Consider the following 57,671-nt stretch of genomic DNA (forward strand, 5'->3'; position numbering starts at 1 on the left):
AACAAAAGACGTAAGAAGGTCCATCTTACGCCCTGCATTTAATCATTCATGATTTTTTGGTTGTTGTATTTTCTTATCCTCTTCATAGTCGCCTTTTGTCAGTTCACTCGTGGATTTCTTGAATTCTCGAAGCGTTTGTCCAAAAGCACGTCCGATTTCGGGAAGCTTCTTCGGACCAAAAATGATTAAGGCCAATACCAAGATGATAATTAGACCAGGTATTCCAATATTCGACATGAATACATCCCCCTCGATGTTATAATTCAACCTATTCTGCTTTTAATTATAATACCATTTTCAGCCAAATGAAAGGAACCTGGCAAATCGTCATACAACGGTAACAATTATCGACAAAACACGACTGCTGGATAAGTTGAATAATATGTAAAAATATATATATTATTCTAACCTAATTTAAAATTTTGTCTAGTTTAAATTAATAAGTGGAATAAATTGCTGTCTTTATTGACTTCCACGCTTGAGAAACCCTTTTTATTCATTCTCTGAATAAGTCCTGTATAATCAAATTTGTTTTTTAACTCAATACCAACAAGGGCCGGGCCACTCTCTTTATTATTTTTCTTCGTATATTCAAATCGACTAATATCATCATTGGGTCCCAACACTTCATCAAGAAATTCCCTTAATGCTCCAGCACGTTGTGGGAAATTCACGATAAAGTAATATAGCAGGCCTTCATATAATAAGGACTTTTCCTTGATTTCCTGCATACGGCCTATATCATTATTACCCCCACTTACAAGGCACACGACCGTTTTCCCCTTTATTTGGTCTTTGTAAAAATCAAGGGCTGAAACGGAAATAGCACCCGCTGGTTCAGCAATAATGGCATGCTGATTATATAAATCGAGAATCGTCGTACAGATATGGCCTTCAGGCACTGCAACGATATCCTCAAGATTCTCTTTACATGTTTGGTATGTCATTTGCCCTACACACTTCACGGCTGCACCATCCACAAACGTATCGATATTCTCAAGTTCAACGACTTTTCCTTCTTGGAAGGAAGTTTTCATGGACGCGGCTCCGAGCGGTTCTACTCCAATACACTTCGTATCAGGGGACACTGATTTGAAGTAACTTGAAACCCCAGCCATTAATCCGCCGCCACCGATTGCTGCGAACACATAATCAATCTTATCTTCACAATCATTCAGGATTTCAACCGCCGTAGTGCCTTGACCGGCAATCACCTTTTCATCATCGAAAGGATGGATGAAAGAACGCCCTTCCTTCTCGCAACATTCCATTGCACTTGCGAATGCGTCATCAAATGTATCACCAATTAAGACAATTTCAATATTATCCCTACCGAATAACCGGACTTGATCGACCTTCTGCCTTGGCGTCGTAGCAGGCATGTAAATTTTCCCATCGATTCCTAACTCACTGCAGGAAAAAGCCACTCCCTGTGCATGGTTCCCGGCACTCGCACACACGACACCATTCTTTGTTTCTTCCTGAGTCAAACTTTTCATTTTATAGTAAGCTCCCCTTAACTTAAAGGAACGAACATGTTGAAGGTCCTCACGTTTCAAATAGACATTGCATTCATACTTACTGGATAAACGCTGATTCTTTTGTAAAGGTGTATGTAAGACAATATCCTTCAATTCTCTATAGGCAATTAGAATATCCTCCAACTGAATCCCCCTATTCACTGATGCTGTCTGGTTCATAGTTATCCCTCATTTCCTTCCTAATCAATTCTATAATTATAGCACTTTATCATAAGTATGTAACTGATTTTTCTAAAAATTCTATCTCTTTGGTTTTGTACAAAAAAACCGACTATGGCTTATTCACCATAAATCGGTTACTAATATCATTTTTTTCGTAAAACAATAAAATCATGGGCATATAGATTTTTATCATCTGTTACACCAGGGGTCGTCTCCACGGTTTCCCACTCCGTCTCATTAATGATTGGAAAAAACGTGTCCCCTTCAAAGACTTCATGTATTTCAGTTATATATAACCGATCGGTTACTGGCAGGATTTCTTTGAAGATTTCCGCTCCCCCTATAACGAACACCTCTTGTTTACTATTGTCGGCATACGTCTTAATCTGATCAACATCATGCAAAATGGTGCAGCCTTCCGCTTTAAATTCATGATTCCTGGTCACGATGACGTTTTCCCTTCCAGGCAGAATCCGCCCTATGGATTCAAATGTTTTGCGCCCCATGACGATTGGGTGACCCATCGTTACCTTTTTAAAGTACTGAAGGTCCGCTGGCAAATGCCAAGGCAGCTTGTTATCTTTTCCAATCACACGTTTTTCATCCATGGCTACAATTAAGGAAATCATATACTCACCTTCCCTTTAATGTGGGGATGAGCTTCGTAATTTTCAAGTTCGAAATCTTCAAACCGAAACTCAAAGATATCTTTCACTGCAGGATTGATTTTCATCGTAGGCAGTGGTTTAGGGTCTCGTGTCAACTGTAATTTCACTTGATCCATATGGTTCGAATAGATATGGACATCCCCAAAAGAGTGAACGAATTCACCAGGCTCCAGGTCACATACTTGGGCTATCATCATCGTTAAGAGTGCATAAGAAGCGATATTGAACGGCACACCTAAAAATACGTCCGCAGAACGCTGGTAAAGTTGGCAGGAAAGCTTACCGTCCGCCACATAAAATTGAAAGAATGCATGACAGGGAGGTAAGGCCATCTCTTCAAGCTCTCCGACATTCCAGGCACTTACGATCAATCTCCTTGAATTTGGGTTCGTTTTGATTTGCTCGATCACTTCACTGATTTGATCGATTTGCCTTCCATCCGCTGCACCCCATGAGCGCCATTGATGCCCATAGACGGGACCTAGATTTCCTGCTTCATCAGCCCACTCATTCCAAATGCGCACATTATTTTCCTGAAGGTATTGTACGTTTGTATCGCCTTTTAGAAACCATAAGAGTTCATGGATGATTGCTTTTAAACTGACTTTTTTCGTAGTCAAAACAGGGAATCCCTCACGCAGATTGAACCTCATTTGATATCCGAAGGTACTGATTGTTCCTGTTCCGGTACGATCGCCTTTTTGAGTTCCATTTTCAAGTACATGCTTACATAAATCCAAATATTGCTTCATGGTAAACCACCTTTTCAACATTCATTCTTCTTATTTTAACTTTTTACTGTTACCAGTTCAATGTGTCAATGTGAATTACGATTGAATTAAATTATTCAATCTAGTTGTTTAATAAAATGGTAGGTCTCTGGAGCTTTCCGTCTTAGCAATTGATTTTGTTCCGGATTTACATAAAACATCGCAAACGCTTCCGCAAAGTATTCTTCGGGATATGTAGAAAAATAAGGTTGACCAGGAAACAGTGCATCTACTTCTTTTCCCCATACGCTTAAATAATCCATATCCTCACGAATGCCGCCATACACGATTTTATCGATGGAATGGGCAATTTCATGGAGTTCGAGATTTATAGAACTATGGCCGTTACCTTTATCGCTCGCGCCGATTTTAACCAAGACCATATGCGAGCCCCCCATACCCGGAACATCATCCCATGTAGTGCTGGGATTAACATACCCTCTTGGTGTCTGCCCCTTTAAATGAGCTGCAGAACGATTGTCTGTCAGGCTCCCACTGAAAAGCTTTATTTTCACACCCCGATCAATAATTTTCACTTGAAGGGAATGCGGGAGTTTATTGATTGTTTCAACTATGTTTAAGGCTTCCTCTTCATCAAATTCATCTACAGGATATATAAACAAGTTCTGTAATGTCTCTTGATCCTGAAAAATGGCTGCCTGCCTTAGTAGGCTATCTTTTTTCAAGTCCCTCCACTTTAAACCATCTTCCTTAGCAAAAGAGATGGAAAGCATAGAAAGGAAACAGCCTGCCAAAATGAATAATCCAATCCACTTTTTATTTGTCACCTTCTACATCCTTTCCATGGTTTAATAGGATATTTCAAAGAAATATGTATACTTCAATCCCAATTTATTATTCTAGTATAACATGAAACTCCTCTATAATTGATTGATGTATTTTTGGTAAAAATAAGTGGAATATTCTTTTCTCACGAGGCACGGATCACCCAGCATTTTCATATAAAATAATATAATCAAAAAAGGTTCAAGGTGATACCATGAAACCAGTTAACAGAAGTCTCATCCTGCCAGAACCACATGAACTAGCCGAGGAAGTACTGGAAATTTACAGTTTAAAAGTGTTCATCATTCTAGATCTATTGCTATTTTCGATTTTCTTTGGCATCTTGCTGCATCCATTCCTCACATCACTATGGCTAAACCTGTTATACCCTTTGCTCTTTTTTACATTTTTCACTCTCCTTTTTCATCTATTTGAATTTTATTTCCAAAGAAAGAGCTGACACCATTTTGGTATCAGCTCTTTTCCGTAAGATTATTTACTGTGTTCTTTAAGCTTTTTTTCCCTCTGAAAATGAAGCAAGATGGTCGTTCCAAAAATAACAAGAATGGTCAAAAAGAAGATGACATGTGGAACTTCGATTTTCGCCACCGAAAGAAGCATTTTAATCGATATGAACCCTATCAAGACATAGGCAGCCGTTTCCAATTCAGGAATCTTATCAATCAGTTTCAAAAAGACTCCGGCAACGCCCCGCATCATCAGGACACCGATCATTCCGCCCAACAGGAGGACCCAAATCTTTTCACTCACCCCAAAGGCAGCCAAGACACTATCAACGGAAAAAGCAATATCCATCATCTCAACAGCGACAACCGTTCCCCATAAATTACCGAACATACGGATTAATAAACTATTTTTACTCATTCCCTGTAACTCTTCATCCTGGTTAGCCTGTTTATTTCTCTTATCTCGGAAATACTTGAATGAAAGCCAAGCAAGATAAACAGCTCCGAGGATTTTTACCCAAGAAATCTTGATGAGATAGACACCTATTCCAATGGCTAAGAAACGGAATGCATATGCACCCAATAATCCATAGAAAAGGGCCTTTTTCCTTTGTTTTTCCGGAAGATGCCGAACCATAACGGCCAATACCAAAGCGTTATCAGCCGATAAAAGGCCTTCCATTAAGACAAGTGTCCCAATTAATCCCCAGCTAACAGGGTCTGTTAGTACTTCCCCCCACATATCCCAATCAAAAAACTGGGAATAGGTATGGAAGATTTTATTTAGCAATTCTACTGACATGATTAAAGCACCTCTGCAAAACTATAAAATTCACTGCAAGTGCTCTCTAGAGGCACAGCGCAGTTTTTCTTGCTATGTATTATTTCACACAAAATAAATACGTTGCAGAACAACGTATCCAAAAAGAACATTATGAACTTACCTTTATGTATGTTCATTATCATCATACTCTTCCCTTTAGATAAAATCAATGAACGAAGAGATTTAGGATATTCTATCTTGATTCGTCCATTTGGGAGGAGTGTTTTTATCCCAATATATTTTCCCGATGTCATAATGCGTGGCAAAAGAATCGTGGTACGTGTGATAATGAAAATTAAACCAATATCCTTCTAACGGTGGATTTTCCTGCCTAACATGGAATCGGATGACATCATTTCCACTTATCGAGTCATAAATATGAAAAATTTTTTCGGATCTACCTGCACTTGGCCGCTCCGTGATAGTTAGCTGTTGCAGTTTTTCATCAGGAAATTGGTTCGCCATATCGTTTACCGTCTCTTCTATTTTCGGCAAAATGATCATTTTGAACTCATCACCTATTTTAGGGTTTATTTTTTCACCAAATTTCACATAAGCGCTTTCTTCTGCTTTATCAAGTATATCCGATAAAAAGTTATCACGGTCGAAATGATTGAAGCCACTAGATTCCTGTGCAGAAGGAAATGGTGTATGGTCTTCTTGCACTACCGCTTTTTTCGAATCTTTTAGAGAGTCAGCATCAGCTAACCATGCCAAATCTGTAGGTGTGACAAGTCCAAACGTTAAAACGGAAACTAAAATGACAAGACTTTTCCTAAACCATGTTGCCGTTTTCAAACCATTATCCCCCCTCCTGTTGTTCCTTTTTTCTAGTATACTGCGATTTTCCAGGTAATACGAATATATAATACCCCATGTTTCAAAAATCGCCAAAAAGGATAAATACCTATATGCAACATACGTGTTGCATCTTTTATACCATTTTTCACTATAAATATATAAATTAAAGGATTATTAGGTAATTTGTAGAACTTAAATAGATTCAGGTATCTTTTTAAGGAGGGCTTATAAATGGCTTTGACTACAACCGCCATGGTGGCTTTATGTCTTGTTACATTAGCATTTTTCGTATATTTATCATTTGCTGATTAAGACTAAAATACTTATGAAAGAGTCCTTGTCATTCTATTAATGACAAGGTTTTCTTTTCAATGAAGTTCGTCTCTAGCTCAAGAAAGAACTTAAGACGATATACTGGAGGAATTTTGATGGAAAACATCGATGAAAAAACCAAAGAAGAAAACTATAAAAGAGAAACGGCAACAGGAAAAGCTGGTATGGTCGTCACGGCTCATCCAGTTGCGACTAAAATCGGGGAAAAGATCTTACGCGATGGCGGAAATGCCGTTGATGCAGCAGTAGCCATCCAATTTGCATTAAATATCGTGGAACCTATGATGACAGGAATAGGCGGCAGTGGATTCCTTATGGTTTATAATGAAAAAAGTAAAAAAACGAAGATATTCGATGGACATGTCAGGGCACCTAAAGCGGCATATCCTGAATTGTTCCTGGATGAAAATGGGGAGGTTATTCCCTTTAAAGAGCGTTCGACAAAAGGGACGGCAGTTGGCATTCCAGGAATTCTAAAGGCGATGGATGAAGCGCTCAATGAATATGGTAGCAAGCCATTAGCCGAACTCATTGAACCCTCTATAGAATTTGCTGAAAATGGGGTCCCGGTCAACTGGGTACTTTGTGATGCCCTTAAAAACTTTGAATATCGATTGGGTGATGAAGCGCGAAACTTCTTCATGCCCGAAGGAAAACCATACCAGGTGGGAGATATATTAGTTAAGGAAAAGCTGGCAAATACTTATAGGATTTTACAACGCGAAGGGGTATCTGCTTTTTATGAGGGCGAGATTGGTGAAGGAATCATTTCCTGTATCAAGGAACAAGGCGGATTCATGGAAATGGCCGATTTAAGAGATTACAAAGCAACCGTTGATGAACCCATGGTCGGCACCTATAAAGATTATAAAATTGTCTCTTCGATGGCTCCTAGCGCGGGAGGGTTTACCGTCATTCAAATATTAAAGATATTAGAATCATTCCATCTAGAGCAATATGATGTACGTTCCTGGGAGAAATATTATCTGATAGCGGAAGCGATGCGTCTGGCCTTTACAGATAAAAAGGCATTTCTGGCTGATCCTGAATTTGCCGAATTACCGCTTACGGGTCTTATGCATGACGAATATATAGCTGAACGACGGAAGTTCATTAATTTCAAGTCACGGAACAATGCCATTGATTTCGGAAATCCATGGAAGTATGATTCCGTGAAGCAAAGGGAAGTGATTCAACAGCCAAATGATGAAGAACGCAGTGAAACCACCCACTTCACGGTGCGTGACAGATGGGGCAACATCGCGGCTTGCACCTCGACTGTTGAGCACCCTTTCGGTTCTGGCATCATGGTTTCCGACTATGGTTTCATGTTGAATAATGAATTGACCGACTTTGATTCCGTTCCAGGCGGCATGAATGAAGTACAGCCTAATAAACGACCAGTAAGCTGTAAGAGTCCGACCATCATTTTTAAAGACAATCAACCCATTTTAACACTTGGTTCCCCTGGGGGACCGACCATCATTAGCTCAGTTGTCCAAACCATCATTAATGTGCTCGATTTCAAAATGGACTTAAAGGCGGCAATCGAAGAACCAAGAATTTTCACGCCGATGGGCCCACATATTGAATGGGAAGCCGGGATTGATATGAACAGCAAGGGACACCTCGAAGGAATGGGATTTGCCTTCAATGAAGTCCCCCACTCAATCGGTAATGTCCAGGCCATACAAATCAACCCATTGGACGGTTCGAATTATGGCGCTGCTGATTCCAGCCGTGAAGGCTGTGCAATGGGTCTTGATGAAGGGGATTATCAGACCGAATGAATTCATAAAATGGAAATGAAGCCATAATGGAATTTTGAGGTTTTTCGTTCCAACACGTCAAATCCAAATCTCTGGAAGCGGGTACTGCGAAAATGATCTTTCAACACAACTCTTTTTCGTGCGACCCGCTTGGCTTCATTTATTATTTCTATGGTGAAATCATGATTTGCAGCAAAATGGGTCAGGCCTTTAATGCCATTAGATTCTTCAATGGTCTCCTCAAACATCGGATCAAAATAGACGACATCGAAATGATTATCCGGTAAAGTTTTCAATAACTCATTATGATTAGCCTCCATAACTTCTATCCGCCTCATTACTGATAACATCCACTCTTCTGCATCACTCCAAGTCTTTAAACCATGGTCCACAAGTAATGCCAAGTATTTATTTCCCTCCAGCGCTAACACACGCCCTTTACTACCGACTGCAAAACTAGCGACAATGGAGTCAGCACCTAATCCCAATGTACAATCAAGCACGGAGTCCCCTTCTTTAATATCCCCTGCAATAAGAAATGGATCAGCCTCCCCATTCAGTAATCGCTTCAATCGAATCATCGCTAAGTTAGGATGGAAAAAGAAAGGCTCCCTCTCTCCGTACCGGTATATTTCCATTCTATTTCTCCCGAAAACGAGACAATCATCCTTGTCGTTTTCCCTTTGAATATCCTGAATCGAACGTTTTCTCCTCGATACAAAAGGAATCTTTTGATCCATCGCGAACTCTTTTGCCAACTCTATAACATCTTGGTCAGCTCGTCCAGCTGTAGTCACAAACATGTACCTGCTCCTTTAATACTCTGAATTTGAAAAAGAATGCCCTTTTACAGGACATTCTTTTTTTTACTTATTTTATTTTACTTTACATTATCGAATGCTACCAAGAGATTTTCCATGATAGCTTCCATAGGCTGGCCTTCAATATCATGGCGAGGAATGAAATGAACGACCTCTTTCCCTTTTAATAGAGCCATGGATGGAGAAGAAGGTTCAATCCCATTAAAGTACTCACGCATTTTAGCTGTCGCTTCTTTATCTTGCCCTGCAAATACAGTGACTAGATTATTTGGCTTCTTCTCTGCTTGGAGTACAGCTTGAGTCGCTGCTGGACGAGCTAAACCTGCAGCACAGCCACAAACTGAATTGACGACAACAAGTGTAGTCCCTTCGGCTGCCTCCATGAATTCCTCAACCTTTTCAGCTGTTTCCAATTCCTTAAAACCCGCTTGCACCAATTCAGCACGCATTGGCTTCACCATTTGTTTCATGTATTCATCATAAGCCATAGACATAATAATTCCCCCTTGAAATAACTAGATGACTATAAGGATACTATAATTTATGTTCATAATGCAAAGTTGACGCTTAAACCTTCTACGAAAGGCGAACCTTAACCTTGAATCCACACAATTTAGGTTTACCAACATCCAAGCCCTGCATAGAAAATAGGCAGCAGAATTATCTGCTGCCACCCTTTCATTTGTGGATTAAATCTTCATGACGCCGCCAGTGCTTGCATTGGTGACAAGCTTGGAATAACGACCCAGATACCCTCTTGTTACCTTTGGTTCGAATCCTTTCCAATTCGCTTTGCGTTTTTCAAATTCTTCGTCAGAAATTTCCAACTGGATGATACGATTATTCAAATCCAGCTCAATGATATCTCCATTTTCTACAAAGGCTATTGGTCCTCCTTCGGCTGCTTCAGGAGATATATGACCGATACTGATCCCTCTAGAAGCACCTGAGAAACGCCCATCGGTAATTAAACCTACCTTGGCCCCAAGACCCCTGCCGACGATTTGCGAAGTTGGTGCCAGCATTTCCGGCATACCCGGTCCGCCTTTAGGTCCTTCATATCGAATGACCACGACATCCCCTTCTTTTACTTTACCAGTAATAATTCCTGACAACGCATCTTCTTGGGAATCAAAGCAGATTGCGGGACCTCGGTGATAACCGCCGACAGACTCGTCTACGGCACCCACTTTAATGATCGATCCTAGAGGAGCCAGATTCCCGAATAATACCGCAAGTCCTCCACGTTCGGAATGCGGGTTATCTAGGGGATGGATGACATCCGTATTCAAGATTTCGCAGCCTTCCACATTTTCACGTAGCGTTTTACCGGATACAGACAGACAATCACCATTGAACGCTCCTGGCTTTTTCAGTAACTCATGAATAATAGCACTGACCCCACCTGCATTATGGACATCTTCAATATGATAATCCGATGCCGGTGCAATCTTTGCAAGATGTGGTACCCTTCCGGCTATTTCATTTATTCTCTCCATTGGATACTCAAAACCTGCTTCATGGGCCAAAGCAAGGGTATGAAGGACGGTATTGGTCGATCCACCCATGGCCATATCCAAAGCAAATGCATTATCAATCGCTTCCATCGTAACGATATCGCGCGGTTTACGATCCATTTTGATTAGTTCCATCAGTTGTTTAGCTGATTTCTTTACGAATTCCTTTCGTTCTTCAGCTACGGCTAAAATAGTACCATTACCTGGAAGGGCAAGACCTAATCCTTCAGCTAAACAGTTCATCGAATTGGCAGTAAACATCCCTGAACAAGAACCGCACGTAGGACATGCCACTTGTTCGATTTCTTCTAAGTCTTCTGCTTCAATATTACCTGCTTGATAGGCTCCAACACCCTCAAAGACCGATGTTAAGGATAGAGACTTACCATTCTTATCTTTTCCAGCCTTCATAGGTCCTCCGCTGACGAACATCGTCGGGATATTGACACGAAGTGCCCCCATCATCATCCCTGGTGTAATCTTGTCACAGTTTGGAATGCAAACCATCCCATCAAACCAATGTGCAGAAACAACCGTTTCTACGGAGTCAGCAATGATTTCACGACTTGGTAAAGAATAACGCATACCAATATGTCCCATGGCGATTCCATCGTCTACTCCGATTGTATTAAATTCAAATGGAACCCCGCCAGCTTCCCTGATTGCTTCCTTCACGATCTTACCGAACTCCTGAAGATGGACGTGCCCAGGAACGATATCAATATATGAATTACAAACCGCAATGAACGGTTTGCCGAAATCTTCTTCTTTAACACCCGCTGCACGCAATAGACTTCTATGTGGAGCACGGTCAACCCCTTTTGTAATCATGTCGCTTCTCATTTTTGCTGTAGACATTTATGTAGCCCCCTCATTTTAGCAAATTAACATTGAATATATTAACTTTTTATAATACTCTAAAAATTCTAACATAAATGTGGTCAAATGTAACCATTCTAGCTCAAAGTTTTCTACATAAACATTTTTCTAAAATAGTAGAAAAGGGATTTATTCATATAAATGAATGATTTTATCCATTTTTTACCTAATCTTTCATCCCTTTTTTATAAAAAAAAGAGGATGACCAACAAACACGTCCTTACACGGTCTGTGATTATCCTCTTTCGGTCTTTAAACTTACTTATTTTTTACTTTCTTGATTCCGTCATTTGTTTCCATACAGAACCTTTCGCTTCTTCCCCATTCTCGATTCTATCAAGGGCCATTTTCACTTGGAGTGCGACTTCAAATTCGGGGTCTTGTTCAGCTTTCTTTAAAAAAGGTAGGATGGATTCATCACCAACTTCGTATAAAAACATGGCTGCCCTCCATCTCACTAGTTTATTTTTATCCGATAGAGATAATGCCATTTCACCCATTGCTTCCTCAAACCCAAGATCAGATAAACAGTCCCCAGCCGTCCTTCTTACAGCGGCACTTGAATCCCTCAATGCTTTATATAAGCTAGGAAGGACTTTTGGGTCTTCAATCATCCCTAAATATACAGCAGCAAGTCGACGAATGGAAACTTTGCTATCGGCAAGGGCTTTTTCCAGTACCGGAATATCTTCAACCGTCGGATCGCTCATCTGATCCAATAATTGATATCTCTTTTCCCAACTTTCATCGTCTAACATGTCAACGGTCAATTTTATTTTGGGGCGATTGATGACCGGTTCTTTTTTATCCATGGTTTCTTGGGCGGCATCAACTAATTTATTAATTCTTTCCTCCGGATAAGCTGCAACCAATTCTGCCGCTACTTCCTTGACGATATCTTCCATTTCTCCGTAGCGAATGCCGTAGTCCTTCCATTTACGAAGTAGGACGACATTATCATCTTCTTTTTGCGCAGCTGATATGCCCTTAATGAAATACTCCGGTAACGCAAAACGTTTTTCGTGTGTGCTATCATTTGCTTTAATCTGCATGGGAATACCTTTAAATTGTTGGATGGAAACGGAAACTTCTCCATAATGCTCATTTATTTGCGCTTGTTGATTTTGTTTTCCAGTATCCTCACCGAAAACTTGGCGAACTTGGACCAAAATATCTTTCCAATCAAATTTCGCATTACGTTCGACTGCTAAAAAGTCAGCCACATGGTATACACCCTTGACACCGTCAATTTGTAACATGTCTTTTATCATTTTCGGCGCAAGTTCCGCTTGATCTTTTTTATAATTATTGCTCTTTCCTGCTGGCAATTCTTCCGTAAGATTAATTTTCATTGTATTTGGACTTGGCGTAGGTTCTATCGATTTAATATTCAATGCTTTTCTCTCCTTTATCAATACGTTTCCTCGTGTCCTAGATTTTATCACACTGGCAAGAGATTCTCATGCAATTGAGATTCACCGAAAAAAAGACTGGGCCAAGCTAACGCATCCTGGCCCAGTCTTCAGCTTATTCCCCTTCAAGTTTTTCAGCAAGATATGTCCATCTTTCCATTGTATACTCTAACTTTTCGTTAAGCTCTTTTTCTTCTTCTAGAAGCAGGCGGACCTTTTCAAAATCACTGCCGGCTGCTGACATTTCGGCTGTGATATCCTTCAGGCGACCTTCGACTTGCTCCATTTTCCCTTCGATTTCTTCCCATTCCTTACTTTCCGCATAAGTAAGCTTTTTCTTCTTCTTTTCCGTTCGATTAGGCTGTGGCTCGATAGTTTTTTGAGGAACCGTTTCTTCTGTCTTTTCCTCTAAAAACTCAGAGTAGTTTCCGTAATAAAAATCTATTTTACCTTTATCTTTGAAGACGAGTAGTTGGTGACAAGTTTTATCAAGAAAGTACCGATCATGCGAAACGGTGATGACGACTCCCGAAAACGTTTCTAAATAGTCTTCAAGGACTGTCAAGGTTTGTGTATCCAGGTCATTTGTCGGTTCATCCAATAAAAGGACATTGGGTGAACCCATCAAGATGTTCAATAAATAAAGTCGTCTTTTTTCTCCTCCTGAAAGTTTCCGTATCGGAGTGCCATGCGAACCCATGGGGAACAAGAACCTCTCAAGCATTTGTGCAGCGGATATGAAGCTACCATCTTTAAGAGCAATTGAATCAGCCGTTTGCCGGATATATTCGATCATTCGGAGATTTTCATCCATATCGATGCTTTCTTGTGTATAGTAGCCGATTTTGACGGTTTGCCCGATTTCAAGATTTCCACCATCCAACGGTTCGCGTCCGGCCAAGATATTCAATAGTGTGGATTTTCCACTTCCGTTATTACCGACAATCCCAATACGATCGCCTGGCTTGAAAAGGAAAGATAAATCTTTGATAATTGTCTGATTACCGAATGATTTGGAGACGCCTTGCAGTTCCAACACTTTTTTCCCTAGACGGGCGCCGCTTAATTCCATTTCAAGGCTTTCGTTTTTCTGCTTATCCTTAACACCGGTTTCTAACGTTTCAAAACGTTGAATCCTAGCCTTTTGCTTCGTTGAGCGCGCCTTGGCCCCTTTGCGGATCCAGGCCAATTCTTTTTTGAAGAGACTCTCTTTTTTTGAACGTTCAGTTGATTCATTTTCTTCCCTTATGGCTTTTGATTCAAGGTAGTCTGCATAATTCCCCTTGTATTCAAAAAGCTGAGCTTGAGCTATTTCCCATATTTTATTGGACACACGATCAAGAAAATATCGATCATGGGTCACAAATAAGACGGATTTCTGATACTTTGATAAGTATTCTTCCAACCAGGTGATACTTTCAAAATCCAGATGGTTGGTTGGCTCATCCAAAATGAGCAAATCAGGAGTTTCTATCAATGTCTTTGCCAATGCTGCCCGTTTCTTTTGTCCACCTGAAAGCTCACCCAATTTCCGAGAATGATCAGGAAGGCCTAGCTTAGTCAAGATTGTCCGGGCATTGGCGCTAGTATCCCAGGCATTAAGAGCATCCATAGATTGTTGTTGCTTCAATAATCGATTTTGCACTTCACTATTTTGGGGATCGATTTGCAATTGCACCAATGTTTTTTCATATTCTTTTATCAAGGAGAATACGGGTGTCGAACTTTCATACATATACTCCATAATGGTCAATTGTTCATCAAAGTCAGGATCTTGTGATAAATAAGAAATTGTATAGTCATTCGGATGATCCTTCGTACCCAGGTCACTTTCTTCCAATCCAGCTATAATATTCAACAGCGTGGATTTACCGGTCCCATTTATACCGACGATCCCGATCTTTTCACCTTCACTGATGGATAAAGAAACATCTTTAAAAAGAAGCTTCTCTCCTTGGGTTTTCATTACATGTTCCATGCTAAAAACTTTCATAAACGTACATCCCATTCCTTATAGAATTCTTCTAGAAAACGAACCATGTATTCATGGCGTTCACTCGCGATATTCTTCGCTGTATCTGTGTTAAGCAAGTCTTGTAAACGTAATAATTTTTCATAAAAATGGTGGACGGAAGAGCTTTTACCCATTCGATATTCCTGCTTGGTCATCTCTTCACGGACCGAGAGAGATGGATCATACATAGGTTGTCCCTTTTTACCCCCATACGCAAATGTTCTTGCAATTCCAATCGCCCCGAGAGCATCCAAACGATCGGCATCCTGAACAATTTCAGCTTCGATGGACGTCAGATTCACTTCTCCAGCACTGTAGGAAATGGTAGAAATAATCTCCTTTATCTCCTTAACCGTATTCAGGTCCACCCCGGTCATCTTCAACCAATCATCGAGCTTATTCCAACCTGCTTCCATATCATCATTCAATTTATCATCTGGAATATCATGAAGGAGGGCTGCCATCTCGATTATGAATTCATTACCCTTTTTTTCTTCACGTGCAATATGTAAGGCCAGCTTCCGAACCCGATTGATATGATACCAATCATGGCCACTGACATCAGATTTTAATTGTTCGTAGACAAATGATTCCGTTTGTTCAATTATTGTTTTTTGCATTTCACCACTCCATGTCCTTTCTATTTTACCATGGTTCTAATTTTTAGAAAGGGAAATTGCCCTAAACTTCCTTGAACCAACTGATCCCGATTGTCTGTTCACCTGTATGCACCCCTATTGCACTACCTAGTGGTGATATATGTATTTTCACTTCTGGAAACTCTTCTGTAATCCTCTTTTCCCATGGTTCGGCCTGAACGGGTGAACCTCCGTACAAGATACTGCATTCTTTTACCTTGCCCAATGAAATGGATTTGCGTAATTCATGGAATATTTGATTTTCCGCTTTCTTAAGATTTCGAGTTTTCGTTTTGGTTTGCAGCAACCCATTCTCTATGGTTATGATCGGTTTTAAGCTCAATAGACTTCCAAGGTAATACTGAGTCCCCGTTAACCGCCCACTCCGGTGTAGTTGGTCTAATGAGCCAATCAAGACATATGTCTCATGGCTATCTGCATACTTCCGTGTAAGGGTGAAAGCTTCTTCCATTGAGAACCCGCTGTTTATATAGTGCATGAGCCTTTTTAATAACAGAATCATCGGATACGATATAAGCAAGGTGTCAAAAACATCCACAGGTATCGTGACAAGTTGTGCTGCCTGACGGCTTGAGGAGACCGTCCCACTCAATTTACTTGAGAGATGGATGGAAACCACCCGATCATAGTCTTTTTCAAGTTTCCTATACAACTCGTAAAAGGTGCCCACTGATGGCTGGGAGGTGGTCGGGACCTTATTTTCCTCCTTCATTTTGCGATACAGTTCTTCAGGTAGTAGGTCGACACCATCTTCGTATTCCTCACCATCCATGATGACAATCATAGGTACGACATATACATGTTCATTTTGAGATAGTTCCTCGTCCAATAAAGCCGTACTGTCCGTAACCCATGCAATTCGTTCCATTGTTTCCCTCCTGGGTAAAATAGTTGTTACCTATTATATTCCACTTTATCCCCATTTTTCCCCCTTTAAATTACGGACCCTTTTATTCCTTAAATAAAAAGCCCACCGATAAGAACACGGTGGGCCATTGAATCATGATAGCAATTTTTTTATATCTTCTTCCATTTCAAGCGGTTTTGTTTTGGGAGCATAGCGGTTCACAATATTCCCTTCACGGTCGATCAAAAATTTGGTGAAGTTCCATTTTATTGACTTCGATCCCATCATTCCTGGTGCATTCTCCGTTATATAGCTAAATAGCGGGTGAGCGTCTTTTCCATTCACATTCACTTTCGCAAACATTGGAAAGGTTACACCGTGATTGAGCTTACAATAGGAATCGATTTCAAGCTCGTCGCCAGGCTCTTGGTTGAGGAACTGATTGCAAGGAAACCCTAGAACTTCCAGACCGTCCTCTTTGTATTGCACATATAGGCTCTGCAGGTCATCATACTGTGGTGAAAATCCACATTTACTAGCCGTGTTAACTATAATCAATACTTTTCCCTTGTATTCCTCAAGCGAAATGACATCACCATTGATCTTTTTCACTTCAAATTCATAAATGGACATATATGATCTCTCCCTTTAGCCCTGATGAGGTCATTTTACCTTAAGTGAAGGAAACTTTTCCAGTTTGAGTGTTCTTGATTAGTTATTTAAAGAACCTTCAACAATTTGTATGGATTGTATTAGATACTCTACCATATCTTCTAAATCTTCCATTTGCTCTTCCTTTATAAGTCTTCCGAAAGAAATACCAAATGTTGAATGGCATGATGAGGATGGTTCTTTTTCACTAACCGTTTCAGAAGTAGTCAATTTAATGATTCTCTCACTCCCCCAAAGGGTCTCGAGTTCAATTAACATATTTCTAACTTCCAAGCTGTTGAGCTTTCTCGGTATGGAAATGAATAAATTCACGGCACAACCGGAATGCGTTTCATTCAGGTTTGACTGCAGCAGCTCGGAACTTAAATTCTCCAGTGAAGCGTATACCTCAAAGCCGCCGGTCACAGAATCAGTATGCTCTGATTCTTTCATTTCTAACTCAATTTTATATTTCCTTGCAAGTGTTGAGAGATTGACGATATCATCACGACCAATAACCAATATATCCCCAATGAGGTCGCGGTCATATACCGCTCCTTCCAATACCACTTTCATATTCTCATATGCTGTAGGATCAAACAATATCCATATACCCCTCTTCTAGATTCTTAACTGTCATAAACAAGTTTTATATAACTCATCATCATTTTACCATTCTACAAAATTCTTATGAGGATCTAAAAAAATAAAAAAATTGCTTTTCTATTTTTAAATTTTCTATATAATTGAAATATTATGATTTCACAAAGGAGGCAAAGCTAACTATGCCAATCAAAATACCAAGACACCTGCCAGCTAAAGAGATTTTAGAAGAAGAGAACATCTTTGTAATGGATGAGGAACGGGCAATCAGCCAGGAAATCCGGCCATTAAATATATTGATTTTAAACCTTATGCCTGAAAAAGAAAAAACAGAGGCACAGTTACTGCGTTTTCTTGGCAACACGCCTATTCAAGTAAATATATCATTTCTGGGTTTGAGTACCCATGAATCCAAAAACACAAGTAAATTTCATTTAAATCAATTTTATAATTCTTTTGCAGACATTCGTTCAAAAAAATATGATGGGATGATCATCACGGGAGCACCTGTCGAAAAGATGGACTTTCAAGAAGTTAATTATTGGGAAGAATTAAAAGATATCATGAACTGGTCAAGCAAAAATGTCACATCCACCCTACATATTTGTTGGGGGGCTCAAGCAGCTCTATACCACCATTATGGTATAGGTAAATATGAGCTTCCGGAAAAATGCTTTGGCATCTATAAACATGAGGTTCTTGAACCGAATGAAGACCTCGTCCGTGGCTTCGACGATTATTTCTTGGCTCCTCATTCTCGCTATACTGACATAGATTATCAAAAGTTAGTGAATCATCCCGAACTGAAAATCTTAGCACAATCAGATCAAGCCGGTGTGTTAATAGCCGCTTCAACCGATTCAAAGAGAATTATGGTGACTGGTCATTTCGAGTATGATGCGGGAACGCTCGGTGACGAATATAAACGCGATATTGAGCGCGGAATCGAAACCCAGCTCCCCGAAAACTACTTTCCGGATAATGACCCATCTAAAACTCCGTTGCATCGTTGGAAAAGTCACTGTAGCCTCATGTTTTCCAACTGGCTCAATTATTACGTCTATCAATCCACGCCATATGATTGGGATTGAAAGCGAAAGAAAAAAAGGGTCTTTGTCCGTTGATTGCCCTTTTTGGGGGAACCTGCCACACATCTGTCTAATGAAAAATCCTGATGAGAAACTCAGGATTTTTTTATTTCGCACTAGAATGAAATGATATTGAATACCTATGTCTGTTAAATGCAAACGTGTATCTACTCATCCTTTTTCTTCATTCTCAAATCATTCATTTACTACTCTTCTATTATCATAAAAAAAGGAATCTAATTTTACTTTTTAAGACTCTTTATCGCCAAAATATACTTCTTCATAGGGCTGGACAACAATAAACCCCTGTCCTTCGAATTTCATCTGAACTGACTCTCCGCTTCCTCTCCCAAAAAATGATTTCAAGGATACATCCGTTACGAAGTCTGGCTGTAAGTTCCCTGACCAGGCGACGGTCGCATTTGGATCTGTATAGACTGGCTTTCCCTCTTCAACAAGTAAAGTGAGGGGTTCGTAGTGTGATGTGAACGCAACCATCCCATTTCCTTCAAGCCTGACATTGAACAATCCACCAGCCAACAATCCGGCAATGCGTCTCATCATTTTAATGTCCCATTTCACACTTGATTCAAAGGCAAGTAAATCATTGCCGTTTATACAAATGGCCTCTCCATTCAATTGTATAATCGAAATCTTCTTTCCTTGGTCGGCCACATATAGCTTCCCTTTCCCTGTCGCTTTCATTAAAGAGGTACCTTCACCAGTAAAGGCTTTCTTAAATAATTTTCCAATCCCATGCTCCAGCATGCCTTCTCGTTCGAACTTAATACTGCCCCGGTATGAAATCATCGTCCCCATTTTGGCCCAGATTTGTTGTTCGAGATTGATTTCAAGAATTCGTTCCGTCTCCAGTTCAAATAATCCCTGGCCCTTATCCTGCTGTTTCGTTTTTTCGACAAATTGATTGATATGATATTTTTCCATCATTGAATACCTTCTTTTTGAAAGAGGAAGAGCCACATAAATGAAACGGATTGTTTCAATTCTTTTGAAAAGTGACCTAGCTTGGAGTAGTCCACCCCTCTTTTTTCAACACCAGTCTCAGCGACTAGCTTCCAACCAGTAGATAGTGCAAGCTTTTCAAATTCCCAGGCCTGCATCGTATTCATGATCACATCTTCACCAAATAACCGTTGGTAACTAAATTTTTTACGAGGCTCCGCCGTAGGTCCTAGTATTCCAAAACATACATATCCCCCGGGCTTTATAATTCGATGTATTTCCTTCATCACCGTCAGTGGCTCACCAGTATATTCAAGTGAATTGATCACCAAAGCGGCATCCATTTCATCATCCTTAAATGGGAGACTGTAAAAATCTCCTTGAGTAAAAGAAAGGCCGGGTTGTTGGTCGGCATTTTCCTTAGCCAATTCAACCATGACGGTTGAAAGGTCCACACCTGTAACAGCGTAACCGGCTTGGGCGAGTTTTGAAGAACCGACTCCGTCTCCGCAACCTATATCCACAACCTTCGATCCCGACTCCACATACTCGGAAAAGAAAGGGATGATCTTTTTACGACTACCGGTCTCCCACATTTCCTGTGAATTCTTCGCCCATGTCGGGGCAAAAACATCCCATTTCTTTTCTGCTTCTTTATGCCAAGTTTTTACATTCAAATGTCATTCCCCATTTCACATAGTTTTTCAGATTTACTGATCGCACCTTTTTCATGATTTAAATGGATATATTTTATGGTATTTCAAAATATCCCCTTTATAATAGCTATTCTGTTTTAAGACTAAAAATCCTCTTTTCCCCGTCATGTGGTTGCTTATTTAAGAAACGAATGATGGTTTTAGAGCAAAAAAAAACTGCCCATGGCAGCTTATTTTGCATTTTCTTCATTTTTCTTTTGTATATTTCTTAAATCCTCAACCCGGCTAGGTGATTCCTCAAAGAATTCTACAAGGTCACCAATTCGGTCTATCGCATTCCAGCTCAGGTGATGCTCGATTCCTTCAACATCATGGTAGATATTTTCTTCCTTGACCCCTATCAATCGTAGCATCTGCTCCAATAATTCATGACGGTAAACAAGTCGTTTACCCACTTTTTTACCATTTGCTGTCAAAACCAAACCACGATACTTCTCATAGATTAAATACTTTTCGTGGTCTAGCTTTTGTACCATCTTCGTCACTGAAGAAGGATGTACAGATAGGTTTTCAGCAATATCCGAAACCCTTGCATATCCTTTTTCTTCTATAAGTAAATATATCTGTTCTATGTAATCCTCCATGCTCGGTGTAGGCATCAGGAATCCTCCCATTCAAACGCATATCTAAAAATCTTACTATAAAAACGACCCTGAAACAAGATTATATCGTCTCAGGGCATGGTAGAAACGCTTAATTTTGCTTAACTGGTTGATCCGATATAAATTTAAAAATTACCTTCTTCTCGGTATCAGACCAAATTAAAGCAGCATCAAACGTCTTGTCCCCTTTTTTGAAACCACTGATCACATCGGTTTCTCCATGGGATAAAAGCTTTTTAACATTGACCTGACTGATTTTTTTATTAAGGATTTTTTTTGAGACGGTAAAGTTACATTTGGTTTTCTGATAACTTGCACATCCATAGAATTCCCCTTTATCGACAACTTTAGCACCACATTTCTTGCAACTTCCTACTGATGTCACACTTTTTTTCTTAAAACCCGGTCTTTGAATCGAATCGATATCTAGACCTTGAAAGTCCCAGGCTTCACAAGACTCAACGGCATCGCTAATAATCTTTGTGGACATCTTTTTAACGGCTTCCATGAAAGCACCCGCGGAAGCCTTACCTTCCCCGATTTCCCTTAGGCGCTGCTCCCATTTAGCCGTCATTTCTGGAGAAGCAAGGATTTTCTCGCCAATTGCTGTAATGAGAACCTTCCCTTTATCGGTTGCAAATACCTGGTTTTTCTTAACATCAATATATTTTCGATCTTTCAGCATGGTAATGATCCCCGCACGTGTCGCTTCGGTTCCTAAGCCTTCTGTTTTCATCAGGACCTTTTCAAGCTCTTCATTTTCCAGATGCTTTCCCGCCGTTTTCATCAAGGTTATTAGCTGACCCTCTGTATAACGCTTCGGTGGCTGGGTTTTTCCTTCTTTCACTTTTACCTTGGACACTAGCCCAGAATCGCCTTGTTTAAGGAGGGGTAAAAGAACATCATCATCTTTCTCATCTTGAAAAATGACCTTACGCCACCCTTCTTGAATCTGTTGTTTACCCTTTGAAATGAACTCGGCCCTCTTCTCGACCTTTGTCTTGATCGTCGTGTAATCAAAAATGGCTTTTTCATAATGTGCCGCAATCAGTCTTCGTACCACTAAATCATATATATTACGTTCCTCACCGGAAAGTCGTTTTGGATCTACAACCTGTTCTGTCGGAATGATGGCATAGTGATCCGTAACTTTTTTTTCGTTAACAAATCGTTTATTGTCGCTGATACTGGAGATAGGTAACGGGAAAAAGGGTTGATATTCTGAAAATCCACTTAATTTTTGCATAATGTCCGGAAATGTTTCAGCTTCGCCTTTAGTGACATAGTTGGAATCCGACCGTGGATAGGATACAATTCCTTTTTGGTATAAACTTTGAACGATATCCAGGGTTTTTTTAGGTGAGTACTTATAGAGCTTATTCACAGTTGCTTGCAATGACGACAGATTAAATAAGAGCGGAGGCTGAAACTCTTTTCTTTCCGTTGTCATATCGGCAATTTCAGCTTCTTTTCCCTTACAAAATGCAGCTATTTTCTCTGCCATCTCTTTAGTCTGGATTCTCGAATCATTATTTTGTTGCCATTTTCCCTGATACTTCTTTCCATCCATCTTGAAGTCTGCAAATACTTCCCAAAACGGTTCTGATTTGAACCGTTCGATTTCCAATTCCCTTTTGACTATCAAAGCAAGGGTTGGGGTCTGAACGCGACCTGCTGAAAATACATCCGATACACCCTTTTTTTTCAAGAGAATGCTATATACCCTTGATGCATTCATGCCTACTACCCAATCCGCACAAGCACGCGTATACGCTTCATGATAAAGTGGCCTGGTTTTCTCTTCACTGATTAGATTTTGAAACCCTTCATATATGGCCTTTGGAGTCAGTGAGGAAATCCACAAACGTTTCATCGGCTTTTTGACATGACATAGTGAAATGATATTACGTACAATCAATTCCCCTTCGCGACCAGCATCCCCAGCATGAATGATTTCATCAACATTCGGTTTACTCAGCAAAGTCTTGACCACATTGAACTGTTTGGCCTTTTGGCGGGTCACTTCGTATTGAAATTTATCCGGTATCATCGGCAGGGTATCAATCGACCATTTTTTCCAGTTAGAATGATAGGTTTCCGGTGATACTAGTTGACATAAATGACCGACTGCCCACGTTACATAAGCGCCATCGGGGAAAAGCTCGTTTGGCATGATTTCTATATATCCTTGCTGTTTCTTCGATTTAAATTGAGCTGCCAATGTTGAACCTTGATCAGGTTTCTCGGCAATGATCAGCTTCATATTCTCTTCACCTAATCCGTTACAAAATACTTTCACACTTATATTATACCTTAATTATGAAAATCGGAAAGATAGGGGGTCGCTTTTGTCCCAGGTCCCCATTTGAAAACATTGAACTATCCTGCTGCAGTCAGGTAGTCAGTTCGAAAATGATATGGCATTTGTAGACGACATAAAAGGCCGACTATCCATTTGATAGTCGGCTTTTCATATGAGTTGCTTCATTAATATGCTTACTTAAAGATAATAGAGATTATTTCCTCAGTCTCCATTTCACTATCTATCACATAAGAACCCGGACGTAAATTGTTCGCCTTGCCCTTCTTTTCGACTTCATTAAAGAAATCTTGGGCATTCGGGATGATTTTCGACCGTTTAAGATGTTTACCAACATCAATGCTGGTCATGCCTTTGGTAACTTTCAGGACCGTCCGATAAATAATCTTTTCGCTCGTCCCTTTTTCAGCTACCTCCTGGTTGGCTTTCAATTCATCAAGTTGCTCTTGATATTCTTTTTCGGTATGAATGACATACCCTTCAGAAGTTAACTTGTTTTTCATCTCATCATCAGATAATTTTTCTACTGTTTTTGTGCTAGCCGTTTCTTCAGAATCGAAGAAATATACTGCTCCGCATATACCTGCTGCAACAAGAATGCCACCGGCAAAGCTGCGCATCGATTTAGATGTCATTGACAACTTTTCTCCTTTCGTTCTTTGCTTTTATGTAAGGAGCAAGTAGGTTTTCTATGTCTTCAATAGATCGTTCTTTTTTTGCTGCTATGCTATCGATTGAATATCCACGTTTATATAAATCTAGTACATCGTGCAACAAAATCCACTTCTCAGGGGGTCCAGACAGTAAACCTGCTTCTTGTGCCATTATTTCAGCATCTATCTCAAGACTTCTTATTTGCATTTGTAATTGGCTTACTTCGTCTCCAAAAGTACTTGTAACCTGTTCAATTTGCTGTTCTACTTTCATCGAATCCGTCTTTATAAACGAAAAAATGAAGAGTAAAACTGCCACACCAAACAAAATGGCTAACGTCCATGACATCATTCTATTTCCTCCTTAACCTTATAAATCCTTCTAGCTTACTCATTATAGCTGGATTTAGTCGAAAACTCGATTTTAATTAGCCGAACCTTGATAAAACAGAACAAAAGTCATGTATTTATGACAAAAAAATACGTGATTACTAAATTATTAAAGATTTTCATGTATAATCCCCCATTTTCCAATCCCTAAGATTCTTCTACTCTTTCTCACTCTTACTAGCCATTTCTCGTGTCCCCGCTTTAACGTATAATAAATGACAAATAATTTTTTACACGTTAGAATGTATGTAATCACGAATTACTATGAAAGATTTTTTAAAATGATTATATTAATGGATGATCTTTTTATATAGAAGGAAAAACTAGCAGCAGCGATTACTAAAGGAGGATACGATGAATATAAAGGTCAAGAATATTCCACACTCAATGCAAAGTGAATTGAAGAAAATCCAAATGAAATTAAATCCCTTATTGAAGAAAAATATGAAGTATGGTTTCTTCTCCACCGTAATGATAGGATTTTCCGTTATAAACCTTTTTTTCCTCTTGTTTATGAATGATTCTTATCCTATTTCTAAAATAGCACTATGTATTTATGCACTAATAGGTGCAATAGGATTTGCTTTAATGAAAGAAAATAAACACAACCAAAAAGAAATAGTGAAAATGAGCCAAAAGTTTGTCCTTGAGAGAATGAAAAAAAGTACCTATCTAACGGATGCAAGAAAAAATAATTATTATCAAAAAGTGAATGAACACCCTTTTTTAGCGATGAATGTTTTTATTGAGTTTCTGGCCGAAGAAGAACAAAGAAAGAACAACTCCTCCCATAGTTAAATCCGTTAACAAAATCTAAACAAAAAATGGAACCCGACATGATAAGTCAGGTTCCATTTTTTAATCTAGTTCCGATCTTTTTGCCCTCGCCGTCATCGCCTTGTCCTTATTCCAAACCTTTAACTTCATATAAATGGTAGCAAGCCCGATGATTATGATGAATATTAAACTGATGAAGAATCCAGGACGTATCTCCTTTTCAAGAAGGGTTCCACTAACTGTTATAAGTATTAAAACAATCCCGAAAATAGCAATGACTTTACTCCACAATTTATGTTCGAGAATTTTAAGCGAAGAAAGTATGATGAAACCCCAATTATACAAAAGTAAGATACCAGCTGATGTTGTAATGTATTCATAAATCTTTCCTGGCAGTAGTAAAGCTGTAATAATGGACCCCAGGAGCCCTATGGCTGCCAGAACGAGAGAAGGTAACGGAAGGTCTTTAAACTTCTTTATCTTCTTCATGAAAAATGAAGGGGCATTTCCATCATCCGCAAGTGTCACCAACAAATTGGTTACCCCAAATAATGAAGCGGTCATCGTTGAAAAGCCCGCTATGATGATGGCTCCATTAAAAACATGTGGAAAGAATGTAAGATGATAACTATCAATGGCTGTTACAAAGGGACTTTCCTTTTCACTGAATGCTTCCATCGAAACCATTGTCACGGCTAATCCTAAAGATATTACATAGATGATGGTCAGAACTAAAAGCATGATGGTTCCTGCCTTTTGCGCATCTTCTTTCTTTTTCAATTGCATTGCCATCAGCCCTATCACTTCAATGCCGCCAAATGCATAAAAAGCATAAATGAGCGATGTCCAAAAACCTTTCATCCTTTTTGGAAATAATTCATGGTACGTATTCGGAAATGAAGGCGGCTTTCCACCATCTAATCCAAACCAACCAACTACCGCACATATGGCAATGATGATAAACATGAAGATAGCCGCTGTCTTGATAACTGCAAGGATGTTTTCAACTCTGTCAAAACCCTTTGTTCCCAGCAAAACGACCACTATTGAAACAAGCGCGAATCCAGAGGCAAATAGCCATAATGGCACCTTTGGAAACCAAAATTGAGAGAGGAGAGAAAGTGCTGTTAGCTGGCTACCCATTATCAAAATATTAGAGGACCAATAATTCCAGCCACTGCTAAAGCCAGCCCATCTTCCGAATGCTTTATTAGCATAATAACAAAATGAACCCTTTTGAGGGTCTGCAGCTGTCATTTTAGCAAGCAGATTATATACGATATATGTACCTAACGCAGCCAATACAAAGGAAAACACAATGGATGGCCCAGTTGTTTTAATTCCTATTGTCGAACCTAGAAAATACCCTGTCCCAATCGTGCATCCGACACCGACTAAGGATAGCTGCCACCATTTCATGTCACCTTGTTGTTCACTTGAAACAGAGTTTTTAGCGGCATTCCCTTTTGCTGAGCTGCAATTGGCTTCTGTTTTCATAAGAATTCCCCCTTCCATCATCCATAGTATGAATAAACCTACAATGAATTATGTTAGAAAGAAGTTCCATAATGAAATAGAAACGCGGTAAAGAGATTTAGAACCTTATGAAACGATGGCTTTAATGCCTTGATAAGCAAAATAACCACCAAAGCCTAAAAGTGATGCACCCGAAGTGATGGATATGACCCTTAAGCTTCTTTCTGTTAAAAATCTCCTAAACCCATTCGTCAATAAGGCTACAAAAAAATCCCAGCAAGTGAGGCCCAGAAATATCATCCCGCTATAAATGAATACCTGCGACGTACCATAACTGGTTGCGGTTTTAGCTAAAATCGACCCGTATATCCCTAACCAAAACAAAATGGATAATGGACTGGTCACCGACATAATGAACCCGGTTAAAAAACAGGAAAATAAGGAATCCCTATTTCTATATTGATTTAAGGTTATTTTGTTGGACTGTACAACGCTTTCGACCCCCGTATAAATGAGAATGAATCCACCAAAGAGCCAAAGGAAAATTTGAACGACTGGTATCTCTAAGAACCTTACCATGCCAATATAAACTAAAATCATGAAAATGGCATCTGCTATCATGGATCCTGCCCCAACAATCCACGCATGCCAAAATCCATTCTTGATTCCTTTATCTATTCGAGCGGAATTTACCGGACCAATTGGGGCAGCAAGGGTTATTCCTAAAAAGAAGTAACTTAAAAGTAAATGTACACTCAAAAGCATCCCTCCATTCGTTTAGGTAATAACTTGTACATTCTATGTGAAAATCCCCAACCTATTACCTTTACCTGGAATATATTGCTCACATGGATCCAAAGGTTTTCCATCCCTTCTGACCAAGCTTTTTAGGATTATAAAAAAGTTGGTTTGAGAGTCCGCTCGTTTGAATACATTCAAATTAAGACATATCGACGAAGAGGTGATACTTTGGATTTAGTTGTTTTTTTAAGCTACGTATTCTTAGGCTTGTCAATAGCGGTTCCTATCGGTCCTATTAATGCTGCTCAATTGGACATTGGAATTAAGAAAGGGTTTTTCCATGCCTGGATTTTCGGCTGGGGCGCCATTTTAGCGGATACTGTCTTTATAGCCCTTGTCTTTTTTGGTTTTATCCATTTTATGGACAACTCCTTCCTGAAGACGTTTTTATGGATTTTTGGATTTTTCGTTCTGACTTATACAGGGATTGAAAGCCTCCTAAGCGCTGGAAAGATTGAAGTGAATAATCAAAAGTCCAATGACCGACTTGCTTCTTCATTCTTATCTGGGTTCATTATGTCGCTTTCGAACCCTTTATCCATTTTGTTTTGGTTAGGTATTTATGGTTCGGTACTTGCAAACTCCGTTTTAAAATATGATATGTCTCATTTACTCATTTATAGCTTGGGAATTCTTCTTGGACTTTTATTATGGGATTTCACGATGGCTATCGTCTCCAGTTCCCTTAGACGATTTTTATCGAAACCTATACTCACAGGCATTTCGATAATATCGGGAGTTTCTTTAATAGGAATCGGTATATACTTTTCCATTCAAGCAGCAAAGCTTTTATTTACATAAGAGTCATTACCTTTCGTAAACAATGATAATAAGAGTGCCTCTTCTTCCATGTCAGGTGTAGGTATAGCCTGACATTTTGTTTCACTCAAGTGCCCGAAACAACCTGTACGCACAAAAAAAGAGAATGCCTAAGCATCCTCTAAGTACTAACATTCCTAACATAGAAACAGAAACGTTCTGGTATGTATTTCTCAATAGTTAATCTATCTGTCATTTATCTAAATGAGTATCTGCAACGACCAAGATTTTCCCAGCCTTGATATCCTCTACATACTGTTTTGCTTCAGCCTTATCCAATCCAAAATCCATTAATGGTTTTTCCAATCCACCTGCACCTGATGCTGCACCTGCAGCAGCTCCACCAAATGTGGCAAATAACGGGCCTGCGGCCAAAATTGGTCCGATGCCAGGTACTGCAAGTGCACTCATTCCAATAAGTAGACCAGTTAAACCAACTGCCCCTCCCGCCGTTGCACCCGCTATAAATCCATCCGTTTTAGTAGGACTCACTTCTTCAATTTCATTAGACAAATTCTTACTATCTTTTGCCACAACTGAAATCTGATCGGATGTATATCCTTCTTTCTTTAACTGTTCAACTGCTACCATTGCTTCATTTTCATTATTAAAAATTTCTATAAATCTCTTGTCCATGGTATCTGCTCCTTTAAAAAGTAATGTACTATACCATTACCCGTTAAAATGCTTTACTAATCATCATGAACTAGAATGCTTCTACTCTCTTATTTGACCTTGACCATATATAAAATACTTGCTTGAGGTCAAGGCAGGTAACCCCATAGGTCCACGAGCATGAAGTTTTTGCGTGGAAATGCCAATTTCGGCACCGTATCCGAATTCGAAACCGTCTGTAAAGCGTGTCGAAGCATTATGATAAACAGCGGCTGCATCTACCTTTTTCAAGAAGGTCGCCGCATTTGAATCGTCGTTGGTAAGGATCGCTTCGGAATGCTTCGTACCATAACGATTAATATGTTCGATGGCATCAGATACATCCTTGATAATTTTCACACTGATTTTCAGTGCTAAATATTCAGCGGACCAATCTTCTTCCGTCGCCATTTTGGCTGGTGAAAAAGCGGCACAGACCGTATCATCCCCAAATATCTCTATACCTCTTTCATCCAAGGCTTCTAATAAACGATGTCCATGGCTTTCAAACCAATTTTCATGAACTAGCAAACTTTCAATGGCATTGCACACGGAAGGGCGCTGAGTTTTTCCGTTCAAGACTACCTTCTCCGCCATAGCCGGATCAGCCGTTTCATCAATGAAAATATGACAATTGCCTGCCCCGGTTTCAAGAACCGGAACACTTGACTCTTTCATGACGGTTTCAATTAAATTCTTTCCTCCCCGAGGAATCAAGACATCTAAATAATCGTTAAGATGGAATAGCTCTTTAGCCGTTTCACGACTGGTGTCTTCAATTAGTTGAACGGCATCCACGGGGATGGCTGTACCCTCTAATGCCTTGTGGATAGACGAAACCAAGGCCTTATTAGAAGATTTGGCAGATGAACTACCACGTAAGATGACTGCATTACCCGTTTTCAAAGATAAAGTCGCAGCATCTATGGTCACATTCGGCCTTGCTTCATAAATCATGCCAATGACCCCAATCGGAACTCGTAGCTTTTTAATCAATAAGCCATTATCCTTTTCAATCGTTTCTAGTTCTTCGCCAACTGGATCTTTTAAGTCAACTAAAAGGCGAATGGCCGCCGCCATATCTTCAATCCGTTTTCCATTCAGCATGATGCGGTCCAATACCGATTCATTCATTCCTTTTTGGCGGCCCATATCTAGATCCTTTTTGTTTTCGGCCAAAATGTATTCCTTATCTAAGACCAGGCGTTGAGCTACTTTTTCAAGTGCCTCATTTTTCACTTCAGTAGACAGGCCGATCAGCTGATAACTTGCGCTCTTGGCCGCTTTTCCTTTTGCTAACACTTCACTCATATCCATAAACCCCCTTGAATTTTTTTGATTAAGCTTTCACCCATTTATCACGATGGATGACTTCTATCGAAGAAAGGACAAGCTCAGTCGTGCGCTTTCCCATCGCCTGCTTCAATTCGGAGGATGAGTATAGAACCTCTCCACGTCCCAAAACACCGCTGGCACCGAACACTTCGACGACATCCCCCTTAGTGAAGTTCCCTTTGATCTCATATATCCCTGCAGGTAATAAGCTGCACCCTTTCGAAACTAAAGCCTTTTCAGCACCTTCATCGATGTAAATCGCCCCTGACACTTTTGAATGAAGGGAAATCCACTGCTTATTTTTGGTAACAGTCGTTAGGACCTCATTGCCGATATATGTGCCATCACCGTTTCCTTCTAGGATGGTAAGGAGTTTCTCTCTCCCCTCTCCGGATCCAATAAACACCTTAACTCCCAGGGAAAGGGCTGTCTGAGCTGCAATCAGCTTAGATTTCATACCACCCGTACCCACACTTGACCCCGCACCTTCAGCCATTTGCAGCAATTCTTCGGTAATTTCAGAAAGCTGGCCGAATCTGCTAGCCATGGGATTAGTCTGCGGATTAGAATCATAAAGCCCGTTTATATCGGTTAGGATGATTAACTGGTTCGCATGGACAAGGCCGCTAACAAGGGCAGATAACATATCATTATCCCCGAATGTCAGTTCCGCAATGGATACGGTATCATTTTCATTAATTATCGGAAGAATCCCCCGCTCAAGCAATTCCATCAATGTAGCATAGGCATTTTGATAGCGTTCTTTATTCGAAAAATCATTTCTTGTTAACAAAATTTGCGCCGGGACGATCCCGAATTGGCCCAGTTGCTCCATATAGGACTGAATCAATAGACTTTGACCGACCGCGGCTGCCGCTTGTTTTCCTTTTAATGTAACAGGCCTTGTCGGATAACCTAATTTACGAAAGCCAGTTGCTACCGCTCCGGATGAAACTAAAACCACTTCATGCCCAGCTGAACGTAAGGCCGCTACTGCGTGAATATGATCGGAAAATTTCTTTTGGTCGATTTCACCTTGGTTGTTTGTTAAAGAACTACTTCCTATCTTTACAACGATGCGCTTCTTTTCCATCGATTTTTTCCTCCAATAAATATCTTAAAAATGAAAAAAAACCCTTTTCATCCTCGAAATAAGGACGAAAAGAGCTCTCTCCGTGGTACCACCTTCATTGGATGCACATGTATACATCCCACTTTACCTAATAACGCCAGGGTTCGCGCCTATGTTTTGCATAGGACTCAAGAAGCAGGTTCTGCGCTTTTCTGTCGCGGGTCTTCCAGCTATAAACTCCGCTCTCTGTCACAGTAATATTTCGCATACTAATCTTCTCTCAACGTTCATTGTTTTAATATAGTATGCAAAATTATCGTCGTGATGTCAACAACATTCCAGGTGCCTTACTAAATCTTAAAGGGGCATTGCCGGACCGAAAAACTCATAATGAATTTTTTCGGAATCGACCCCTAGCTCCTTCAAGTGAGTGATGATCGTTTTCATAAATGGTACAGGACCACATATATAATAATCTGCATCCGCTTTAATATGATTGCTTAAAAGCTCAACATCCATGTATCCTTGTTTTTCATAGTTTGGAAGATCTTGATCTTCTTTACTAGGGTTCTTGAAAACATACGATAATTGATAGTTTACTAGCTTTTGTGAAAGTCCTGCCAATTCTTCTCTAAACGGCTGAACTGCCCCATTCTCACAAGCATGGACCAATTGTACATCACGTTCAGACTGTAGGTCAGCAAGGGAATGCATCATACTCATGAAAGGCGTGATTCCAACACCTCCGCTAAGAAAGACAATTGGTGATTGTTTTTTTAAGTCCAGGGTAAAGTCTCCTGCAGGAACCGTCGCCTCAATACTATCCCCAACTTGAATGGCATCGTGCAGGTGGTTCGAGACCCTTCCATCAGGAGAGACTTGTGTTTTTTCTTTTTTGACGGAGATACGGAAATATTCTTTTCCTGGTGCATCCGATAAACTATATTGACGGTTGAATAAATACTGTTCACCCTGGATTTCGATGCGTACTGTTAAATATTGCCCAGGTAAATATGATGGGACAGCTTCTCCATCGGCAGATTTTAAATAGAAAGAAGTTATGACTTCACTTTCCCGTACCTTCTTAATAACAGTAAACGGTTTGAAATCAGTCCATCCCCCATTCTGGTTAGATGCCTGGTCATACATTTCCTTCTCCATGTTAATGAAAACATCAGCTATGACACCGTATGCATCTCCCCATGCTTGAAGGATCTCCTCGGTAGCTGCATCACCCAACACTTCCTTGATAGCAGCCAATAAGTATTCTCCGACAATAGGATAATGCTCAGGTTTCACAATAAGGCTTCTATGTTTTTGAGCAATTTGTTTAACTGCCGGTAAAATCGTTTCAAGCTGGTCGATATATTTAGCGGCAGCTAGCACCGTGTTCGCTAATGCGTTTTGTTGACGCCCCTTTTTCTGGTTAGTGTGATTAAAAATATTCAATAGCTCTGGATGGGCTTCAAAAAGATTTTTATAAAAAACAGTTGTAATGGTAGTACCATGCACTTCTAATACAGGCACGGTGGATTTTATGATATCAATGGTTTTTTGAGATAACATGTTTAGGCTCCTCTTTTGAATAAACAAGTATTTTAAATACATGTTTATTTTAAAACCAAATATCGATAAAAGCAATATCTAGAATACTTCTTTTTAGCACTTTAGCATTGATGTTAAAAAATGTTCACATTTATGATATAGTCAAAGGGATAGAATGTGAGGCGAAAAACATGAGGCTAACGAGTTATTCAGATTATTCACTAAGAGTTTTGATTTACCTAGCTTCCCAGGAACAAAGCACGTTGACAAATATAAAAGAGATTTCTGAAGTCTATCATATATCTAAAAACCACCTGATGAAAATTGTCTATAACCTTGGTAAATTGGGCTATATTGAGACAGTACGCGGACGAAATGGTGGGTTACGGCTGGCAAAAAAACCTGATGAGATAAATGTTGGAGAATTGGTCCGTAAAACGGAGGAAGATTTTTACTTAGTAGAATGCTTCAAAGATGATGATAACTGTGTGATTTCTCCCGTATGTTCTTTAAAATTTGTACTTAATAATGCCTTAGACGCTTTTCTTAAGGTTCTTGATCAATATACAATTGCCGATTTCGTTGAAAATAGAGTAATGCTAAAAGCCTATTTCGATTCGGTAAAGCCAAAGGACAAAGAGCCCGATATTTAAATCCGGCTCTTTTTCTCATTAACTTATGATCCGCTCAATTTGTAATTCCTTTTCCATTCTTAAATCCACGAAACCTGCATCGGTTTTCATCAGTACTTTAAGAGGGTCATATGGGTTTATCATGATAATCGTCCCAATCTGCTGATTCGTCAGCACGACTTCTTTTCCCACTAGCGTTTCCATCAAGGAATTAATGAATACCAACAAAATTTCAGGATTGAATTTTCCGAACACATCTCGGTTCATTTGTTCGATGACCATATAAAATGGCATGGCCTGATGATAAACCCGATTTGAGGACATGGCATGAAACACATCAGCTATTGCTACGATTTTGGAAAGATAGTAAATATTATTCCCGTTCAGGTTTAATGGATATCCATGCCCATCCTCACGCTCATGGTGCTGAAGTGCCGTCAATGCTATAGAAGGATGGAGCCCTGGTATGTTCTTAAGTAGCTCGTATCCATAAATCGTATGCCGTTTCATTTCTTCATATTCTGCAAAGGTTAGTTTCCCCGGCTTGTCTAATAAACTCTCAGGTATCCTAGTTTTACCCACATCATGAAGGGTTGCCGCTAATGTAAGATTGGAGAGACTTTCACTCGACAATCCGAGCTTCTTCCCTAAATAGGTCGCTATGATCCCGACCCCTATATTATGCTTATACGTATATTCGTTTTTGGACTGCATTTCTTCGAATAAGTAGTAAATATCCGGAATCCTGGCTGCCTCTTGAATGACTGGGACAATTTCCGCTTGAATTCCGTCAATTGTCCTGCGTTGAATTTTCTCTTCTTTGCGTATGTCATCAAATATATTCTTTATTTGTACCGTAATATCGTTTATTTGGTGGTGTAGGTGATCCCCCATTTTTTGTTTATCATGAAGGTCACTAACTGACTCTTGGTTTTCTTTTGTCTTTTTATTCAGTTCTTCCAACAAAGAATCGATTTCGGGAATGGTAAGCGGTACTTTCCACTCTTTATTTAACTTTCCTTTTCTTTTATTCATAGCTCCACACTTTTCCTTCTTTTTCCCTATAATACCATATTATTCTATGTTATTGTGAAAAAAGTAGGACCCACTTCTTATACCTGTGTATCATCAACCAGTTTGTTTCCCAGCTCTCTTAATTTTTCTCCCACAGTACACTGTGATATACAGAACTTATGAGCATATGAACGACCTTTATCTTTTCGGAATTGTTTTTGCAGAAAGCAATCCTGGCAGTAAGATACAATCACCTCTTCTACTTCTTCATATATTTTTTTCCGATTCATCGCTATTACGACTCCTTTGATCAATAATTTCCAAATTACTAAAAATGGATTCACCTTGAAGAGCGAGTGTTGCCAAACGATCCGCTTCCTGATTCTCCTTCCGCGAAATTGGCTTATAGACCGGAATGATTTTCATCTTTTCCAGTTTCGCTTCTATGCGATCCAACCATTTATTTAGGGTCTCTTCCATGCATGGCCAATCTCCCGACAATTGATTCAATACAACAAGGGAATCTCCTTTAAAGGAACAGCTTTGATGATGCACACCCAAGTCTTCCATCCGATTCAACGCCTCATAAAATGCAGCATACTCCGCTTCATTGTTGGATTCCAATTGTTCAAGCTTTACATTCGAGCGATTGCGGAAGTGTTTTTTTCCCTGCCGATAATAAATGGCTACGCCTATTCCAGCAGTTTTTTGATCTTTTTGGTAGCCCCCATCAAAAAAGACCGTCACATCCTGCGGCTCCTCTTCAACCACTGTCAAAAGTTTCTTTAATTCTTTCTTCGTCCATGTTGTATCGAAATCATCCTTGAATTCTACGTCCTTCAGTCGGCCCGTTTTTTCAAGGTCGTCAGCTATGATTAAAGCACTTCCGGCATCAAGCCAATCTGAAGTGAAATCCGCTGAAGGTTTCCTGGAGGTTTTATATTTCCAATGCATGATTACTTTCAATGATTTTCAGCTCCTTAAAATCGCTCTATTTTATACGATTAGGTTCGACAATTTTCATACCTATTTTCCGTAATACCATCTATAATATAAAATATACTATTAAATATTCTTATAATATTCCTTTATAGTAGTTCCCTAAACAACACGAATTTCTCACTTTGGAAATGAAAATATTTTTCGTTTCCAAAGTGAGAATGATATAGGAAACAAGTTTTAATCATATCATATTAATATTGTGTACTCGAGGAGGAACATCATGATTGAAGTGTATATAGATGGTGCAAGTGCCGGAAACCCTGGACCAAGTGGCGCAGGCATTTTCATAAATAATAACGGTGTGGTAGAGCGTCATTCAATTCCACTTGGCTGTATGGAAAACCACGAGGCGGAATACCATGCATTAATTAAGGCTTTAGAGATTTGTGTTGCCAGTAATTATCAAGTCGTCTCATTCCGAACGGATTCCCAGGCAATTAACCAGGCTATTGAAAAGAAGTTTGCTAAAAAGAAATACGGGCCCTTGCTTTATGAAGCACTTAAACTAACCGACCAACTAGAGTTGTTTTTCGTGAAATGGATACCAAGTATAGAGAATAAATCGGCGGATGAGTTAGCTCGACGGGCCATACGTCTGAATAAGGATCAACATGAAAAAGACTGCTGATGCAACTTTACTATTCGTGGTATTTATTTGGGGTGTCACATTTGTAATGGTTCAAAATGCCATCTCTTTTCTCGAACCCTTTAGCTTTAATGCTGTCCGCTTTCTCATTGCCTTTCTGTTTTTGCTTGTACCATATTTTTTGACTTTACATAAAAAAGGGAATAGATACCATAAAGAAACAATGTTGGCAGGACTTCATATCGGGGTTTGGCTTTTCTTGGGTTATGCCTTTCAAACAAAAGGGCTAGAGTTAACGACTCCTGCAAAGACAGGCTTCATTACTGGATTAAGTGTGGTGATGGTCCCCGTTTTTTCTTTGGTGCTCCTAAAATTGAAGCTGTCACGCAATACGGTTTTGGGAGTCGTTGTTGCAACTTTTGGGCTTTACTTAATGGCATTCGTTGACCATTCATCTGTGAATGTCGGGGATTTCTTAGTGTTTCTGTGTGCCATCAGCTTTGCCATGCAAATCATCACGACCGCAAAATATGCAAAAACCCTTCCGGCGCTTCCATTGACGCTAATACAAATAGGAACGGTATCCCTTTTATCCTTTCTCTCCGCCTTGCTTTTTGGTGAGAATTATTCAGTAGTCTTCAAGGCTGAGGTCATGCTACAGCCAGAGGTTTGGACGGCCCTATTAGTAACTTCAGTCTTGGCCACCTCATTTGCTTTTTTTGCACAAACCTATTTTCAGGCGTATACGACGCCCACTAGGGTTGCCTTGATTTTTTCTATGGAACCTGTATTTGCTGCAATGACCTCATACATATGGATTGATGAAAAATTGACAATCGCTTCTTTAACCGGTTGTGGATTCATTTTTGCCGGCATGATTCTTGCTGAACTGCCACAAAGAAAATCTATACCGAGGGAAGTAACGTAAATAGGCTGGACTTCTACTTACGAAGTCCAGCCTATTTAAGTAAACCTTGTTCTTTAGCAAACGCTACCGCTGCAAAGCGCGTTTCAATGCCATTTTGCTTTAGGTTTTCAAGGAAAGAGATATAAAAACTGCCATCAAACTTTTTTTGGATTTTCAAGGTCAATTCGATTGCCGTATTGACTAAAGTATCACTCGCTTCCGTGTACCGTTTGCCAAAATAAATAAAGCCTATGGCATCATCTCCGAAAGAGAAACCTTTTCCTTCAAGAAATCTCACATATTCTTCAGTTGATTGCCCCACTACTGCATCCACTCCATCATTCATACTTTTTACATCTTACCGTAAATTAGGGGTTTTGCCTATCCATTTTTCGACAAAAACCCCTATTTAAATAAAAAACGAATTCCCCATTAAGGAATTCGCTCATTCATTTTATAGCATCCGCAATAGTGTTTTATATTCATGATCCCTGGCAAGATTTTGGACTTTTTCACGATCGAATTGATAGATCGCCTGATCTAAGGTACATGATATCGGAACATCACATTTGATTTCCGCCAGCTGCCTTGATAAATGAAGCATATCAAGGGCTGATTCAATCTTTGTCCGCTGTCCCTTCGTCAATGAAGCAACATTTTCCAGGATACCCTCAATATTTTGATATTGTATCAATAACTTCAACGCTGTTTTTTCCCCAATCCCTTTTACACCTGGATAATTGTCCGCAGTATCACCCATCAATGCTTTAAGGTCGATCATCTGTCTAGGGGTAATCCCTTTCCATTCAAAGAAACTAGTGGGATTATGCACTTCATAATTGCCGTAACCCTTTTTTAGTAAGAGGACGGAAATGTTATCTTCAATCAGCTGAAGCATGTCTTGGTCACCCGTTAGGATTCCGACGCGACTATGATTGGCTGAAGCTTTTGCAATGGTACCGATACAGTCATCCGCCTCATACCCCGGAAGTCCTATATTAGGAATATCAAAAGCCTCGACCGCTTGTTTCGCTAATTCGAATTGTGGAATCATTTCAACTGGGGCAGACGTTCTGTTAGCCTTATACCCATCAAATAATTCATTACGGAAAGTTTTACTACCCATATCCCAGCAAACTGCAATATGACTAGGGGAGAAATGATTTACCGCTGTGAGCATATGCTTTAAGAAACCCTGTACAGCATTTGTGGGGGCCCCTTTAGAATTAATCATAAACTGGCCTGTGACAGCCGTTGCATAAAAGGCTCTAAATAAAAGTGCCATTCCATCGACAAGCATAAAGGAAGGCTGCTGTTCTTTTTCATTCGTTAACACTTTATCACCTCTATCATGATGTATATCTATTTTACCATAGCTGTACACCTTTTTGAGGATTGTTAATTGGAAATAACTTAATCATCCTATAGGATTATCCGGGTAGGAAATCCAGTCACTGAAGCTTCCTACATATACCTTGACATTAGTGAAACCGGCTTCCTTCAGTGCAATATAATTGGGAGAAGCCGTCACACCTGAACCACAATAAACGATGATTTCCTTATCACCGCTAATACCCTCGAATGTTTTCTTCAGTTCATCCCTTTTCAAGAAATATCCCCCGTCAAGAACATTCGTCCATACCTTATTGATTGCCCCCGGTATGTGCCCTGCCTTTTTATCGATAGGCTCTACAATTCCTAAGAACCGTTTAGTTTCCCTTGAGTCTATCAACACCACGTCATCCGGTCTCTTTTCGCTAAACTCCTTCACCTTTTCGTAAGAAGCCAAAATGGGTTCATGTATGTGTAGTCGATATTCTGCCTGTTTATATTCTGGTATACTGGAATCCGAAGGGTACCCTCCATCCTTCCATGCCTGATATCCACCATTCAGGATGTAGACATTCTGGTGCCCAATATAGGAAAGCAGCCAAACGAATCTTGAAGCGAAGCTACCCTCCCCACCATCATAGGCAACTAAAATTGTATCGTTGGTTATTCCATATGATTCTAGCTTATTTTTAAACTGAACCAAATTCGGAAGCGGATGTCTCCCTCCATGTTCTTCAACCTGTCCAGATAAGTCTTTTTCTAAATCAAAATATACGGCACCTGTAATATGTTCTTTTTCGTATTCTTTACCGCCCACTTCTGGTGACCCAAGCTTATATCGGCAATCACAAATTCTGACATCCTCTAATTTGCTCATGGATATTAACTCTTCTACCTCTATTATATATCCCATTTTACTATCTCTCCCCCTTTAGAATGGACCAATTTATATGATTGAGTTCCTTCTCCATGTCCCTTCCCACCGGAAGCTTTGTTACATTCTCTTCCAAGAAGGGGAATGTTCCTTTCAAGACCTTAAGATTTTCTTCACTTGCAAGTTTCGGAAAATCTTCGCTTTGTTTAGCCATGAATATTGTAGTCATCCTCTTTTTCATATCTTCTTCAAGCACCACGGACTCCAGCAATTCCCACACATCTATGGGTGGTAGCGATTTTTTTTGGATTAGATAGTGTAACGTCAAATACGATCGATAAACTTGTACCCAAGTTTTTAACGTTTTAATTTCCGTATCCTTTTCTTCAGCCAATCGTTGAATATTGCTCTTAATCATGCGGAGGTAATGATGCCCTAAAACCTTTTTGGAATAAGCTACATTCATTAAACTTAGCATATTTCTGCGATAGGTTGGCTCGTCGATAAGTTGAATGGGAGACGTAACTGACTCATAAACAGAAGGGTTACTCTTTAACATGAGCCGGGAGGCCTTGAACAAATCCCATCCTACGAGGTCTAAAGAGCCCTCAACCAACTGGATGGAGTCGACAGGCTTGCTTATCGATAAATATGTTTTGACTTCATTTTGGACATAAATAAATCTGACATCGAAATCCGAACTTGATGATGATAGACCAAAAGAATGGCTGCCTGTTACAGCAGCCATCATGATTGTAATATGTTCACGCTTTTCAAGTTCGGACAAAAGTGAAATAAGGTTTTCTTTCATAAAGTAACCACGTTTCCATTATTATTCTAAGAATTCATTTTTACCAATTTTTCTACAGCAGCCTCATAGTAAGGTAAATCTACCTTTTCCTCTAAAGCAGCACGTAACCCAGCAAACACATCGGCTATTTCCGCTTGGAATTTCTTTTGAATCGATAGCAATTCCTGATCCAGAATCGTTGTATATAATTCAAAAAGACGGGCACCCTGTTCTTTCACGTAAATTGAGGCAGGCTCATCCAAGCGCAATTGGATATCCTCACTCATTTTTACCTTTTCATTTTTTTCGAAGAAGCTTTTTGGATTCTTGAACTGAGCTAACTCTTTTTTGAATTCACCCGCATCCATTTGGTTAAAAGCACTTGTGAACTCAAGGGACTCTTTCTCACTTGGTTCATATGGTTGTAACGAAATTGTTTTTCGGACATTCTGGATCTGTTGGAGCAAACCGACTTGTTTTTCATTCAACAATTTATTGACGAACATCTCAGTCCTCAATGCTGTGGCACGCATTTCCTGTGATAGGTCGAATCCTAATGATTCGAGTAGGTCCTTTAAGGCTAACTTAAGGACCTGTTTCAAGTCCTGTCCGTCGTCCTTTATGACAGCAGGGTTGAATGATTCCTTGAAAAAGTCATTGAACCGGAAAAACACCCGTTGTTTACTATAGAAAGTCAATTCATCAATCTCTTTTTTCAACCGTAGTTTTTCGGCATCCCCTTTAATGACTTCCAAAATTCCTGTTATGGTCTGAGCCTCTTGCGCCAATGTCTCAAGGGCCTTTTGCTTGGCTTTCTCATCTTGCTTAGAGGCCGTAATAACATCACGCATTAATTCTTCGGTCCTTCGTACAGCCGCCTGCGCTGATTCGATTGCAAGCCCCGTTAAGTCATGTTCGATGAACGAATCGAATTGCAATTGAAATTCCGTTATTCCACTATCCTGAAGGAAAGAGTGCTTGAATGAACCAGGAAGTTTCTTTTCTGCCAAAGCACCTTTACTAGTAAGCGGGAATAGCTTTGGAAAACGGATACCGAAGCCATTCAATTGATCCGTAACATACTCCATCACTTCTTCCAACTCGTCGGTATTCTGGGCAAGATCGACTGCATTGACGATAAAGAACATTTTATCCATTGCAAAAGAATCCTTAACGCGACCAAGTTGGATCAGGAATTCTCGGTCAGCCTTTGAAAAGGGATGGTTGTAATAGGTCACGAAGAGAATCGCATCCGAGTTTTTAATATACTCGAAGGCAGCTCCAGTATGCCTGGCATTAATGGAATCCGCTCCAGGGGTATCGACAAGCACCATGCCCTGCTTTGTCATTTCACAGTCGTAACGTAATTCAATCAAATCCACGAGACATGACTTCGATTCCTCTGCTGCAAAACTCTTGAATCCTTCCAAATCCACCGTTATGACTGACCCTAAATCTTTTTGGTATGGCGGCATTCCTTGATGGAACGCACGAAGGAAGGATAGATGAGTTTTCCCTTTATCCACTTCACCCGCTTTTTCGATAATCTCCAAAGCTAGTTGATGTGCCTCACTCAGTGACTTGGCAGTTTGACCAAACGCACTTAAAGCCAATTTCACATCCTCTAGGAGCATTTCTTCGGTTTTTAATTTAACAGTCGCTGTACCATGTGGATGTTCACTGTCCGAAGCCAAGATTTTATTGATTGCGGCAGTGGTAGGGTTCGGTGATACCGGTAAAACGGTTTCCCCCATCAATGCATTGGCGAAAGATGACTTGCCGGCACTGAAAGCACCGAATAATGCAACAGTGAATGTCTGCTTTTCGAGTCTACTCGCCTTCTCTGTTAATTCTTTATAGAGCGATTGGAAACCTTTCAAAGGTTGAATCAGTTTGGCTGCACTTTGTAAGTTTCTTGCCGTATCCATCAATTTTTCCTTACCACGTAAGTCCCCTTTACTCATAGAAGGGGTGACCGATTCGATTTGCACCTTTTTTTCTTCCATGGACGTTTGGGATGGCTTCTGTTTCTTTTCCTGATTTACCGCTTCGGTTTCACTCGTATTCATTATTTTAACCTTGATATTTTTATCTTCTTCATCCCATTGAGTCAGAAGTGCCTCGATATCACTTTCCTTGGCTGACTGTACAGTCTGATTGGCAATGGCATCCAACTGTTCCTTATGAGCGGCTATTTCACCGTTCATTGCTGCTGTAACCTTAAGGGCTTCTGCAAAATCAGCAAAACCTTCCAGCTCTTTATCAATGGATTCTGATTGTAAACCAATTCTTTCTTCCAGGGTGACAATCACTTTATTGAAAAATACATCCGCTTCATCACGGGACTTCTTTTTAATCGTGGAAGCTAGGTCATTGGTATAGTTCAATACATATTCCCCTGTAACATTGACCTGTGGTTTCAGAGATTTCCGGATATACTCTTCTGTAATCTCGATATGTAATGTCTGGGCATCACTTTCTAGCGTTGCATCATGTACTTCTGCCTCAGTAAGAGTCTTTACCGCCAACTCTTTAAGGTGCCATTCAAGTTGAGTCTTAACCTTTTCTTGCAAATCAGCTAAGAAGGATTGAAGGCGCTCCGCACGTTCAGCTTCCGTTTTTTTCTTTGCAAATAATAATCCCATTTTAAAATCGGGCTGGACGGATTCCAAGAATGATTTTCCCAAATCGCGAGTAGTTGCCGGCATGATATACGCGCTTTTCAAAATGACTTCCAAATCCTCGGCAAACTGGGCTTTTATCTTCTCCAAGCGATCCGTTAAAGATCCCTTTTCCTTGATTAGTTTATCCACTTGGTCTGTCAACTTTATCCGCTCTTCATTAGGAAGCTCCGACAGTACTTCAAATTCACTGGCATGTTCTTCTTCATACTGCTCTTTTAACCAGATAAGATGTCTTTCAACAAGAGCATTCGCAGATTGCATGATGGCGTCCTTGCCATTCGACAAACCATTTTCCGCCATTTCATACAGAAAATTCCGCACAGTTTCAATTTCATTCTCGCTATTGTCCAAATCTCTAACAGACGTAAAAAAGATTCCATCAGGATATACATTCCAATTCGCAAAAGCTTCTGAAACCGATAATTTAAAATTCTGGAAGCTCAGCTCATTTTCATCATGCTTATCAATCATATTGATAATTAAGTACGTCGGTTTTTCCGCTTCTACTAATTCTTTCGTGAAAAGGAAATTCACTTCAGATTGGACATGGTTATAATCCATAACATAAAAAACGACATCCGCTAGATGCAAGGCTGATTCAGTCGATACCCTGTGAGCATCATCGGTCGAGTCAATTCCCGGCGTATCCATGATTGCACAAGAATCTGGCAATTGAAACTGATTGGAGCTAATGGTAATGGCCGATACGGAATCGCCGTCCTTGGCGAATTTCTTTACCTCTTTAAAATCATATGGTGCAGGAAATACTACCGGTGGCTGATGATGATAAAAGACCTTGGCATAGTCATCTCCTTTTTGAACTTTAACTGTATTGGCACTCGTAGGAATCGGACTAGAAGGCAATACTTGATCACCCAAAAAGTAATTGATCATGCTTGATTTCCCTGCGGAAAAATGACCACAAAAAGCAATGATAAATTCTTCTTTATTCACTTTCATGATTAACTGTTTCAGTTTATCGGCATTACCCGTATCACCTGCCAATTGGAATTTTTCATACATGGCAGTCAAAATCCCCAATTTAGACTGTTGCTTGGTTACTTCAGAAATCATCTTTCCATACCCCTTATTCTATCGTCATTTTGATACTCCTATTGTAAACGATTTCGTTTGTTATTCATACCGTTTGCTTGATGTTTTACTAGTAAAAGACGCCGTAATGCATTGGAAAACTCAAAAAAGCCCACAATTTTGTGGGCTTTCATAAGGCTTATTGCTTTACTGAATGCAGATTCTTACCGAGGTGAGGGTGTTGGGTGGTAACTAGTTTGATTTTCGTTATTTGACTGGGTTAAAGAACGATTCACCTTAGCCGGTTTTTGGATATTATTCAACACATGTTTCATCACAAATGTATATGTAGCGACTGTCAATAAAATGAATAACCAAATCATTACAAAACACCATCCTCTTTTATATTCGTACATTTTTAGTTTTAATTGTAATAGTTTTTCTTTTCAATACAACCATTGAGAATAATTTTCATCTTCATTTAGAATCTTATCACGAACGATAATCATTTTCAATAAGAAAACCAAACTTTTTATTATTTTTGCTTAAAAGCTGTAGAATATTCCGTATGTTCTTTTAAAGCCCTTTCTTCTAGTGGTATCCTCACTGACATCATCCAGACATTTAAAAGGCTGAATATCATTGCTGTATAATAAGCATTGAATAACAGTGAAATAACGATTATTTCAGTGGCCACGATGAGGTAATTCGGATGTTTAACATACCTATAGGGGCCTTTGATGATTACTTCCGCGTCAGGAACGACTATGATTTTTGTATTCCAATGCTTACCAAGAGACATGATCACCCAAACCCGGCCTACTTGGGCCAATAAAAACAACGATAACCAAATCGGCCAAAGGGGAGAAAAAGCTCTAGTAAATCCAACTACCTCAAATATGAGTGCTAAAAAGAAACTCAAGTGCAAGAGGACCATCCACCGATAATGGTCCACTCCATACTCGACTCCCCCAATTCTCTTCATCTGCTTTTCATTTTGCTTGGCGATGTATAATTCAGCAAGGCGCTGTAAGGCAATCAAGCCTATAAAAATCCCAAATAGCATCAGTTCCACCTCATTAATACTAATTCAGATGAAAATCCTGGCCCCAATGCAGCGGCAAGACCATATTGACCAGTTTGACCACTACGCTTCATGAATCTCTCCAGTACATACAAAATCGTAGCCGATGACATATTACCAAACTCTCTTAAAACCGCCATTGATTCCGCCGTCATCCCTTCGTTGAAACCTAACGATTCATGATAGGCATCAATAACCTTCTTTCCGCCAGGGTGGGCTATAAAATCCTTAATATCCCCAAGTCTAAGTCCTTCCTCCTTTAAAAAGTCTTCCACGTTCGGTTTAAGCCATTCCTTGATGATAGTAGGTATGTCTTTTGAGAAGATGACATGGAGGCCCTGGTCTTTCAAATCCCACCCCATCACATCCAATGAATTGGGCATAAGGGTGGATTGTGAATTCAAGAAATGCAGATGGTGGTCTTTATTTGATTTTCCTTCAACCTTAGCATCATCACCGCAGATCAAGACACAGCTAATTCCATCGGAAAATAAAGAGGTCCCAATTAAATTACTTTTGGAAATATCATTTTTCTGAAAGGTTAAGCTACACAGTTCTACACACAATACGATAACCTTTGCTTTCGGAAACGCTTTACAATATTCAAATGCGCGTGATAGGCCACTTGCCCCCCCGGCACAACCCAGCCCCCATATCGGTATCCTTTTCATATGAGAATTAAAAGGAAGTTCATTCATGATCCTCGCATCTATGGTTGGGGTGGCTATTCCAGTACTTGAAATATAAAAAAAGGCGTCAATTTCATTAGGATGAATCCCATTTTTCAAGAAATCAGTATTAACCAAACACTTTTCTACGGCCTCTTTTCCGAATTCGACAGCCTGTTTAACATATACTTCATTTTTTTCTTGAAAAGTATGATCTTCCCTAAACCAATCCAGGTTATTGGAAAAATACCTATTTTCAACTTGGCCGTTTTTGAACGCCTGCAATAATCGTTCTATATTCTTAAAAGATGCACCGAAAATTTCGCGGGAAAACTCCATGATTTTTTCCTGTGAAAGTTGATAAGGGAGTTTTATGTGGGCAGCAGATAAAAGATATGACATGAATTCACTCCTTATTAATCAATATATGGTTAAGCTTCCCAATCCCTTTGAATTTAATTCTAAAAAACCACGTAGTCTTAAATACGTATTTTTTCATTATTTTTTTCAATAAAATAGGTATTTCACCCTATAAATTTGATATTATAGGATTAACCATACAATCGGAGGAATTTAAATGGAAATCAGCGCTAGCATTACGAAAGTTTTAAACGGTACGATTTCAGCAGTGAAGTCCGTCCTTCCTTTTTCTTCGGATGTCCAGAAGCCTTCCCTCATTATGCAACCTTTTGAACAGGAATCCATCTCTGTACTTATTGGAATGACGGGAGCCGTTCGGGGTAGATTAATTATCGAAGGAACAAGTGACTGTGTAAGTAAAATAGGCGAAGTCATGTTTGGAATGCCTCTAGAAGGCGAAATGCTAGAGTCGTTCGCCGCAGAGCTTGGTAATATGCTTGCAGGTAATCTCGCAACTTCCTTAGCAAATGATGATACCTTAATGGATATAACACCACCAACCGTCCTTGTCGGTCAAACGAAAATGTATGGCTTCAATCAAGCCATCAATTTGCCTGTCGTCCTCGAAGGGGCTGGAACCCTTCATATTATTCTGATGATTGAAAGCTAGTTTCAACATGAAAGAACCCCCTTACCTTCATACCTGGTAAGGGGGTTCTTTCATTCTTCTTTCTCCACGGAAGATTGATTTTGTACTTGGATGATGATGTTCTGAAATTCCTCTTTCCCACAGACAAAACATCTACATTCCTGATTCAAAATGGTCCGACAATGCATACAATATTTTTTTTCCATTCCTATCACTTTCTTTCTTAAACAGATACTAACAATATATTCAGAAAGTGAAGAGAGTTTCCTTTTTATTTTTTAAACCAACCATTTTAATTCAGTTGCCTAGGGGACAAATAAAAACTGCCTCCCCACCGAATCGGATAAGGAAGACAGTCTCATTTTTTGATCATGTGAAAATAATCAGGCTACTTTTTGTCCTTCGATACGCACTTTCTTTACTCTCCCTTTTGTCGGGATAACATTGAAAATGATATTCAAGAAGATCGCAGTTAAACTTCCAGCAACGATACCATTTTCGGTTAGAATCTGGATGCCGCCAGGAATATTTGCGAACACCTCGGGAACAACCGTCACCCCTATTCCCATACCTACTGAACAGGCAATGATCAATAAATTTTCCTGGGAGGAAAAATCCACCCTGCTCAGCATTTTAATTCCCGCTGCAATCACCATCCCGAACATGGCTACCATCGCGCCTCCTAAAACGGATGGAGGAATGATCGTTGTGAACGCACCTATTTTAGGTACGAAACCAATTAATATGAGCATGCTCGCAGCTACATAAATGACATTTCTTGTTTTGATGCCCGATAATTGAATCAGGCCCACATTTTGCGAAAAAGCCGTATATGGAAATGCATTAAACAGACCACCGATTATACTGGCCAATCCTTCCGAACGATACCCCCGCGCCAAGTCATCTTCAGAAATTTCTTTATCTGTGATTTCCCCCAAAGCATAGTAAACACCTGTTGATTCCACTAAACTTACTACAGCAACCAGGGTCATGGTTATGATGGCCGTGATATTAAACTCAGGAAAACCGAAATAGAAAAAATGTGGCATATGAAGCCATGAAGCGCCCTCTACGGCACTGAATTCTACTTTACCCATGAAGAAAGCCACAAATGTCCCAAAGAATAATCCAAGTAAAATAGCAATGGACCTGGCAAAGCCCGTTGAGAACTTATACATCAAAATGATGAATAGCAACGTTCCAAAACCAAGGGCTACATTATTCAAGGAACCAAAATCAACCGCACCTTGTCCGCCCCCCAGATTATTAATGGCCACTGGAATGAGCGTAATTCCAATGATTGTAACTACCGATCCTGTTACAACAGGCGGGAAGAACCTCGATAGCTTCCCAAAAAACTTACTGATCAAAACCACAATCAAACCTGAAACCAGAATGGCCCCATAAATGCTATTCATCCCATACTGAGTACCAATTGCAATCATCGGACTTACTGCGGTGAAAGTACAACCAAGTACTACAGGAAGGCCAATCCCAAAATATTTCATTTTTACGACTTGCAATAAAGTCGCAATACCACACATTAAAATGTCGATTGAAACTAAATAGGTCAACTGTGTCGAGTTCAATCCCATAGCACCACCAACAATAAGGGGGATAACAATGGCACCAGCATACATTGCAAGAACGTGTTGTAACCCTAACGATGCAACTTTCAATGGGGATTGATTTTCAGACATGAACGATAGCTCCTTCCCGCTCCTCAATGAATGTTATTTGGCCTACGTTCAACTCCTTGATCCTTGCTAAGGATTCAACTTGGAAACCTTGATCCCTAAGATCTTTGCCACCACTTTGGAAAGCTTTCTCTATAACGATTCCTATACCGACCACTTCAGCGCCTACCTGTTTACAAATATCCGCCAACCCCCGGGCAGCCTGTCCAACAGCTAAAAAGTCATCGATTATTAAGACTTTATCACCGGCTTTAATATACTTATCCGATACGGAAATAGTATTGGTTTCTTTTTTAGTAAAGGAATGAACCGATGCCGTCACTAGCCCCTCAGTCAATGTAAGGGATTTACGTTTACGAGCAAAAATTAATGGAACATCCAATTCCAAAGCTGCCATAAGACCTGGTCCAATCCCCGAAGATTCAATCGTAAGCACCTTTGTTATCTCTTTATGTGCAAATCGTTTTACAAATTCTTTACCGATTTCTTTCATTAGCACAGGATCCATTTGGTGGTTCAAGAATGAATCCACTTTTAAAATGTCTTTAGATAACGCTTGCCCCTCTGACAAGATTTTTTCTTTTAATAGTTGCATGAAGATTCCTCCCAATCTAAGATGATTGATTATTTTAAGTCATGTCATTGTTTCCTGGTAAATGAAAAATGCCCAAGAAACATTGCATCACATAGTAGAGTGAAGCAATATTTCTTGGGCATTCATGAAAAAGGATATATAAAGTCCCTTCAAGTCGCGACAAGATCTATTACTCACTCATAGTCAGATTATTTACGGTAATCCGGTAGAAACTTGCAGGCCATATTCCTGCGATTATACGAGTGAAAAAAATTTATTTTTAATAATACAAGAATTATAACAATGCCTTCACAATTTGAAAAGAAAAACTTGATAAAAAAACGAACTTTAAATTAAAATGATAGTTTATCATTCGTGTTATTTGAAAATTCAAAAAATATATTTTGGAGATATCCTTTCGTATGGAATATAAATGGCAAGTTCATAAACTTCACAATACTTTCACAATACGCCTTCCTTTCAAACCAACACTTTCCTTAACGTTCAATATTCCCCTATTTCCAACTTGTTAAGACAATGATTGAACAATTTGTGAAATGAGAAAAAACAGCTACTATTCATCTGGTACTTTTGTATGATTAAGTAGCTTAGTTACTCTATTTTTTTCTAATGGGAAAGGTGTGAAAAAATGTCCGAACCTACTGGCAAGAACAAAACACAAATAAAACAAGATTCTGATTTGAAAGGCACACTCGCTTCGGTTTTACTACTTGGAATTTTTCTAATAGTGATTTGGGTCAGCATTTATTTTTTATTTACGGGTCGTTTAGGTTAAGTGAGGAGGATAAATGATGCATATGCATAAGTTTGAAAAGATTTGGCTCATTTTAGGAACGGTCGCCCTACTCATTTTCTTAACAGTTCTAGGGGTAAGTGCTTTCTATTTAGGGAACCAGCCACCAAGCTGTTTAGTAACCATCGACCCTGAAAAGGTTGATACCACTGCCCCCTTCAATGATCCCGGATTACATAAAGTAGACGGAAAGGATTGGGATTATGAATTAGTATTTGTGGCTTCGGCTTTTTCGTACAGCCCAGCAAAGGTGGAGATTCCAAAGGGGGCGACTGTCAAAATCATTGCGACAACCAAGGATGTCATCCACGGATTTGAAGTAGCCGGGACAAATGTCAATATGATGCTTGAACCTGGTTATGTCAGTGAATATACCGCTACTTTCAATAAAGTGGGGGAAAACCTAATTATATGCAATGAATACTGCGGAGTTGGTCACCATATGATGAGCTCTCAAATTGAGGTGGTTTCAAAATGACAAAAGCTATTGATAACGAAAAAATTCACCCACTTGATGCGAAGCTTTCCATGGCACATTTCTATGTTGCCATCATTGCCTTGGGACTAGGGGGCTTTGCGGGACTCCTTCAAACACTTGTACGTTCAGGCAAAGTCGAATTGCCTGCAGGAATAACCTATTATCAACTACTTACTGTCCATGGCGTTTTACTCGCACTAATTCTTACGACCTTCTTCATTTTGGGGTTTCATCTTTCAGCAATCAGTAAAACCATAGGACCTTTAACCAAATGGGCAAGATTCTCAGGCTGGGTTGGTTTTTGGACAATGACAGTTGGAACGGCAATGGCGGCTCTTATGGTGTTATTAAACGAAGCTTCCGTCCTTTATACTTTTTATGCCCCTCTTCAAGCCCATCCTATTTTCTATGGGGGATTGACACTTGTCATCGTTGGCAGTTGGTTTAGCGGTGGCTCCCTATTGGTGACATACCATAAATGGCGGAAAAATAACAAGGGAAAATCCAGCCCCTTATTAAGTTTCATGGCTGTGGTCAATACTTTATTATGGTTCGTAGCCACGTTAGGGGTCGCTATCACCGTCTTGTTCCAGCTTCTTCCTTGGTCTTTAGGATGGGTTGATTCGATTAACATTTTAGCAAGCAGGACTTTGTTCTGGTATTTTGGTCATCCACTTGTTTATTTCTGGTTGCTACCAGCCTATATGTGCTGGTATGTAGTGATTCCTAAGATCATTGGCGGTAAAATATTTTCGGATTCATTAGCGAGGATGTCTTTTATTTTATTTCTGTTGTTCTCCATTCCTGTCGGGCTTCATCATCAATTGCTTGAGCCAGGAATAGACCCTGTTTGGAAATATATACAAGTTGCATTAACTTTCTTGGTCGTAATCCCTTCTTTAATGACTGCTTTTTCTTTATTCGGCACTTTTGAAAAATACGGACGTTCACAAAATGCTACAGGTTTATTCGGATGGTTCCTAAAACTCCCTTGGGGCGATGCCCGTTTTACCGTTCCTTTTATCGGGATGGTGGCTTTCGTCCCAGCTGGAGCCGGGGGACTTGTCAATGCATCGAACCAATTGAACCAGGTTGTTCATAATACCATATGGGTAACGGGACATTTTCATTTAACATTGGCCACTTCAGTAATTCTAACTTTTTTCGGCATTTCTTATTGGCTGGTTCCTCATTTGACTGGACGGATATTGACTAAAAAACTTAATAAATTAGCCATCATTCAAGGTATCTTTTGGGCAATCGGAATGTCCATCATGTCTGGGGCTATGCATATTGCCGGACTACTGGGTGCACCTCGTCGCTCATCTTTTTCTACTTATGGGGAGTCAGCACAGGCACTTGAGTGGATTCCTTATCAAATCGCCCAGGCAATCGGTGGAACCATACTATTTATTGGAATCGTTTTATATATTATTATTTTCATCCAATTGGCCTTCTTTGCTCCAAAGGGAAATGAAGAATTCCCAGTAGGTGAATCAAATGCGGATGCAACAATTTCTCTCGTTTTTGAAAACTGGAAATTATGGCTTGGAATAACCGCAGCACTTATTCTTTTCGCCTATACCATTCCATTTATTGATATCATTCAAAATGCCCCACCAGGTTCAAAGGGTTTTAAATTATGGTGATTAAAGAAAGCCTTGGCAAGTTGCCAAGGCTTCACTTTATCCATGTTATTTAACTTTATAAACCGCTTTATACTTTTCTTCTAGATACTCGATTAAATATTGCACATTCAAACCTTCCCCCGTTGTTTCTTTCAAAATCTCTAAGGGTTTTTTCAACTTACCGAATTTATGGACCTTTTCGTTAAGCCAATTCCTGATAGGTTCAATGTTACCCGCTTCCAAAAGTTCATTAAATTGTGGTAAATCCTGCAGCATCGCATGTTTAAATTGAGCGGCATACATATAGCCAAGTGCATAGGATGGAAAATACCCAAAACTTCCGTCAGACCAATGGACGTCTTGCAAAACACCCACTGCATCATCTTCAGGTATGATACCCAGATACTCCTCGTATTTTTTGTTCCATGCACTTGGTAAGTCCTTCACTTCAAGCTCACCATTAAAGAGAGCCTTTTCCAATTCATAGCGAATCATGATATGTAGTGGGTATGTTAACTCATCGGCTTCAATACGGATAAAAGAAGGCTTCGATTCATTAATTCCACGATAGAAATCTTCAAGTGCAACATCCGCGAACTGCTCGGGAGCAAACTCCTTTAAAAGCGAATATTGGTTTTTCCAGAAACTTAAGCTTCGGCCAATGAAGTTTTCAAAAAATAAAGATTGAGATTCATGGATTCCCATCGAAGTCCCACTATCGAGAAGTGTACCCGTTAACTCCTCAGCAATATTCTGCTCGTAAATAGCGTGGCCACACTCATGGATGGTGCCAAAAATTGCGCCTCTAAAATCACGTTCGTCATACCGGGTCGTAACACGAACGTCGCCTCTATTAATTCCAGTTGCAAATGGATGGACGGTTTCATCAAGCCTACCAGCCTTAAAATCGTACCCGATTTGTTTTAAAACTTCGTGGTTGAATTGCTGTTGTTTTTCCTTAGGAAATTCCTTATAAAGGAAATCTGTCCCAGGTTGATGCTTACTATCGGCAATTTGCTTGACCAAGGGAACGATGCTCGCCTGAAGCTCACCAAATACTCGATCTAGGATCTCAACGGTCATACCCGGTTCATACATATCTAACAAAGTATCGTATGGCTGGTCCTTGTATCCCCAATATTCAACAAATTTACGAGTATAGGCGACAACTCTCTCAAGGTAAGGTTCAAATATAGAAAAGTCCGCTTTTTCCCTTGCTTCTTCCCACGCACTTTCCGAACGGGATTGTAATATCACGAATTCCTTATATTCATCTGCTGGAATCTTATTATTTCTCTCAAAGGTTTTCTTACATTCCTGTACCATTTTCATCGTTACTTCACTAAGTTTTCGTTCTGCTTTCTCTGTTGTGAGCTCATCAATAAACCGCTTCATTTCGGAACTTGTGGTCATATTGAAAACTTCAGAGGAGAGCACCCCAATCACTTCAGATCGTTGCTCCACACCCTTTTTGGGAGCTCCCGTACGCAAGTCCCAGAATATGAGTGCAAGCGCCTCGTTATATGCCGATATTTTCTTGACGTATTCTTTAAATTCTCTTTCTACTTGCTCCACGCTACCTGTCAAATAAAACATCCCCTTTCACATTACACTTTACCATATTATACAAGGGAAAATCACATCAGAACGAATTGAATTCATAAAAGGTCCAAGGGGATTTCCCTTGGACCTTAACATGTTTTTTTATTAAAGAGATACCGGAAGGACAGAAATGATTTTTTCTTTAACTTGATTTGATAAATCATTGTCAATCAGTATTTGTACAGTTCCAGAGTCGTTGCTGGTCCGGATTAAACGTCCAATACCCTGACGTAAACGAAGAAGCATATACGGGAGGTCAACGGCTTCAAATGGATCGGTGACCGAGTTCCTCTTAGCTTCGAATACAGGATCATGTGGCGGGAATGGGAGGGAGTGTATCACTACATTCTGCAATGAATCTCCCGGTACATCCAGGCCTTCCCATAAATGATAGGAGAACAGAACGGAATGCTCTTCTTCCTGAAACTTTTTAACAAGGTCGCTAATCTCCGATTCACCTTCAAAATAGAAAGGATAATCACCCTTCCTGCAGTTCTCCTTGAACCAAAGCAACTCTTCTTTTGATTGAAACAATACGAGTGTCCGTCCTTTGTTCTCCTCAATTGTTCCCATTGTATAATTGAGTTTAGCTAACCGATCTCCTTTTTCAAAGGTCGGCATGTTCATCTTCATCACTTCTTCATAATCAAATGGAGATTCAACCGAGAAGCTATCGAACTTTTTAATCCCCAAGCTATCCGCAATATATTGGAATGATTTATTATCGGATAAGGTCGCTGATGAAAAAATGTATGGAATTTTTTTCGAGAATACTTGTTCAGATAAAATATCCTGGACAAGTCTAGGCATGATGACCAACGTTTTAGTCATTTCATTTTCTTCAAACCACGAAACGGCTTGTTCATCTTTCACGAAGAGAGAAAGTGAGTATCCCAACTGTTCTAAATACTCTTCAGTGACTTTCAAATCATAGTCGTTAATCGTATACATTTCCGATTCAAAAACAAGGCTTTCTTCTAGTTCTTCCACCTTTTCATGAAGTCTTTTAGCAAAATTGGTGATTTCTTTCGACATCGGTATTTCATATCGGTTTGAACCACTTACATGAATTGCCTTTTCGTCGAGCAAATCAAAAAACTCTTCGTTTATATCAATTAAATCTTCTATGATGTACAGCGTTTCCTCACGCACTTGATTAGCTGTTAACAACTCCAAAACTGAAGCGAGGGTTTGTTCACCCACTTTATATGTTAGAGCCTTTTGTGCAGAGAATTCGAGTAAATGACCTTCGTCGAAGATTACACAACTATGTTCTGGCAATAACGGTAGTTGTCCTTCACGCTTGCGCTTATCTTTCGTCCAAACATGTTCCATGAAGAAATCATGTGAACAAATGATTAAGTCACTTGATTTCCGGTAATGATCACGGGAAAGTGTTTGTCCACAACGCTGACGTTTATCACAGGTAAAGCAATTTTGTAACTGGTCCCAGCCTACTTTAGACCAATCTTCATCATTAAGGTATGGATATTGTTTACGATCCCCATAAGGCGTATAAGCATTCATAGATGAATTGTTATGCACAAATTTAGGGAGTTCATCAAATAGCTGATCGATGCCCTCAGAATCCTCATGATTCACAGCATGATCCAGCTTCTTTAGGCATACATATTGATCGTGGTATTTCGCAAGCCTAACATCCACTTCAATACCTAAGGCGCTCTTTATTTTTTGTATGTCGCCTTCTTCTTTAACGAGTTGTTCAATCAAAGTCTCATCAGCGCAGGAAATGATTGCCGGTTTATTGGTGTATCTGGCATAACAGATTGCATATAACAGATAAACCAATGTTTTACCCGTCCCTACACCAGCTTCTGCGAAACTTATATTTTTTTCCTTAAAGGCCTTTTCTAGTTGAAAAGCCATGAATATTTGTTCGTCGCGTAGCTCGAATCCTTTTTCGGGAAGAATATCGTAAAAAACATCACCCATCCATTCTGAAAGCTTATCATAAAAAGAATCTTCCTTTGTTACCGAAAAAGGCAGTGTTTTTAGCATCCTGGTCTCCCCTTTTATCTATCTTAAGTATATGAATTCAGGTTTTAAAATATATCTAGGCAAAAGTATATTATCCTTCAATTCCTTCACATAGTCAAGGTATTTTGTCATGGCTATTAAAAAGTTTTATGTACTATGGTGTTTATATTGCTAGGGATTGCCAAAAAACAAAAAGACAGACTCCCTAGAGAGCCTGTCTGTAAATACTATAAGGTTGAATTAAGCTTTGTTTACGTTTGATGCTTGCGGTCCGCGTTGACCTTGTTCTACATCAAATGTAACATCTTGGCCTTCTTCAAGTGTTTTGAAACCTTCTCCTTGGATAGCTGAGAAATGTACGAATACATCGTCTCCACCTTCGCGTTCGATGAATCCAAAACCTTTTTCTGCGTTAAACCATTTTACTTTACCTTGTTCCATTTTTGTTGCCTCCTAGTGTGTTTGCCACACATTATATTACTATCCTTGCTCACTGATTAATAAGGTATTCCTTAAATCTGAACAAAAATAATTCACTATCAGAATAACAGAAATGGAAGGGATAATCAAGAATAGAACCCACTTTAGATAAAATGTCCTGACTTTTCAAAATCTTATATTATATTATACCTACTTATTCGCCTCTAGGTTGTCTTGCCGGCCTTTTTCCCCAATATTGATAAAAGTCCGTCCTAATGAATCCATTGAACAGCTTCCTTTTTTTCGTAGCTGGTTTCCCATAAAACTGTTCAAAGTCCGGGTTTGAGGTAATCATGTAAATAGACCATGTATCAAGCTTTTTAAATGCCTCTCCCATCTCTTTATACATCTGCTCAACGGCTTTCTTTTCACCAAGACGTTCCCCATATGGTGGGTTCCCCACAATGACGCCATATTCCTTCCTCGTCGAGATATCCCTCACCTGCATTTGTTTGAAATCAATCAAATCTCCAAGACCTGCTTCGAAACTATTGGCTTTTGAGATTTCGACCATGCGGTGATCAATATCACATCCTGAAATATCCAAATACTGATCGTAATCAGCCAAATCCTCAGCTTCGGTTCTCGCTTCATCCCAAACCTTGCTATCCATCCAAGACCAGGTTTCGGAAATGAAGTCACGGTTAAATCCAGGAGCAATATTCTGTCCAATCAATGCCGCTTCAATAGGAATCGTCCCGGAACCACAGAATGGGTCGATGAATGGTTTATCTGGTTTCCAGTTCGTGAGCATTACCAACGCTGCCGCCAAGGTTTCTTTAAGAGGTGCTTCACCTTGCCCAGTGCGGTAGCCACGTTTATGTAATCCAGCTCCTGATGTATCTATCGTAAGTGTTACTAAATCTTTTAAAATCGATACTTCAATTTTAAATAATGGGCCTGTCTCTTCAAACCAGGAAACTTGCTTATACTTACTTTTCAATCGATCGACAATCGCTTTTTTCACGATGGCCTGACAATCAGGAACACTATACAACTGGGATTTAACTGATTTACCGCTGACTGGAAACTCAACATCTACAGATAGGTAATCTTCCCAATTCAAGGCTTTGGTTTTTTCAAACAGCTCATCAAAGGAATACGCCTTGAATTCAGCGACCTTAATTTTCACACGATCGGCACTACGTAACCATAAATTAGAGCGGGCTATGGCCATTTGGTCCCCTTTGTACATAATTTTTCCGTTTTCAACTTCACAGTCGTAACCCAAGTCACGGACTTCCTTTGCAACAATAGATTCCAATCCCATTGCTGATGTTGCAATAATATCGAATTGTTTCATTCGTCATGCACCTTCTTTCCTATAATCAAAATCGGTTTCCACATTTCCAAAAAGTCATGCAATTCAGTAACGGGTAACGGTTTTGACAAGTAAAACCCTTGAATGATATCACACTTTTGCGTTTTCAAAAAGTCTACTTGCTTTTTAAGTTCCACGCCTTCTGCTATGATTTCCAGATTAAGCGTCTTAGCCATAGTAATAATCGCTATCACTATTGCCGAGTCATCTTTGTCATTATCTACGTTTTTAATAAAACTTTGATCGATTTTAAGAGTATCAATAGGGAATTTTCGCAAGTAACTCAATGATGAATAACCAGTCCCAAAATCATCAATGGACAATTTAAATCCTTGTTGCTTGAGTGCGACTAATTTTTTTATCGAATTCTGGGCATTAGGCATGATTATGCTTTCGGTCAATTCCAACTCCACACGATGGGGATTGATGTTAGTGTCTTGTATGAGGCCAATGACTTCTTTCGCAAAGTTTTCCTGGGTGAAATGCAATCCTGATATATTGATACTTACCTTTAAATCAGGATACCCAGAAATATGGAATTTTCTAATTTCCTCACATGCCTGTTTAATGACCCAATGGCTGATTGGGATGATCAGTCCCGTTTCTTCCGCAATAGGAATGAACTCGGCAGGAGAAACCTGTCCTAATTCAGGAACACTCCAACGCAGGAGTGCTTCCACACCCACCACTTTCCCTGTTTCAAGATGGACCTGCGGATGATAGTGAACCTG

General features: G+C 39.7%; 55 protein-coding genes, 1 riboswitch and 1 other annotated feature (1 of these 57 only partly in view). Of the genes, 10 read left to right on the forward strand and 45 right to left on the reverse strand.

What is annotated here, in order from left to right; translation table 11 throughout:
- Window positions 1–42 precede the first annotated feature (42 nt).
- The 7 genes from tatA to ACIQXH_RS00565 form a co-directional block, all read right to left on the reverse strand.
- On the reverse strand, window positions 43–237 hold the full coding sequence (gene tatA / locus ACIQXH_RS00535) for a twin-arginine translocase TatA/TatE family subunit (protein WP_402868997.1): 195 nt from the start codon (window positions 235–237) through the stop codon (window positions 43–45).
- Window positions 238–431: 194 nt separating this feature from the next.
- On the reverse strand, window positions 432–1,700 hold the full coding sequence (gene ilvA / locus ACIQXH_RS00540; protein ID WP_403121814.1) for a threonine ammonia-lyase IlvA: 1,269 nt from the start codon (window positions 1,698–1,700) through the stop codon (window positions 432–434).
- A 146-nt stretch (window positions 1,701–1,846) separates the two neighbouring features.
- Complete coding sequence (locus ACIQXH_RS00545; RefSeq protein WP_402988173.1) at window positions 1,847–2,332, reverse strand: dihydrofolate reductase; 486 nt, start codon at window positions 2,330–2,332, stop codon at window positions 1,847–1,849.
- A complete protein-coding gene (locus ACIQXH_RS00550) occupies window positions 2,329–3,123 on the reverse strand; it encodes a thymidylate synthase (protein WP_402869003.1) in 795 nt (264 codons plus the stop codon). The genes ACIQXH_RS00545 and ACIQXH_RS00550 overlap by 4 nt, the downstream gene beginning before the upstream one ends.
- Before the next feature lie 95 nt (window positions 3,124–3,218).
- Window positions 3,219–3,929 carry an anthrax toxin lethal factor-related metalloendopeptidase gene (locus tag ACIQXH_RS00555; protein ID WP_403121817.1) on the reverse strand — a complete coding sequence of 237 codons (711 nt, stop codon included), beginning with the start codon at window positions 3,927–3,929 and terminating at the stop codon, window positions 3,219–3,221.
- Between the two features lie 490 nt (window positions 3,930–4,419).
- The gene (locus ACIQXH_RS00560; RefSeq protein WP_402869007.1) at window positions 4,420–5,196 is read right to left on the reverse strand and encodes a TerC family protein; all 777 of its coding nucleotides are present in this window, start codon (window positions 5,194–5,196) and stop codon (window positions 4,420–4,422) included.
- A gap of 204 nt (window positions 5,197–5,400) precedes the next feature.
- Window positions 5,401–6,015 carry a YpjP family protein gene (locus tag ACIQXH_RS00565; protein ID WP_402956796.1) on the reverse strand — a complete coding sequence of 205 codons (615 nt, stop codon included), beginning with the start codon at window positions 6,013–6,015 and terminating at the stop codon, window positions 5,401–5,403.
- A 431-nt stretch (window positions 6,016–6,446) separates the two neighbouring features.
- Between ACIQXH_RS00565 and ggt the strand changes: the two genes are divergently transcribed.
- The gene (gene ggt / locus ACIQXH_RS00570) at window positions 6,447–8,141 is read left to right on the forward strand and encodes a gamma-glutamyltransferase (RefSeq protein ID WP_402869010.1); all 1,695 of its coding nucleotides are present in this window, start codon (window positions 6,447–6,449) and stop codon (window positions 8,139–8,141) included.
- A gap of 2 nt (window positions 8,142–8,143) precedes the next feature.
- On the opposite strand, the gene ACIQXH_RS00575 is transcribed toward ggt, so the two are convergent.
- From ACIQXH_RS00575 to ACIQXH_RS00615, 9 genes are all read right to left on the reverse strand, one after another.
- Window positions 8,144–8,923 carry a class I SAM-dependent methyltransferase gene (locus ACIQXH_RS00575; RefSeq protein WP_403121820.1) on the reverse strand — a complete coding sequence of 260 codons (780 nt, stop codon included), beginning with the start codon at window positions 8,921–8,923 and terminating at the stop codon, window positions 8,144–8,146.
- A gap of 77 nt (window positions 8,924–9,000) precedes the next feature.
- Window positions 9,001–9,435 carry a BrxA/BrxB family bacilliredoxin gene (locus tag ACIQXH_RS00580; RefSeq protein ID WP_402956792.1) on the reverse strand — a complete coding sequence of 145 codons (435 nt, stop codon included), beginning with the start codon at window positions 9,433–9,435 and terminating at the stop codon, window positions 9,001–9,003.
- A 195-nt stretch (window positions 9,436–9,630) separates the two neighbouring features.
- Window positions 9,631–11,316 carry a dihydroxy-acid dehydratase gene (gene ilvD / locus ACIQXH_RS00585; RefSeq protein ID WP_402956790.1) on the reverse strand — a complete coding sequence of 562 codons (1,686 nt, stop codon included), beginning with the start codon at window positions 11,314–11,316 and terminating at the stop codon, window positions 9,631–9,633.
- A 290-nt stretch (window positions 11,317–11,606) separates the two neighbouring features.
- Window positions 11,607–12,731, reverse strand: a complete 1,125-nt coding sequence (locus tag ACIQXH_RS00590; RefSeq protein WP_403121822.1) for a conserved virulence factor C family protein — start codon at window positions 12,729–12,731, stop codon at window positions 11,607–11,609.
- Window positions 12,732–12,864: 133 nt separating this feature from the next.
- The gene (locus tag ACIQXH_RS00595; protein ID WP_403121824.1) at window positions 12,865–14,742 is read right to left on the reverse strand and encodes an ABC-F family ATP-binding cassette domain-containing protein; all 1,878 of its coding nucleotides are present in this window, start codon (window positions 14,740–14,742) and stop codon (window positions 12,865–12,867) included.
- Window positions 14,739–15,383 (reverse strand): HD domain-containing protein, encoded by a 645-nt coding sequence (locus ACIQXH_RS00600; RefSeq protein ID WP_402956786.1) that lies wholly within the window; start codon window positions 15,381–15,383, stop codon window positions 14,739–14,741. Before ACIQXH_RS00600 ends, ACIQXH_RS00595 begins: the two co-directional genes overlap by 4 nt.
- Window positions 15,384–15,444: 61 nt before the next feature.
- Window positions 15,445–16,290 (reverse strand): DegV family protein, encoded by an 846-nt coding sequence (locus tag ACIQXH_RS00605; RefSeq protein ID WP_402956784.1) that lies wholly within the window; start codon window positions 16,288–16,290, stop codon window positions 15,445–15,447.
- 132 nt (window positions 16,291–16,422) lie between these two features.
- Window positions 16,423–16,902, reverse strand: coding sequence for a glutathione peroxidase (locus tag ACIQXH_RS00610; protein WP_402869026.1), 480 nt, complete (start codon window positions 16,900–16,902; stop codon window positions 16,423–16,425).
- Window positions 16,903–16,980: 78 nt separating this feature from the next.
- Window positions 16,981–17,523 carry a hypothetical protein gene (locus ACIQXH_RS00615; RefSeq protein ID WP_403121826.1) on the reverse strand — a complete coding sequence of 181 codons (543 nt, stop codon included), beginning with the start codon at window positions 17,521–17,523 and terminating at the stop codon, window positions 16,981–16,983.
- Window positions 17,524–17,705: 182 nt separating this feature from the next.
- Between ACIQXH_RS00615 and metA the strand changes: the two genes are divergently transcribed.
- Complete coding sequence (metA, locus tag ACIQXH_RS00620) at window positions 17,706–18,614, forward strand: homoserine O-acetyltransferase MetA (RefSeq protein WP_403121828.1); 909 nt, start codon at window positions 17,706–17,708, stop codon at window positions 18,612–18,614.
- A 246-nt stretch (window positions 18,615–18,860) separates the two neighbouring features.
- Here metA and ACIQXH_RS00625 read toward each other — a convergent pair whose 3' ends face one another.
- The 6 genes from ACIQXH_RS00625 to ACIQXH_RS00650 all read right to left on the reverse strand — a co-directional run bounded on the left by ACIQXH_RS00625 (window position 18,861) and on the right by ACIQXH_RS00650 (window position 24,217).
- A complete protein-coding gene (locus tag ACIQXH_RS00625; protein ID WP_402988802.1) occupies window positions 18,861–19,556 on the reverse strand; it encodes an AIM24 family protein in 696 nt (231 codons plus the stop codon).
- Entirely contained in the window at window positions 19,556–20,251 is a 696-nt protein-coding gene (locus ACIQXH_RS00630; protein ID WP_403121830.1) for a class I SAM-dependent methyltransferase, read from the reverse strand. The genes ACIQXH_RS00625 and ACIQXH_RS00630 overlap by 1 nt, the downstream gene beginning before the upstream one ends.
- 209 nt (window positions 20,252–20,460) lie before the next feature.
- Window positions 20,461–20,889, reverse strand: a complete 429-nt coding sequence (gene mntR, locus ACIQXH_RS00635; RefSeq protein ID WP_402869035.1) for a transcriptional regulator MntR — start codon at window positions 20,887–20,889, stop codon at window positions 20,461–20,463.
- 94 nt (window positions 20,890–20,983) lie between these two features.
- Window positions 20,984–23,155 carry a DNA topoisomerase III gene (locus ACIQXH_RS00640; protein ID WP_403121832.1) on the reverse strand — a complete coding sequence of 724 codons (2,172 nt, stop codon included), beginning with the start codon at window positions 23,153–23,155 and terminating at the stop codon, window positions 20,984–20,986.
- Window positions 23,156–23,388: 233 nt separating this feature from the next.
- Complete coding sequence (locus tag ACIQXH_RS00645; RefSeq protein WP_402956778.1) at window positions 23,389–23,847, reverse strand: aminodeoxychorismate lyase; 459 nt, start codon at window positions 23,845–23,847, stop codon at window positions 23,389–23,391.
- Window positions 23,837–24,217, reverse strand: coding sequence for a hypothetical protein (locus tag ACIQXH_RS00650; RefSeq protein ID WP_402869039.1), 381 nt, complete (start codon window positions 24,215–24,217; stop codon window positions 23,837–23,839). The genes ACIQXH_RS00645 and ACIQXH_RS00650 overlap by 11 nt, the downstream gene beginning before the upstream one ends.
- Window positions 24,218–24,609: 392 nt before the next feature.
- Between ACIQXH_RS00650 and ACIQXH_RS00655 the strand changes: the two genes are divergently transcribed.
- A complete protein-coding gene (locus tag ACIQXH_RS00655) occupies window positions 24,610–25,053 on the forward strand; it encodes a DUF5392 family protein (RefSeq protein WP_402869040.1) in 444 nt (147 codons plus the stop codon).
- A gap of 60 nt (window positions 25,054–25,113) precedes the next feature.
- On the opposite strand, the gene ACIQXH_RS00660 is transcribed toward ACIQXH_RS00655, so the two are convergent.
- A complete protein-coding gene (locus tag ACIQXH_RS00660; protein WP_403121834.1) occupies window positions 25,114–26,529 on the reverse strand; it encodes an amino acid permease in 1,416 nt (471 codons plus the stop codon).
- Between the two features lie 105 nt (window positions 26,530–26,634).
- Entirely contained in the window at window positions 26,635–27,267 is a 633-nt protein-coding gene (locus ACIQXH_RS00665; protein WP_403121836.1) for a LysE family transporter, read from the reverse strand.
- Between the two features lie 210 nt (window positions 27,268–27,477).
- Between ACIQXH_RS00665 and ACIQXH_RS00670 the strand changes: the two genes are divergently transcribed.
- Window positions 27,478–28,110 (forward strand): LysE family transporter, encoded by a 633-nt coding sequence (locus tag ACIQXH_RS00670; RefSeq protein ID WP_402869045.1) that lies wholly within the window; start codon window positions 27,478–27,480, stop codon window positions 28,108–28,110.
- A gap of 210 nt (window positions 28,111–28,320) precedes the next feature.
- Here the strand turns inward: ACIQXH_RS00670 and ACIQXH_RS00675 are convergent, their stop codons facing one another.
- From ACIQXH_RS00675 to hmpA, 4 genes are all read right to left on the reverse strand, one after another.
- Window positions 28,321–28,764 carry a general stress protein gene (locus tag ACIQXH_RS00675; protein ID WP_402869047.1) on the reverse strand — a complete coding sequence of 148 codons (444 nt, stop codon included), beginning with the start codon at window positions 28,762–28,764 and terminating at the stop codon, window positions 28,321–28,323.
- Window positions 28,765–28,845: 81 nt separating this feature from the next.
- Entirely contained in the window at window positions 28,846–30,093 is a 1,248-nt protein-coding gene (locus ACIQXH_RS00680; protein ID WP_402869049.1) for a glutamate-5-semialdehyde dehydrogenase, read from the reverse strand.
- 28 nt (window positions 30,094–30,121) lie between these two features.
- Window positions 30,122–31,210 (reverse strand): glutamate 5-kinase, encoded by a 1,089-nt coding sequence (proB, locus tag ACIQXH_RS00685; RefSeq protein WP_402869051.1) that lies wholly within the window; start codon window positions 31,208–31,210, stop codon window positions 30,122–30,124.
- A gap of 57 nt (window positions 31,211–31,267) precedes the next feature.
- Window positions 31,268–31,482 (reverse strand) — a binding site (T-box leader).
- 64 nt (window positions 31,483–31,546) lie between these two features.
- Entirely contained in the window at window positions 31,547–32,755 is a 1,209-nt protein-coding gene (gene hmpA / locus ACIQXH_RS00690) for an NO-inducible flavohemoprotein (RefSeq protein WP_402869053.1), read from the reverse strand.
- Window positions 32,756–32,925: 170 nt separating this feature from the next.
- On the opposite strand from hmpA, the gene ACIQXH_RS00695 reads away from it, so the two are divergent.
- Window positions 32,926–33,387, forward strand: coding sequence for an RrF2 family transcriptional regulator (locus ACIQXH_RS00695; RefSeq protein ID WP_402869867.1), 462 nt, complete (start codon window positions 32,926–32,928; stop codon window positions 33,385–33,387).
- An 18-nt stretch (window positions 33,388–33,405) separates the two neighbouring features.
- Here ACIQXH_RS00695 and ACIQXH_RS00700 read toward each other — a convergent pair whose 3' ends face one another.
- The 3 genes from ACIQXH_RS00700 to ACIQXH_RS00710 form a co-directional block, all read right to left on the reverse strand.
- A complete protein-coding gene (locus tag ACIQXH_RS00700) occupies window positions 33,406–34,401 on the reverse strand; it encodes an HD-GYP domain-containing protein (protein ID WP_402869054.1) in 996 nt (331 codons plus the stop codon).
- 77 nt (window positions 34,402–34,478) lie between these two features.
- Complete coding sequence (locus ACIQXH_RS00705; RefSeq protein ID WP_402869055.1) at window positions 34,479–34,670, reverse strand: zinc-finger domain-containing protein; 192 nt, start codon at window positions 34,668–34,670, stop codon at window positions 34,479–34,481.
- The gene (locus ACIQXH_RS00710; protein WP_402869057.1) at window positions 34,648–35,346 is read right to left on the reverse strand and encodes a ribonuclease H family protein; all 699 of its coding nucleotides are present in this window, start codon (window positions 35,344–35,346) and stop codon (window positions 34,648–34,650) included. The genes ACIQXH_RS00705 and ACIQXH_RS00710 overlap by 23 nt, the downstream gene beginning before the upstream one ends.
- Before the next feature lie 256 nt (window positions 35,347–35,602).
- Between ACIQXH_RS00710 and ACIQXH_RS00715 the strand changes: the two genes are divergently transcribed.
- Both ACIQXH_RS00715 and ACIQXH_RS00720 read left to right on the forward strand, forming a co-directional pair.
- A complete protein-coding gene (locus tag ACIQXH_RS00715; RefSeq protein WP_402869059.1) occupies window positions 35,603–36,010 on the forward strand; it encodes a reverse transcriptase-like protein in 408 nt (135 codons plus the stop codon).
- A complete protein-coding gene (locus ACIQXH_RS00720; protein ID WP_402869061.1) occupies window positions 35,994–36,896 on the forward strand; it encodes a DMT family transporter in 903 nt (300 codons plus the stop codon). The genes ACIQXH_RS00715 and ACIQXH_RS00720 overlap by 17 nt, the downstream gene beginning before the upstream one ends.
- Before the next feature lie 31 nt (window positions 36,897–36,927).
- Here the strand turns inward: ACIQXH_RS00720 and ACIQXH_RS00725 are convergent, their stop codons facing one another.
- The 7 genes from ACIQXH_RS00725 to ACIQXH_RS00755 all read right to left on the reverse strand — a co-directional run bounded on the left by ACIQXH_RS00725 (window position 36,928) and on the right by ACIQXH_RS00755 (window position 45,741).
- Window positions 36,928–37,221 carry a DUF6123 family protein gene (locus ACIQXH_RS00725; protein ID WP_402869063.1) on the reverse strand — a complete coding sequence of 98 codons (294 nt, stop codon included), beginning with the start codon at window positions 37,219–37,221 and terminating at the stop codon, window positions 36,928–36,930.
- Window positions 37,222–37,329: 108 nt separating this feature from the next.
- On the reverse strand, window positions 37,330–38,175 hold the full coding sequence (locus ACIQXH_RS00730; RefSeq protein ID WP_402869869.1) for a 5'-3' exonuclease: 846 nt from the start codon (window positions 38,173–38,175) through the stop codon (window positions 37,330–37,332).
- A 117-nt stretch (window positions 38,176–38,292) separates the two neighbouring features.
- On the reverse strand, window positions 38,293–39,120 hold the full coding sequence (locus ACIQXH_RS00735) for a sulfurtransferase (protein ID WP_403079409.1): 828 nt from the start codon (window positions 39,118–39,120) through the stop codon (window positions 38,293–38,295).
- Window positions 39,121–39,124: 4 nt separating this feature from the next.
- Window positions 39,125–39,892: a DNA polymerase beta superfamily protein gene (locus ACIQXH_RS00740; protein WP_403079407.1), complete on the reverse strand. Its 768-nt coding sequence runs from the start codon at window positions 39,890–39,892 to the stop codon at window positions 39,125–39,127.
- Between the two features lie 26 nt (window positions 39,893–39,918).
- Window positions 39,919–43,629 (reverse strand): dynamin family protein, encoded by a 3,711-nt coding sequence (locus ACIQXH_RS00745; RefSeq protein ID WP_403121839.1) that lies wholly within the window; start codon window positions 43,627–43,629, stop codon window positions 39,919–39,921.
- A gap of 493 nt (window positions 43,630–44,122) precedes the next feature.
- Window positions 44,123–44,653, reverse strand: coding sequence for an isoprenylcysteine carboxyl methyltransferase family protein (locus tag ACIQXH_RS00750; protein ID WP_402869069.1), 531 nt, complete (start codon window positions 44,651–44,653; stop codon window positions 44,123–44,125).
- Window positions 44,653–45,741, reverse strand: coding sequence for a type III polyketide synthase (locus ACIQXH_RS00755; RefSeq protein ID WP_403121841.1), 1,089 nt, complete (start codon window positions 45,739–45,741; stop codon window positions 44,653–44,655). Before ACIQXH_RS00755 ends, ACIQXH_RS00750 begins: the two co-directional genes overlap by 1 nt.
- 175 nt (window positions 45,742–45,916) lie before the next feature.
- Here ACIQXH_RS00755 and ACIQXH_RS00760 point away from each other — a divergent pair, with 175 nt between their 5' ends.
- A complete protein-coding gene (locus ACIQXH_RS00760) occupies window positions 45,917–46,369 on the forward strand; it encodes a chemotaxis protein CheX (RefSeq protein WP_402869073.1) in 453 nt (150 codons plus the stop codon).
- Window positions 46,370–46,731: 362 nt separating this feature from the next.
- Here the strand turns inward: ACIQXH_RS00760 and ACIQXH_RS00765 are convergent, their stop codons facing one another.
- Both ACIQXH_RS00765 and ACIQXH_RS00770 read right to left on the reverse strand, forming a co-directional pair.
- Entirely contained in the window at window positions 46,732–48,048 is a 1,317-nt protein-coding gene (locus tag ACIQXH_RS00765) for a nucleobase:cation symporter-2 family protein (RefSeq protein WP_402869074.1), read from the reverse strand.
- Window positions 48,041–48,640 (reverse strand): xanthine phosphoribosyltransferase, encoded by a 600-nt coding sequence (locus tag ACIQXH_RS00770; protein ID WP_402869076.1) that lies wholly within the window; start codon window positions 48,638–48,640, stop codon window positions 48,041–48,043. Before ACIQXH_RS00770 ends, ACIQXH_RS00765 begins: the two co-directional genes overlap by 8 nt.
- Before the next feature lie 160 nt (window positions 48,641–48,800).
- A riboswitch (purine riboswitch) is annotated at window positions 48,801–48,902 on the reverse strand.
- A gap of 529 nt (window positions 48,903–49,431) precedes the next feature.
- Here ACIQXH_RS00770 and ACIQXH_RS00775 point away from each other — a divergent pair.
- Together ACIQXH_RS00775 and ACIQXH_RS00780 are read left to right on the forward strand one after the other, a co-directional pair.
- A complete protein-coding gene (locus tag ACIQXH_RS00775; protein ID WP_402869078.1) occupies window positions 49,432–49,911 on the forward strand; it encodes a cytochrome c oxidase subunit II in 480 nt (159 codons plus the stop codon).
- The gene (locus ACIQXH_RS00780) at window positions 49,908–51,560 is read left to right on the forward strand and encodes a b(o/a)3-type cytochrome-c oxidase subunit 1 (protein ID WP_403121843.1); all 1,653 of its coding nucleotides are present in this window, start codon (window positions 49,908–49,910) and stop codon (window positions 51,558–51,560) included. The genes ACIQXH_RS00775 and ACIQXH_RS00780 overlap by 4 nt, the downstream gene beginning before the upstream one ends.
- 45 nt (window positions 51,561–51,605) lie before the next feature.
- Here the strand turns inward: ACIQXH_RS00780 and ACIQXH_RS00785 are convergent, their stop codons facing one another.
- The 5 genes from ACIQXH_RS00785 to ACIQXH_RS00805 form a co-directional block, all read right to left on the reverse strand.
- Window positions 51,606–53,135, reverse strand: coding sequence for a carboxypeptidase M32 (locus ACIQXH_RS00785; RefSeq protein WP_403121845.1), 1,530 nt, complete (start codon window positions 53,133–53,135; stop codon window positions 51,606–51,608).
- 111 nt (window positions 53,136–53,246) lie between these two features.
- The gene (locus tag ACIQXH_RS00790) at window positions 53,247–55,160 is read right to left on the reverse strand and encodes an ATP-dependent DNA helicase (RefSeq protein ID WP_402956753.1); all 1,914 of its coding nucleotides are present in this window, start codon (window positions 55,158–55,160) and stop codon (window positions 53,247–53,249) included.
- Between the two features lie 219 nt (window positions 55,161–55,379).
- The gene (locus tag ACIQXH_RS00795) at window positions 55,380–55,580 is read right to left on the reverse strand and encodes a cold-shock protein (RefSeq protein ID WP_034307871.1); all 201 of its coding nucleotides are present in this window, start codon (window positions 55,578–55,580) and stop codon (window positions 55,380–55,382) included.
- A gap of 193 nt (window positions 55,581–55,773) precedes the next feature.
- The gene (locus ACIQXH_RS00800) at window positions 55,774–56,922 is read right to left on the reverse strand and encodes a THUMP domain-containing class I SAM-dependent RNA methyltransferase (protein ID WP_402869085.1); all 1,149 of its coding nucleotides are present in this window, start codon (window positions 56,920–56,922) and stop codon (window positions 55,774–55,776) included.
- Window positions 56,919–57,671, reverse strand: the 3' end of a protein-coding gene (locus tag ACIQXH_RS00805; protein WP_403079398.1) for a sensor domain-containing protein. It continues 1,332 nt past the right edge of the window; only the last 753 of its 2,085 coding nucleotides appear in the window; its start codon lies beyond the right edge, outside the window — the gene reads right to left on this strand; its stop codon occupies window positions 56,919–56,921. The genes ACIQXH_RS00800 and ACIQXH_RS00805 overlap by 4 nt, the downstream gene beginning before the upstream one ends.

It is taken from the genome of Peribacillus sp. NPDC097225 (genome assembly GCF_044761955.1).
Lineage (GTDB): Bacteria > Bacillota > Bacilli > Bacillales > DSM-1321 > Peribacillus.

Coding starts and splice junctions, on each gene's coding strand:
- tatA (WP_402868997.1), bottom strand. CDS start 237: ATGTCGAATATTGGAATACCTGGTCTAATTATCATCTTGGTATTGGCC.
- ACIQXH_RS00625 (WP_402988802.1), bottom strand. CDS start 19,556: ATGGAAAAATATCATATCAATCAATTTGTCGAAAAAACGAAACAGCAG.
- ACIQXH_RS00725 (WP_402869063.1), bottom strand. CDS start 37,221: ATGAATGATGGAGTGGATGCAGTAGTGGGGCAATCAACTGAAGAATAT.
- ACIQXH_RS00680 (WP_402869049.1), bottom strand. CDS start 30,093: ATGAGTGAAGTGTTAGCAAAAGGAAAAGCGGCCAAGAGCGCAAGTTAT.
- ACIQXH_RS00755 (WP_403121841.1), bottom strand. CDS start 45,741: ATGTCATATCTTTTATCTGCTGCCCACATAAAACTCCCTTATCAACTT.
- ACIQXH_RS00545 (WP_402988173.1), bottom strand. CDS start 2,332: ATGATTTCCTTAATTGTAGCCATGGATGAAAAACGTGTGATTGGAAAA.
- ACIQXH_RS00800 (WP_402869085.1), bottom strand. CDS start 56,922: ATGAAACAATTCGATATTATTGCAACATCAGCAATGGGATTGGAATCT.
- ACIQXH_RS00600 (WP_402956786.1), bottom strand. CDS start 15,383: ATGCAAAAAACAATAATTGAACAAACGGAATCATTTGTCTACGAACAA.
- ACIQXH_RS00785 (WP_403121845.1), bottom strand. CDS start 53,135: ATGTTTTATTTGACAGGTAGCGTGGAGCAAGTAGAAAGAGAATTTAAA.
- metA (WP_403121828.1), top strand. CDS start 17,706: ATGCCAATCAAAATACCAAGACACCTGCCAGCTAAAGAGATTTTAGAA.
- ACIQXH_RS00735 (WP_403079409.1), bottom strand. CDS start 39,120: ATGGGATATATAATAGAGGTAGAAGAGTTAATATCCATGAGCAAATTA.
- ACIQXH_RS00560 (WP_402869007.1), bottom strand. CDS start 5,196: ATGTCAGTAGAATTGCTAAATAAAATCTTCCATACCTATTCCCAGTTT.
- ACIQXH_RS00730 (WP_402869869.1), bottom strand. CDS start 38,175: ATGCTTGTCGATGGAATGGCACTTTTATTTAGAGCCTTTTATGCAACG.
- ACIQXH_RS00660 (WP_403121834.1), bottom strand. CDS start 26,529: ATGAAAACAGAAGCCAATTGCAGCTCAGCAAAAGGGAATGCCGCTAAA.
- ACIQXH_RS00650 (WP_402869039.1), bottom strand. CDS start 24,217: ATGATGTCATGGACGTTAGCCATTTTGTTTGGTGTGGCAGTTTTACTC.
- ACIQXH_RS00790 (WP_402956753.1), bottom strand. CDS start 55,160: ATGCTAAAAACACTGCCTTTTTCGGTAACAAAGGAAGATTCTTTTTAT.
- ACIQXH_RS00595 (WP_403121824.1), bottom strand. CDS start 14,742: ATGAAAGTTTTTAGCATGGAACATGTAATGAAAACCCAAGGAGAGAAG.
- mntR (WP_402869035.1), bottom strand. CDS start 20,889: ATGCCTACACCGAGCATGGAGGATTACATAGAACAGATATATTTACTT.
- ilvA (WP_403121814.1), bottom strand. CDS start 1,700: ATGAACCAGACAGCATCAGTGAATAGGGGGATTCAGTTGGAGGATATT.
- ggt (WP_402869010.1), top strand. CDS start 6,447: ATGGAAAACATCGATGAAAAAACCAAAGAAGAAAACTATAAAAGAGAA.
- ACIQXH_RS00795 (WP_034307871.1), bottom strand. CDS start 55,580: ATGGAACAAGGTAAAGTAAAATGGTTTAACGCAGAAAAAGGTTTTGGA.
- ACIQXH_RS00720 (WP_402869061.1), top strand. CDS start 35,994: ATGAAAAAGACTGCTGATGCAACTTTACTATTCGTGGTATTTATTTGG.
- ACIQXH_RS00575 (WP_403121820.1), bottom strand. CDS start 8,923: ATGTTTGTGACTACAGCTGGACGAGCTGACCAAGATGTTATAGAGTTG.
- ACIQXH_RS00580 (WP_402956792.1), bottom strand. CDS start 9,435: ATGTCTATGGCTTATGATGAATACATGAAACAAATGGTGAAGCCAATG.
- ACIQXH_RS00780 (WP_403121843.1), top strand. CDS start 49,908: ATGACAAAAGCTATTGATAACGAAAAAATTCACCCACTTGATGCGAAG.
- ACIQXH_RS00760 (WP_402869073.1), top strand. CDS start 45,917: ATGGAAATCAGCGCTAGCATTACGAAAGTTTTAAACGGTACGATTTCA.
- hmpA (WP_402869053.1), bottom strand. CDS start 32,755: ATGTTATCTCAAAAAACCATTGATATCATAAAATCCACCGTGCCTGTA.
- ACIQXH_RS00550 (WP_402869003.1), bottom strand. CDS start 3,123: ATGAAGCAATATTTGGATTTATGTAAGCATGTACTTGAAAATGGAACT.
- ACIQXH_RS00770 (WP_402869076.1), bottom strand. CDS start 48,640: ATGCAACTATTAAAAGAAAAAATCTTGTCAGAGGGGCAAGCGTTATCT.
- ACIQXH_RS00655 (WP_402869040.1), top strand. CDS start 24,610: ATGAATATAAAGGTCAAGAATATTCCACACTCAATGCAAAGTGAATTG.
- ACIQXH_RS00705 (WP_402869055.1), bottom strand. CDS start 34,670: ATGAATCGGAAAAAAATATATGAAGAAGTAGAAGAGGTGATTGTATCT.
- ACIQXH_RS00675 (WP_402869047.1), bottom strand. CDS start 28,764: ATGGACAAGAGATTTATAGAAATTTTTAATAATGAAAATGAAGCAATG.
- ACIQXH_RS00745 (WP_403121839.1), bottom strand. CDS start 43,629: ATGATTTCTGAAGTAACCAAGCAACAGTCTAAATTGGGGATTTTGACT.
- ilvD (WP_402956790.1), bottom strand. CDS start 11,316: ATGTCTACAGCAAAAATGAGAAGCGACATGATTACAAAAGGGGTTGAC.
- ACIQXH_RS00715 (WP_402869059.1), top strand. CDS start 35,603: ATGATTGAAGTGTATATAGATGGTGCAAGTGCCGGAAACCCTGGACCA.
- ACIQXH_RS00765 (WP_402869074.1), bottom strand. CDS start 48,048: ATGTCTGAAAATCAATCCCCATTGAAAGTTGCATCGTTAGGGTTACAA.
- ACIQXH_RS00700 (WP_402869054.1), bottom strand. CDS start 34,401: ATGAATAAAAGAAAAGGAAAGTTAAATAAAGAGTGGAAAGTACCGCTT.
- ACIQXH_RS00605 (WP_402956784.1), bottom strand. CDS start 16,290: ATGGAACGAATTGCATGGGTTACGGACAGTACGGCTTTATTGGACGAG.
- ACIQXH_RS00740 (WP_403079407.1), bottom strand. CDS start 39,892: ATGAAAGAAAACCTTATTTCACTTTTGTCCGAACTTGAAAAGCGTGAA.
- proB (WP_402869051.1), bottom strand. CDS start 31,210: ATGGAAAAGAAGCGCATCGTTGTAAAGATAGGAAGTAGTTCTTTAACA.
- ACIQXH_RS00750 (WP_402869069.1), bottom strand. CDS start 44,653: ATGCTATTTGGGATTTTTATAGGCTTGATTGCCTTACAGCGCCTTGCT.
- ACIQXH_RS00640 (WP_403121832.1), bottom strand. CDS start 23,155: ATGAAGCTGATCATTGCCGAGAAACCTGATCAAGGTTCAACATTGGCA.
- ACIQXH_RS00645 (WP_402956778.1), bottom strand. CDS start 23,847: ATGACATCTAAATCGATGCGCAGCTTTGCCGGTGGCATTCTTGTTGCA.
- ACIQXH_RS00610 (WP_402869026.1), bottom strand. CDS start 16,902: ATGTCCATTTATGAATTTGAAGTGAAAAAGATCAATGGTGATGTCATT.
- ACIQXH_RS00695 (WP_402869867.1), top strand. CDS start 32,926: ATGAGGCTAACGAGTTATTCAGATTATTCACTAAGAGTTTTGATTTAC.
- ACIQXH_RS00775 (WP_402869078.1), top strand. CDS start 49,432: ATGCATATGCATAAGTTTGAAAAGATTTGGCTCATTTTAGGAACGGTC.